General features: G+C 66.2%; 48 protein-coding genes and 2 tRNA genes (2 of these 50 cut by a window edge). 43 read left to right on the top strand and 7 right to left on the bottom strand.

What is annotated here, in order from left to right; genetic code table 11:
* The 7 genes from accD to F3I16_RS19275 form a co-directional block, all read left to right on the top strand.
* A protein-coding gene (accD, locus tag F3I16_RS19305; protein WP_160490816.1) for an acetyl-CoA carboxylase, carboxyltransferase subunit beta crosses the window boundary here: on the top strand, positions 1–682 show its 3' portion. It extends 209 nt beyond the left edge of the window; the window shows 682 of its 891 coding nt (coding positions 210–891); its start codon lies off the left edge, out of view; it ends in the stop codon at positions 680–682.
* Positions 679–1980 carry a bifunctional tetrahydrofolate synthase/dihydrofolate synthase gene (gene folC, locus F3I16_RS19300; protein ID WP_160495150.1) on the top strand — a complete coding sequence of 434 codons (1302 nt, stop codon included), beginning with the start codon at positions 679–681 and terminating at the stop codon, positions 1978–1980. Before accD ends, folC begins: the two co-directional genes overlap by 4 nt.
* Positions 1964–2548: an SPOR domain-containing protein gene (locus F3I16_RS19295; RefSeq protein WP_160495149.1), complete on the top strand. Its 585-nt coding sequence runs from the start codon at positions 1964–1966 to the stop codon at positions 2546–2548. The genes folC and F3I16_RS19295 overlap by 17 nt, the downstream gene beginning before the upstream one ends.
* Positions 2549–2655: 107 nt before the next feature.
* A complete protein-coding gene (locus F3I16_RS19290; RefSeq protein WP_160490819.1) occupies positions 2656–3219 on the top strand; it encodes a CvpA family protein in 564 nt (187 codons plus the stop codon).
* A 35-nt stretch (positions 3220–3254) separates the two neighbouring features.
* Positions 3255–4760, top strand: coding sequence for an amidophosphoribosyltransferase (gene purF, locus F3I16_RS19285; protein WP_160495148.1), 1506 nt, complete (start codon positions 3255–3257; stop codon positions 4758–4760).
* A 10-nt stretch (positions 4761–4770) separates the two neighbouring features.
* Positions 4771–5982 carry an O-succinylhomoserine sulfhydrylase gene (locus tag F3I16_RS19280; protein ID WP_160495147.1) on the top strand — a complete coding sequence of 404 codons (1212 nt, stop codon included), beginning with the start codon at positions 4771–4773 and terminating at the stop codon, positions 5980–5982.
* A 92-nt stretch (positions 5983–6074) separates the two neighbouring features.
* Positions 6075–6320 (top strand): GlsB/YeaQ/YmgE family stress response membrane protein, encoded by a 246-nt coding sequence (locus F3I16_RS19275; RefSeq protein WP_160495146.1) that lies wholly within the window; start codon positions 6075–6077, stop codon positions 6318–6320.
* Positions 6321–6365: 45 nt separating this feature from the next.
* On the opposite strand, the gene gspD is transcribed toward F3I16_RS19275, so the two are convergent.
* Complete coding sequence (gene gspD / locus F3I16_RS19270; RefSeq protein WP_160495145.1) at positions 6366–8315, bottom strand: type II secretion system secretin GspD; 1950 nt, start codon at positions 8313–8315, stop codon at positions 6366–6368.
* A complete protein-coding gene (locus tag F3I16_RS19265) occupies positions 8312–8899 on the bottom strand; it encodes a type II secretion system protein N (protein ID WP_372239663.1) in 588 nt (195 codons plus the stop codon). The genes gspD and F3I16_RS19265 overlap by 4 nt, the downstream gene beginning before the upstream one ends.
* 416 nt (positions 8900–9315) lie before the next feature.
* On the opposite strand from F3I16_RS19265, the gene F3I16_RS19260 reads away from it, so the two are divergent.
* The 13 genes from F3I16_RS19260 to F3I16_RS19200 all read left to right on the top strand — a co-directional run bounded on the left by F3I16_RS19260 (position 9316) and on the right by F3I16_RS19200 (position 22805).
* A complete protein-coding gene (locus F3I16_RS19260; RefSeq protein WP_160495143.1) occupies positions 9316–11943 on the top strand; it encodes a LuxR C-terminal-related transcriptional regulator in 2628 nt (875 codons plus the stop codon).
* 143 nt (positions 11944–12086) lie between these two features.
* Positions 12087–14828 carry a peroxidase family protein gene (locus F3I16_RS19255; RefSeq protein WP_160495142.1) on the top strand — a complete coding sequence of 914 codons (2742 nt, stop codon included), beginning with the start codon at positions 12087–12089 and terminating at the stop codon, positions 14826–14828.
* Between the two features lie 209 nt (positions 14829–15037).
* Positions 15038–16549 (top strand): type II secretion system ATPase GspE, encoded by a 1512-nt coding sequence (gene gspE, locus F3I16_RS19250; RefSeq protein ID WP_160495141.1) that lies wholly within the window; start codon positions 15038–15040, stop codon positions 16547–16549.
* 16 nt (positions 16550–16565) lie between these two features.
* Entirely contained in the window at positions 16566–17780 is a 1215-nt protein-coding gene (xcpS, locus tag F3I16_RS19245) for a GspF family T2SS innner membrane protein variant XcpS (RefSeq protein ID WP_160495140.1), read from the top strand.
* 5 nt (positions 17781–17785) lie between these two features.
* Positions 17786–18208, top strand: a complete 423-nt coding sequence (gene gspG / locus F3I16_RS19240) for a type II secretion system major pseudopilin GspG (protein ID WP_160495139.1) — start codon at positions 17786–17788, stop codon at positions 18206–18208.
* A gap of 6 nt (positions 18209–18214) precedes the next feature.
* Positions 18215–18751, top strand: coding sequence for a type II secretion system minor pseudopilin GspH (gene gspH / locus F3I16_RS19235; protein ID WP_160495138.1), 537 nt, complete (start codon positions 18215–18217; stop codon positions 18749–18751).
* On the top strand, positions 18748–19137 hold the full coding sequence (gene gspI / locus F3I16_RS19230) for a type II secretion system minor pseudopilin GspI (protein WP_160495137.1): 390 nt from the start codon (positions 18748–18750) through the stop codon (positions 19135–19137). Before gspH ends, gspI begins: the two co-directional genes overlap by 4 nt.
* Positions 19134–19835 carry a type II secretion system minor pseudopilin GspJ gene (gene gspJ, locus F3I16_RS19225; protein ID WP_160495136.1) on the top strand — a complete coding sequence of 234 codons (702 nt, stop codon included), beginning with the start codon at positions 19134–19136 and terminating at the stop codon, positions 19833–19835. The genes gspI and gspJ overlap by 4 nt, the downstream gene beginning before the upstream one ends.
* Entirely contained in the window at positions 19832–20797 is a 966-nt protein-coding gene (gene gspK, locus F3I16_RS19220) for a type II secretion system minor pseudopilin GspK (RefSeq protein WP_160495135.1), read from the top strand. The genes gspJ and gspK overlap by 4 nt, the downstream gene beginning before the upstream one ends.
* Entirely contained in the window at positions 20794–21939 is a 1146-nt protein-coding gene (gspL, locus tag F3I16_RS19215; RefSeq protein WP_160495134.1) for a type II secretion system protein GspL, read from the top strand. The genes gspK and gspL overlap by 4 nt, the downstream gene beginning before the upstream one ends.
* A complete protein-coding gene (locus tag F3I16_RS19210; RefSeq protein ID WP_160495133.1) occupies positions 21936–22460 on the top strand; it encodes a type II secretion system protein M in 525 nt (174 codons plus the stop codon). The genes gspL and F3I16_RS19210 overlap by 4 nt, the downstream gene beginning before the upstream one ends.
* Positions 22461–22632: 172 nt before the next feature.
* A tRNA-Val gene (locus F3I16_RS19205) sits at positions 22633–22708 on the top strand.
* Positions 22709–22728: 20 nt separating this feature from the next.
* Positions 22729–22805, top strand: a tRNA-Asp gene (locus F3I16_RS19200).
* Positions 22806–23045: 240 nt separating this feature from the next.
* Here F3I16_RS19200 and F3I16_RS19195 read toward each other — a convergent pair.
* Positions 23046–24083, bottom strand: coding sequence for an AraC family transcriptional regulator (locus tag F3I16_RS19195; protein ID WP_160495132.1), 1038 nt, complete (start codon positions 24081–24083; stop codon positions 23046–23048).
* The gene (locus F3I16_RS19190) at positions 24080–25057 is read right to left on the bottom strand and encodes a hydrolase (protein WP_160495131.1); all 978 of its coding nucleotides are present in this window, start codon (positions 25055–25057) and stop codon (positions 24080–24082) included. The genes F3I16_RS19195 and F3I16_RS19190 overlap by 4 nt, the downstream gene beginning before the upstream one ends.
* A 148-nt stretch (positions 25058–25205) precedes the next feature.
* Here F3I16_RS19190 and F3I16_RS19185 point away from each other — a divergent pair, with 148 nt between their 5' ends.
* The 5 genes from F3I16_RS19185 (at position 25206) to F3I16_RS19165 (ending at position 31418) form a co-directional block, all read left to right on the top strand.
* A complete protein-coding gene (locus tag F3I16_RS19185; protein ID WP_160495130.1) occupies positions 25206–27239 on the top strand; it encodes an NADPH-dependent 2,4-dienoyl-CoA reductase in 2034 nt (677 codons plus the stop codon).
* A gap of 63 nt (positions 27240–27302) precedes the next feature.
* Entirely contained in the window at positions 27303–27734 is a 432-nt protein-coding gene (locus F3I16_RS19180) for a nuclear transport factor 2 family protein (protein ID WP_160495129.1), read from the top strand.
* Positions 27735–27942: 208 nt separating this feature from the next.
* Positions 27943–29325, top strand: a complete 1383-nt coding sequence (locus F3I16_RS19175) for a chromosome partitioning protein ParA (protein WP_160495128.1) — start codon at positions 27943–27945, stop codon at positions 29323–29325.
* Positions 29325–30269, top strand: a complete 945-nt coding sequence (locus F3I16_RS19170) for a pyridoxal-phosphate dependent enzyme (protein ID WP_160495127.1) — start codon at positions 29325–29327, stop codon at positions 30267–30269. Before F3I16_RS19175 ends, F3I16_RS19170 begins: the two co-directional genes overlap by 1 nt.
* 39 nt (positions 30270–30308) lie before the next feature.
* On the top strand, positions 30309–31418 hold the full coding sequence (locus tag F3I16_RS19165) for a cyclic nucleotide-binding domain-containing protein (RefSeq protein WP_160495126.1): 1110 nt from the start codon (positions 30309–30311) through the stop codon (positions 31416–31418).
* A gap of 95 nt (positions 31419–31513) precedes the next feature.
* Here F3I16_RS19165 and F3I16_RS19160 read toward each other — a convergent pair whose 3' ends face one another.
* Positions 31514–32461: a DUF1853 family protein gene (locus F3I16_RS19160; protein ID WP_256670235.1), complete on the bottom strand. Its 948-nt coding sequence runs from the start codon at positions 32459–32461 to the stop codon at positions 31514–31516.
* 84 nt (positions 32462–32545) lie between these two features.
* Between F3I16_RS19160 and F3I16_RS19155 the strand changes: the two genes are divergently transcribed.
* The 11 genes from F3I16_RS19155 to F3I16_RS19105 all read left to right on the top strand — a co-directional run bounded on the left by F3I16_RS19155 (position 32546) and on the right by F3I16_RS19105 (position 48305).
* Positions 32546–33433: an NAD(+) kinase gene (locus F3I16_RS19155; protein ID WP_160079512.1), complete on the top strand. Its 888-nt coding sequence runs from the start codon at positions 32546–32548 to the stop codon at positions 33431–33433.
* Between the two features lies 1 nt (position 33434).
* Positions 33435–34409 (top strand): metallophosphoesterase, encoded by a 975-nt coding sequence (locus tag F3I16_RS19150; protein ID WP_160495124.1) that lies wholly within the window; start codon positions 33435–33437, stop codon positions 34407–34409.
* Positions 34406–35269: a rhomboid family intramembrane serine protease gene (locus tag F3I16_RS19145; protein WP_160495123.1), complete on the top strand. Its 864-nt coding sequence runs from the start codon at positions 34406–34408 to the stop codon at positions 35267–35269. Before F3I16_RS19150 ends, F3I16_RS19145 begins: the two co-directional genes overlap by 4 nt.
* Before the next feature lie 40 nt (positions 35270–35309).
* Positions 35310–35573, top strand: coding sequence for a YeaC family protein (locus tag F3I16_RS19140; RefSeq protein ID WP_160495122.1), 264 nt, complete (start codon positions 35310–35312; stop codon positions 35571–35573).
* Between the two features lie 9 nt (positions 35574–35582).
* On the top strand, positions 35583–36413 hold the full coding sequence (locus tag F3I16_RS19135; RefSeq protein ID WP_178116692.1) for a DUF2797 domain-containing protein: 831 nt from the start codon (positions 35583–35585) through the stop codon (positions 36411–36413).
* A gap of 14 nt (positions 36414–36427) precedes the next feature.
* A complete protein-coding gene (gene pepN, locus F3I16_RS19130; protein ID WP_160495121.1) occupies positions 36428–39085 on the top strand; it encodes an aminopeptidase N in 2658 nt (885 codons plus the stop codon).
* A gap of 438 nt (positions 39086–39523) precedes the next feature.
* Positions 39524–41440 (top strand): DUF1302 domain-containing protein, encoded by a 1917-nt coding sequence (locus tag F3I16_RS19125; RefSeq protein ID WP_160495120.1) that lies wholly within the window; start codon positions 39524–39526, stop codon positions 41438–41440.
* 58 nt (positions 41441–41498) lie between these two features.
* A complete protein-coding gene (locus F3I16_RS19120; RefSeq protein ID WP_160495119.1) occupies positions 41499–42869 on the top strand; it encodes a DUF1329 domain-containing protein in 1371 nt (456 codons plus the stop codon).
* A 393-nt stretch (positions 42870–43262) separates the two neighbouring features.
* Complete coding sequence (locus F3I16_RS19115; RefSeq protein ID WP_160495118.1) at positions 43263–44621, top strand: DUF1329 domain-containing protein; 1359 nt, start codon at positions 43263–43265, stop codon at positions 44619–44621.
* A 199-nt stretch (positions 44622–44820) separates the two neighbouring features.
* The gene (locus tag F3I16_RS19110) at positions 44821–45900 is read left to right on the top strand and encodes a YCF48-related protein (RefSeq protein WP_160495117.1); all 1080 of its coding nucleotides are present in this window, start codon (positions 44821–44823) and stop codon (positions 45898–45900) included.
* Positions 45901–45917: 17 nt separating this feature from the next.
* Entirely contained in the window at positions 45918–48305 is a 2388-nt protein-coding gene (locus tag F3I16_RS19105; protein ID WP_160495116.1) for an RND family transporter, read from the top strand.
* Positions 48306–48592: 287 nt separating this feature from the next.
* Here F3I16_RS19105 and F3I16_RS19100 read toward each other — a convergent pair whose 3' ends face one another.
* Positions 48593–50257, bottom strand: coding sequence for an electron transfer flavoprotein-ubiquinone oxidoreductase (locus F3I16_RS19100; protein WP_160495115.1), 1665 nt, complete (start codon positions 50255–50257; stop codon positions 48593–48595).
* Between the two features lie 326 nt (positions 50258–50583).
* On the opposite strand from F3I16_RS19100, the gene F3I16_RS19095 reads away from it, so the two are divergent.
* Both F3I16_RS19095 and F3I16_RS19090 read left to right on the top strand, forming a co-directional pair.
* Positions 50584–51333, top strand: a complete 750-nt coding sequence (locus tag F3I16_RS19095; protein WP_160495114.1) for an electron transfer flavoprotein subunit beta/FixA family protein — start codon at positions 50584–50586, stop codon at positions 51331–51333.
* The gene (locus tag F3I16_RS19090; protein ID WP_160495113.1) at positions 51334–52263 is read left to right on the top strand and encodes an electron transfer flavoprotein subunit alpha/FixB family protein; all 930 of its coding nucleotides are present in this window, start codon (positions 51334–51336) and stop codon (positions 52261–52263) included.
* Positions 52264–52393: 130 nt separating this feature from the next.
* Here F3I16_RS19090 and F3I16_RS19085 read toward each other — a convergent pair whose 3' ends face one another.
* Positions 52394–53323, bottom strand: coding sequence for an alpha/beta fold hydrolase (locus tag F3I16_RS19085; protein WP_160495112.1), 930 nt, complete (start codon positions 53321–53323; stop codon positions 52394–52396).
* A gap of 114 nt (positions 53324–53437) precedes the next feature.
* Here F3I16_RS19085 and F3I16_RS19080 point away from each other — a divergent pair, with 114 nt between their 5' ends.
* The 5 genes from F3I16_RS19080 to F3I16_RS19060 form a co-directional block, all read left to right on the top strand.
* The gene (locus tag F3I16_RS19080; protein WP_160495111.1) at positions 53438–54265 is read left to right on the top strand and encodes an ABC transporter substrate-binding protein; all 828 of its coding nucleotides are present in this window, start codon (positions 53438–53440) and stop codon (positions 54263–54265) included.
* Between the two features lie 91 nt (positions 54266–54356).
* Positions 54357–54629: a DUF4398 domain-containing protein gene (locus tag F3I16_RS19075; RefSeq protein WP_160490912.1), complete on the top strand. Its 273-nt coding sequence runs from the start codon at positions 54357–54359 to the stop codon at positions 54627–54629.
* Entirely contained in the window at positions 54626–55435 is an 810-nt protein-coding gene (locus tag F3I16_RS19070; RefSeq protein WP_160079528.1) for an OmpA family protein, read from the top strand. The genes F3I16_RS19075 and F3I16_RS19070 overlap by 4 nt, the downstream gene beginning before the upstream one ends.
* Positions 55436–55639: 204 nt before the next feature.
* The gene (locus F3I16_RS19065; protein ID WP_160490864.1) at positions 55640–57073 is read left to right on the top strand and encodes a PLP-dependent aminotransferase family protein; all 1434 of its coding nucleotides are present in this window, start codon (positions 55640–55642) and stop codon (positions 57071–57073) included.
* A gap of 82 nt (positions 57074–57155) precedes the next feature.
* A protein-coding gene (locus tag F3I16_RS19060) for a VWA domain-containing protein (protein ID WP_160495110.1) crosses the window boundary here: on the top strand, positions 57156–57183 show its start. It continues 1730 nt past the right edge of the window; 28 of the gene's 1758 nt are visible here — the first part of the coding sequence; the start codon lies at positions 57156–57158; the stop codon falls past the right edge of the window.

The raw sequence follows: 57183 nt of genomic DNA, 5'->3' as shown, positions 1-57183 counted from the left end.
TCCGGAGGGGCGCGAGGAGATCGGTGCCGAGCTGGAGCCGGTCGATCGCCTGAAGTTTCGTGACAGCAAGAAGTACAAGGATCGCCTGAGCGCCGCGCAGAAGGATACCGGCGAGAAGGATGCGCTGGTGTCCATGAGCGGTACGCTGCTCGGCATGCCGATCGTGACCTGCGCCTTCGAGTTCAGCTTCATGGGCGGCTCCATGGGCGCCATCGTCGGCGAGCGCTTCGTGCGTGCCGCCAACGTCGCCCTGGAAAAACGCTGCCCGCTGGTGTGCTTCGCCGCTTCCGGCGGCGCACGCATGCAGGAGGCGCTGATTTCGCTGATGCAGATGGCCAAGACCTCCGCCGTGCTGGCGCGCCTGCGCGAGGAGGGCATTCCCTTCATCTCCGTGCTGACCGACCCGGTCTACGGTGGGGTTTCCGCCAGCCTGGCCATGCTCGGTGATGTGATCGTCGCCGAACCGCGCGCGCTGATCGGCTTCGCCGGCCCGCGGGTGATCGAGCAGACCGTGCGCGAGAAACTGCCGGAAGGCTTCCAGCGCAGCGAGTTCCTCCTCGAACACGGCGCCATCGACATGATCATTCACCGCCAGGAACTGCGCCCGCGTCTGGCCCGCCTGCTGGCGCAACTGCAGCACCTGCCGGCTCCCGCCCTGGCCCAGGTTCCGGCCACGGCATGAGTGAGCGCACCCTCGCCGACTGGCTCGCCTACCTCGAGCAGCTGCACCCCAGTGCCATCGACATGGGCCTGGAGCGCTGCCAGCAGGTGCTCGAGCGACTCGGCCTGGGGCCGCTCGCGCCGCGGGTGATCACGGTTACCGGCACCAACGGCAAGGGTTCCACCTGTGCTTTCCTGGCCTCGCTGCTGCAGCAGCAAGGCCTGCGCGTCGGGGTTTACAGCTCTCCGCACCTGCTGCGCTACAACGAGCGGGTACAGATCGCCGGCCAGCAGGCCGACGATGCCGCCCTGTGCGCGGCCTTCGCCGCGGTCGAGGCCGCGCGCGGCGAGATTTCCCTGACCTACTTCGAGATGGGCACCCTGGCGGCATTCTGGCTGTTCGAACGTGCCGGCCTGGATGCGCTGGTGCTGGAGGTCGGCCTGGGCGGACGGCTGGATGCGGTCAATCTGATCGACGCCGACCTGGCGCTGATCACCAGCATCGGCATCGATCACGCCGACTGGCTGGGCGATAGCCGTGAGTCGGTGGCCTTCGAAAAGGCCGGCATCCTGCGCCAGGGCAAGCCTGCGCTGTGCGGCGACCTCGATCCGCCGCGGCCGCTGCTGGAGCGGGTGGCCGCGCTCGATTGTCCGTTCTTCCTGCGCGGGCGCGACTATGACCTCGCCATTGGCGAGCAGGGCTGGCATTGGTGGGGGCTGAATGCGGCCGGCACCGTGCTGGAGCTGCACGACCTGCCGCTGCTCGATCTGCCCATGGAAAATGCGGCCCTGGCCCTGCAGGCCTATGCCCAGCTGGATCTGCCCTGGCAGGCCGAGGATATCCGCGCCGCCTTGCTGAGTACCCGGGTCACCGGTCGCCTGGATCGTCGCCAGCTGCACTGGCAGGGCAAGACCCTGCAGCTGCTGCTGGATGTCGGGCATAACCCGCATGCGGCCGATTACCTGGCCTCCCGCCTGGCGGCACGCCCGCCGCTGGGGCGGCGCCTGGCGGTGTTCGGCCTGTTGCAGGACAAGGATCTGGCCGGGGTGCTGAAACCGTTGCTGGGTGAAGTGCAGGGCTGGGCGGTGGCGCCGCTGCCGAGCCCGCGCAGCCGGCCTTCCGGTGAGCTGCAGGCGGCTTTGGCCAATCTGGGTGCCGGCGCGCTTGCCTGCGACAGTGTTGCCGAGGCATTGTTGGCACAGTGCCGACAGGCTACGGCCGAAGATGAGATTCTCGTGTTCGGGTCTTTCTATTGTGTGGCCGAGGCCCTGGAATGGCTGGGGCAACAGGCGGAGGCGGGTAATGGCTGTGCTGGATAAGGGGCTGAAGCAGCGAATCGTCGGGGCGCTGGTGCTGGTGGCGCTGGCGGTGATCTTCCTGCCGATGCTGTTTTCCCGTGAGGACGAGCTGCGCCAGGTGGTGGTGGATGCGCCCGCCATGCCGCAGGCCCCGGCGATCCCCGAGGTGGCGCTGGACCCGGTCGAGGTGCCGCAGCCGATTGCCGAGGAACAGGTGCCGCCGGTCGAGCCGCTGGATGTACCCGAGGTCGCCGAAGCGCCGCCAGCAGCCGCACCGGCTGCCGTGGCATTGGTCGAGCCGAGCCAGCCCGCGGCACCGGCAGAGCCGGCACGCCTGGATGCCAGCAGCCTGCCGGTCAGCTGGTCGGTGCAGCTGGCCAGCCTGTCCAGCCGCAGCGGCGCCGAAGAACTGCAGAAGAAGCTGCGCAGCCAGGGTTACAACGCCTATGTGCGCACGTTCGAAGGGATGAACCGGGTGTTCGTCGGGCCGCTGGTCGAGCGCGCCGAAGCCGATCGCCTGCGCGACCAGCTCAATCGCCAGCAGAAGCTCAACGGCTTCGTCGTGCGTTTTCAGCCGGAAAGCAACTGATTGCGCCGGCCTTGCGCGAGGCCGGGCCGCGGCTGCGCAAAGCCGACTTACCCGATGGGGCTTGGCTCTGTTAAAATCCGCCGCCTTTCCCGTCTGTAGGCAGCATCGTGGCATTCACTTGGGTCGATTGGGCGATCATCGCCGTCATCGCCATTTCCAGTTTGATCAGCCTCAAGCGCGGTTTCTTCAAGGAAGCCCTGTCGCTGCTGACCTGGATCATCGCCGGTGTGGTCGCCTGGATGTTCGGCGGCGCCCTGTCGCAGCACCTCACGGAATTCATCGAAACCCCGTCGATGCGGGTTATCGCCGCCTGCGCCATGCTGTTCATCGCCACCCTGCTGGTCGGTGCGCTGGTCAATTTCCTGATCGGTGAGCTGATCCGGGTCACCGGGCTGTCGGGCACCGACCGTTTTCTCGGCATGGTCTTCGGCGCAGCGCGCGGGGCCCTGCTGGTGGTGGTACTGGTCGGGCTGGTCAGCCTGGCGCCGGTGCAACAGGACAAATGGTGGCAGCAGTCGAGTCTGATGCCGCATTTTCTGATGGTGGCGGACTGGTCGAAGAACCTGATTCTCAGTCTGTCCAGTCAGTGGTTGGCGAGCGGTATCAGCGCGCCGGCCGATCTGCCGTTCAAAGAGGTACTGGTGCAGCCCAAGCTGCCCGAGAGCCTGTAGATTTAGCCTGATCCACAACGTAGGGGTTGCGTCACATGTGTGGCATTGTCGGTATTGTCGGTAAGTCCAACGTCAACCAGTCGCTGTATGACGCGCTGACCGTCCTCCAGCATCGCGGCCAGGACGCTGCCGGTATCGTGACCAGCCATGGCGGCCGGTTGTTTCTGCGCAAGGACAACGGCCTGGTACGGGACGTGTTCCAGCAGCGCCACATGCAGCGCCTGGTCGGCCAGATCGGCATCGGCCACGTGCGCTACCCGACCGCGGGCAGCTCCAGTTCCGCCGAGGCGCAGCCGTTCTACGTCAACTCGCCCTACGGCATCACCCTGGCGCACAACGGCAACCTGACCAACGTCGAGCAGCTGTCGCGCGAGATCTACGAATCGGACCTGCGCCACGTCAACACCAACTCCGACTCGGAAGTGCTGCTCAACGTGTTCGCCCATGAGCTGGCCGTGCGCGGCAAGCTGCAGCCGACCGAGGAAGACGTGTTCGCCGCGGTCAGCGGTGTGCATGCGCGTTGCAAGGGTGGCTATGCGGTGGTGGCGATGATCACCGGCTACGGCATCGTCGGCTTCCGCGACCCCTATGCGATCCGTCCGATCGTCTTCGGCCATCGCCACACCGACAACGGCGTGGAATACATGATCGCCTCCGAGAGCGTGGCCCTCGACGTGCTCGGCTTCACCCTGATCCGTGACCTGGCCCCGGGCGAGGCGGTGTACATCACCGAAGACGGCCACCTGCACACCCGCCAGTGCGCGGAAAACCCGCAGCTGTCGCCGTGCATCTTCGAGCACGTCTACCTGGCCCGCCCGGACTCGCTGATGGACGGCGTGTCGGTGTACAAGGCGCGCCTGCGCATGGGCGAGAAACTGGCCGAGAAGATCCAGCGCGAGCGCCCGGATCACGACATCGACGTGGTCATCCCGATTCCGGACACCAGCCGCACCTCGGCGCTAGAGCTGGCCAACCACCTGGGCGTGAAGTTCCGCGAAGGCTTCGTCAAGAACCGCTACATCGGTCGCACCTTCATCATGCCCGGCCAGGCCGCGCGCAAGAAGTCGGTACGGCAGAAGCTCAACGCCATCGAGCTGGAGTTCCGCGGCAAGAACGTGATGCTGGTGGACGACTCCATCGTCCGCGGCACCACTTGTAAGCAGATCATCCAGATGGCCCGCGAAGCCGGGGCGAAGAACGTGTACTTCTGCTCGGCGGCGCCGGCCGTGCGCTACCCGAACGTCTACGGCATCGACATGCCCAGCCCGCACGAGCTGATCGCCCATGGCCGCAGCACCGAGCAGGTGGCCGAGCTGATCGGCGCCGACTGGCTGGTGTATCAGGATCTCGAAGACCTGAAGGACGCGGTCGGCGGCGGCAAGGTCAAGATCGAGCATTTCGACTGCGCGGTGTTCGACGGCCAGTACGTCACCGGCGACGTCAACGAGGCCTACCTGAACAAGATCGAGCAGGCGCGCAACGACGCCAGCAAGGCCACCGCCGAGGCGGTCAGCGCGATCATCGATCTGCACAACGACTGAGGGCGAGCCGATGAGCCAGGATTGGGAAGCAGGGCGACTGGACAGCGATCTCGACGGCGTGGGCTTCGATACCCTGGCCGTGCGCGCCGGGCAGCATCGTGGCCCGGAGGGTGAGCATGGCGAGGCCATGTTCCTCACCTCCAGCTACGTGTTCCGCAGCGCCGCCGATGCCGCCGCGCGCTTTGCCGGCGAAGTGCCGGGCAACGTCTATTCGCGCTACACCAACCCCACAGTGCGCGCCTTCGAGGAGCGCATCGCGGCTCTGGAAGGCGCCGAACAGGCGGTGGCCACCGCCTCCGGCATGGCGGCGATCCTGGCCATCGTCATGAGCCTGTGCAGCGCCGGTGACCATGTGCTGGTGTCGCGCAGCGTGTTCGGCTCGACCATCAGCCTGTTCGAGCGCTACCTGAAGCGTTTCGGCGTGCAGGTCGACTACCCGCCGCTGGCCGACCTGGCGGCCTGGGAGGCGGCGTTCAAGCCCAATACCAAGCTGCTGTTCGTCGAGTCACCGTCCAATCCGCTGGCCGAGCTGGTGGATATCGCTGCTCTGGCGGAGATCGCCCATGCCCGCGACGCGCTGCTGGTGGTGGACAACTGCTTCTGCACCCCGGCGCTGCAGCAGCCGCTGAAGCTGGGGGCGGACATCATCATGCACTCGGCGACCAAGTACATCGACGGCCAGGGCCGTGGCCTGGGTGGCGTGGTGGCCGGGCGCAAGGCGCAGATGGAGGCGATCGTCGGCTTCCTGCGTACTGCCGGGCCGACCCTCAGCCCGTTCAATGCCTGGATGTTCCTCAAGGGCCTGGAAACCCTGCGCGTGCGCATGCAGGCCCATTGCGCCAGCGCCCTAGAACTGGCGCAGTGGCTGGAGCAGCAGCCGGGCATCGAGCATGTCTACTATGCCGGCCTGCCCAGCCATCCGCAGTACGAGCTGGCCAAGCGCCAGCAGAGCGGCTTCGGCGCGGTGGTCAGTTTCGAGGTCAAGGGTGGCAAGGAAGCGGCCTGGCGCTTTATCGACGCGACGAAGGTCATCTCGATCACCACCAACCTGGGTGATACCAAGACCACCATCGCCCACCCAGCCACCACCTCCCACGGCCGTCTGTCGCCGCAGGAACGGGCCAATGCCGGTATCCGCGACAACCTGATCCGGGTGGCAGTGGGCCTGGAAGATATCCTCGACCTCAAGGCCGATCTGGCCCGCGGCCTGGCCGTGCTCTGAGGTGGTGGCTGCCCGGCGGGCAAACCGCCGGGCAGGTTGCGGGTGCGCAGTGGTCTAGGCTTGGTTGAACAACCATCAAGCCAGGTGCGCCCATGAACCTCATCCTGTTCCTGATTATCGGTGCCGTTGCCGGCTGGATCGCCGGCAAGCTGCTGCGTGGCGGCGGTTTCGGCCTGCTCGGCAACCTGGTGGTCGGCATTGTCGGCGCGGTGATCGGCGGCCACCTGTTCAGCTATCTCGGCGTGTCGGCCGGTGGCGGGCTGATCGGTTCGCTGGTCACCGCGGTGATCGGTGCGCTGGTGCTGCTGGTGCTCGTCGGCCTGATCAAGAAGGCCTGAATCCGCCCGCTCCCGATCAGGGGAGCGGGCAAGCGTTGCGCCGGATTACGGCTGCGGGCGCAGGTCGATGGCCGGCTCGGCGCCGTCCCTGGGGTCGAACAGGCGCTGCGGATCGCTGGGCAACAGGCCCGGCTCGTCGCCGATGGGCTGGCTGAGCACGCGGATATCGCTGTACTTCTTGTTGCTCAGGTTAGCCAGGCCGTTGGCGTCGCGGACTACCGCCGGGCGCAGGAACACCATCAGGTTGCGCTTGACGTGGGTGTCTTCGGTGGAGCGGAACAGCCGCCCGAGCAGGGGGATGTCGCCGAGAATCGGCACTTTCGAGTCGGTGCGGGTGACGTCGTCCTGGATCAGGCCGCCCAGCACGATGACCTGGCCGTCATTGGCCAGGATGGTGCTCTTGATCGAGCGCTTGTTGGTGATCACGTCGGACACCGTGACGTTGGCCGGGGAGGGCACCAGCGAGGAGATCTCCTGCTCGATCTCCAGGCGCAGGGTGGCGCCTTCGTTGATGTGCGGGGTGACCTTGAGCGTCACGCCGATGTCCTGGCGCTCGATGGTGGTGAAGGGGTTGCTCGCGCCATCGGTGGAGGTGGTGTAGGAGCCGGTCTGGAACGGCACGTTCTGCCCCACCAGGATTTCCGCCTTCTGGTTGTCCAGGGTCAGCAGGGTCGGCGTGGACAGCAGGTTGCTCTTGCTGTTGGACGACAGCGCGGTGATCAGCGCGCCGAAGTCGCTGTTGCCAATGCCGATGATGGCGCCATTGGGCAGCGGCGTCGGGAGCTTCTGGTCCTGCAGCGCGCCGAGAAAGGTGCCGATCGACAGGCCGGTATTGTTGAAGTTGACCCCGCCGATGCCGTCGCTGCCCTTGGCGGCCCACTGCACGCCCAGGGCGTCGCGGATGTCGCCGGAAATCTCGACGATGGCGGCCTCGACCAGTACCTGGGCGCGCGGCACGTCGAGCTGGCGGACGATGTCCTCGAGCATGCTCACCGTCTCCGGATCGGCCAGGATTACCAGGGCGTTGAGGCTTTCGTCGGCGCGGATCAGCATCTGCTTGGGCTTGCCGCTGCCGCCTTCCGCGCTGCCTTCGGCGGATTTCAGGCTTTCGCTGATTTCGCCGAGGGTTTCCGCCAGGGTCTTGGCATCGTTGTGACGCAGGCGGATCACCCGGGTGTTGGCCGAGCGCGAGGATGGCGTGTCGATGGATTTGGCCAGGGCCAGCATCTTCGCCCGGGCTTCGGCCGGGCCGAGCAGGAGCAGGCGGTTGGTGCGGCTGTCGGCGACCACCTGGGTGGCGCTGGCGGTGCCCTTGGCCTGGCCGCGGTTGAGGGTGTTGTTGAGCACCTCGGCGGCGTCCATCACCCAGGCGTGGCGCATGTCGTAGACCGTGTAGTCCTGCTGGTTGGCCTGGTCCAGCTGGCGCACCAGTTGCTCGATGCGGGCGATATTGGCCGGGCGGTCGCTGATGATCAGCGCGTTGGCCGAGGCCACGGCGGCCAGGTGGCCGTATTGCGGCACCAGCGGGCGAATCAGCGGGATCAGCTCGGTCACGGAGTTCTGTTGCACCTGCAGCACGCGGGTTTCCAGGGTGTTGGCCGTGCCTGCGGCGGAGCCGTCGGCCCTGGCCTCGGCGTTGGGCACGATGCGCGCCTGGTCGTCCTCGGCGATGACCGAGAAACCGTGGGTACTCATCACCGAGAGAAACAGCTGATAGACCTCGCTCAGGCCCAGCGGCGCTTGCGACATCACCGTGACCTGGCCCTTCACGCGCGGGTCGATGACAAAGGTCTGCCCGCTGATGCTGGACACCTGCTCGATGAAGTCGCGGATATCCGCATCCTTCATGTTGATGGTCCAGCTTTCCCCTTGCTGGCTGCTCGCGCCCGCGGTGATGGCCGCCTGGGCTGGCGGCAGAGGGGCGCCCAGGCAGCTGATGGCCAGCAGCAGGGCGAGGGGCAGGTGTTTCGGCGGCACGCGTTTCGAGTGGGTCATGGCTTGGCTTCGGTCACTTCGGTCGCTTCGGTGGGGGCCGCGGGGGCACCCTCGTCTTCCATTTGTTGGCGGAGAGTCGCTATGCGCTGCTGCAGAAGCTGGACATCCTCGTCCTGCAGTTGCTCATGCTGTTGGTCGCTGATCGGCGGCTGAGTCACCGGCTGGGCGCTGCGCGGCGTGGCGGTTGACGTGCGCAGGCGGGGGAAATGCAGGCTTTCCTCGCGGCCGTTGCGGCTGAGTACCACGTGGTCCTGGTGCACGGCCTGCAGGCGCACGCCGGCATTGAGCGGCTCGCCGACGGTCAGGCGCTGGGGTTTGCCGCCGGCGACCTGGATGATCGCCGTGGAGCGCTGGCTGTCCGGGTTGACGAAGCTGCCCAGCAGGGTCAGCTGCAGGCTGGTCGGCGGCGCGGGCTGGTCGCCGCGCGCCTGCAGGGGCGTGCCGAACAGGTCTTGCAGGGCGTCGAGGGCGAGCTGTGCCTGGGGCGCGACAGGCGCGGCGGCGGGGGCGGGTGGCGTGGCGCGCAGCAGGCGTGCGAGGTCCAGGGCCTGCCACGAGAGGCTCTGGCTCATGGCGATGACCACGAGTATGCACAGGCCCGTCACACCATGGCGACGCAGCCAGCCAGGAACGCGGGTGCCCGTTGCACTCAATGCTTCACTCCCCCAATGACTTTCTTATTGTTTGTCGCCTGGCGCTGCATCCAGCGTGCGCCGACGCGGCCCGTCATGCGCGGGCCGCGCCAACCATACCGCAAGTCTCGGCGCTGTGCGCTATCGCCAGGCGGGGCGGCAATCGCCGCCGCCATCGTGTCGAGCGGCCGGCAAGCCCGCTGGCTCCTGCGCTGCGGGCGTCTGGCGGGCGCGGCAGGCGTGCCAGGTCCGGCGAATTTGCTGCTAAAAGCGTGATCTGTTTCAGACTTCACCGGCATCTGGTCGCTATCATCGGCCGCCAAGCGCTTTCCGTTCAACAATAAAAACAAGCCTGACGGATCCCTGCCATGGAAGACCGCACGCCGTCCTCCGCCATTGCTCCCGGTTTTGCCCGGGAGCCATTGCTGGAGCTGCTCCGCCACTGCGAACAGTTTCCCCTGACGCTGCTGCTGGCCCCCGCCGGCTCGGGCAAGTCCACCTTGCTGGCCCACTGGCGGGCCGGCGAGCCCCGTCGCACTGTGGTCTATTACCCGTTGCAGGCGCGTGACAACGAGCCGGTGCGCTTCTTTCGCCGCCTGGCCGAGATCATCCGCGGCCAGGTCGAAGACTTCGATATTTCCTGGTTCAACCCCTTCGCCACCGAGATGCACCAGGCCCCCGAGGTGGTGGGCGAGTACCTGGCCGATGCTCTGGAACGCATCACCGGCGGCCTGTACATCGTCCTCGACGATTTCCAGTACATCGATCAGCCGACCATTCTCGACGCGCTCTCGGCCATGCTCGAGCGGCTGCCAGACGGCGTGCGGGTGATCCTTGCCAGCCGCAATCATCCGGGTTTTCCCCTGAGCCGGCTGAAACTGGAGAACAAGCTGCTGTGCATCGACCAGCACGACCTACGCCTGTCTGCCGCGCAGATCCAGGAGCTCAACGCTCACCTGGGCGGGCCGAGCCTCAGCCAGGCCTATGTCGACAGCCTGATGGCCATGACCGAGGGCTGGGTCGCCGGGGTCAAGGTGGCCCTGCTGGCCTACGCGCGCTTCGGCACCATCGCCCTGGAGCGCTTCAGCGGCAGCCAGCCGGAGATCGTCGACTACTTCGGCCATGTGGTGCTCAAGCGCCTGTCGCCGCACCTGCGCGATTTCTTCCTGTGCAGCGCGATCTTCGAGCGCTTCGATGGCGAGCTCTGCGACCGCGTGCTGCAGCGCAGCGGCTCGGCGCTGCTGCTGGAGGATATCGCCGGGCGCGAGCTGTTCATGCTGCCGGTCGAGCATCAGCCCGGCTGGTATCGCTACCACGCGCTGTTGCACGACTTCCTCGGCAAGCGCCTGGCGGTCGAGCAGCCGCAGCGCATCGGCCCGCTCAACCGGCGTGCGGCACAGTGCCTGCAGCAACGCGGCGACCTCGACCAGGCCCTGCAGCACGCCCAGCGCGGCGATGAGCCGCTGCTGTTTCGCTCCATGCTGGAAGACGCCTGCGAGCAGTGGGTGCGCTCCGGGCACTTCGCCGAGGTGCTCAAGTGGCTGGAGCCGCTGCGCGAGGCCGAGCTGTTCGCCAGCCCGCGCCTGCTGGTGCCGATGATCTACGCCCTGACCCTGTCGCGGCGCTTCCACCAGGCACGCTACTGCCTGGACGAGCTGGTCGCCCGCGCCAGCCGCGAGCCGGCGGTGGATGCGCCGACCCGGCAACTGCTGGCGCTGAATCTGGAGCTGTTCCAGTTCGATCTCGGCTTCACCCCCGGCGAGCGCTGGTCCGACCTGCTGGCGCCGGGCGTGCCGCCGGAGGTGCGCGCGCTGGCGCTGACCATCCTCTCCTACCACCACCTGCTCAATGCCCGGTTGCAGCAGGCCAGCCACATGGCGCTGGAGGCCAAGGCGCTGCTGGGGCAGACCGGGCAGAGCTTTCTGGAAAGCTATGCCGACCTGATCATCGCCCTGTGCAACCGCAACGCCTGCCGCGCCACCAGCGCGCGCAAGGATGTCTACCACGACTACCAGCGCACCGAGCGCTCGTCGCCGGCCTGGGTCAACCGGGCCACGGCCATGGTGGTGGCGCTCTACGAACAGAACCAGCTGGGCGCAGCCCAGCAGCTGTGCGAGGACCTGATGGCGGTGGTGACCTCGTCTTCGGCCACCGAGACCATCGCCACCGTGCATATCACCCTGTCGCGCCTGCTCTATCGGCGCCAGTCTGATGGCCGCGCCGGGCGCCTGCTGGAGCAGCTGTCGCGCATCCTGCAGCTGGGCAACTACGCCCGTTTCGCCAGCCAGGTGGCGCAGGAAAGCATGCGCCAGGCCTTTCTCGCCGGCCGCACGGCGGCCCTGGATGCCCTGGCCCAGCGCCTGGGCATCGAGGCACGGCTGGCGGCGGGGGAGTGGGAGCGGGCGCGGCCCTACGACGAATGCTGGGAGCGCTATGGCCTGGCCGCCGTGTACTGGCTGGTGCAGCGCGGCGCCCAGCCGCGCGCCTGCCGCCTGCTCAAGGTGCTCGCCGAGTCATTGCGGCGCAGCGAGATGAAGGCGCGCACCCTGGTGGTCGAGGCCAACCTGCTGGTGCTCAGCGCACCGCAACTGGGCAAGGACGAGCAGCTGCGCGCGCTGCTGCAACTGGTGCAGCACTACGGCATCGTCAACATCAACCGTTCGGTGTTCGACGAGGCGCCCGGCTTCGCTGAAGCGGTACTCGGCCTGCTGCAGTCGGGGCAGCTGGACGTGCCGGAAAAGTACCGCGAGACCTATGCCGAGTTCCTCCTGGCCGAGAGCACGGCGCCGGCTCCCGTGCAGGACCTGGCCAGCCTGCTGACCGGCAAGGAGGTGGAGATCTTCGACTGCCTGCTCAGTGGCCTGTCCAACACGGAAATCAGCGCGCGTATGGGCATCGCCCTGTCCACTACCAAGTGGCACCTGAAGAACATCTACTCGAAGCTGAATTTCTCCAGCCGTACCGAAGCGATCCTCAGCCAGCACCCGCGCAGCTGATCACCGCGACCAGCGGCAGGCGAATCGGCGCTTTCCCCTCCCAGGGAGGGGGGGAGGGGCTGGCGCAAATCCCTACTCTCCCGGCAGCCGGAAAAACCGGCCCCCAGCCGTAACTACTACAAGAAAAATCGGGAGATATAGCCATGTCTGTTTGGGTCACATGGCCGAGTCTGGTCAAGCTCGGCACCCTGGGCATTTATGCCGGCCTGATCACGCTCGCGCTCGAGCGCGATGTGCTGTTCAAGAACAACCTGTTCGACGTCGACAACCTGCCGGCTGCCAACGCCAACCTCATCTGTGATGCGCGCAGTCAGGGCGCACGCACCGAGGATGGTACCTGTAACATCCTCGCCAATCCGGCCGAAGGCTCGGTCTATCGGCGTTTCGGGCGCAACGTCGACCCGACTGTCACCTATGGTGAAACCGAAGCAGACACCCTGCTCAGCCCCAACCCGCGTGAAGTCAGTAACCTGCTGATGGCCCGCGGCGAGTTCAAGCCGGCGCCGAGTCTCAACTTCATCGCCGCCTCGTGGATCCAGTTCATGGTCCATGATTGGGTCGACCACGGCCCTAACGCCGAAGACAACCCGATCCAGATTCCGCTGCCGGCCGGCGACTCCTTCGGCAGCGGCGCGCTGTCGGTGCGCCGCACCCAGCTCGACCCGACCCGCACCGCCGCCGAAGCCGGCAAGCCGCAGACCTACCGCAACCACAACACTCACTGGTGGGACGGCTCGCAGCTGTACGGCAGCAGCAAGGAAGCCAACGACGAAGTGCGTTCCTTCGTCGACGGCAAGCTGAAGATCAATGCCGATGGCACCCTGCCGCGCGACCTGTTCAGCGGCAAGCCGATCACCGGGTTCAACGAGAACTGGTGGGTCGGTCTGAGCATGCTGCACCAGCTGTTCACCAAGGAACACAACGCCATCGCCAGCATGCTCAAGCAGAAGTACCCGAGCCAGAGCGACCAGTGGCTGTACGACCACGCGCGCCTGGTCAACTCGGCGCTGATGGCCAAGATCCACACCGTGGAATGGACTCCGGCGGTGATCGCCAACCCGGTCACCGAGCGCGCCATGTACGCCAACTGGTGGGGCCTGCTGGGCTCCGGGCCGAACCGCGACAAGTACCAGGAAGAGGCGCGCATGCTGCAGGAGGACCTGGCCAGCTCCAACTCCTTCGTTCTGCGCATCCTCGGCATCGACGGCGATCAGGCCGGCAGCTCGGCTATCGACCATGCCCTGGCCGGCATCGTCGGTTCGACCAACCCGAACAACTACGGCGTGCCCTACACCCTCACCGAGGAGTTCGTCGCCGTCTACCGCATGCACCCGCTGATGCGCGACAAGGTGGATGTCTACGACATCGGCTCGAACCAGATCGCCCACTCGATCCCGCTGCCGGACACCCGTGACCGCGACGCCGAGAACCTGCTGTCCAGCGAAAGCCCGGAGCGCCTGTGGTACTCCTTCGGCATCACCAACCCGGGTTCCCTGACCCTCAACAACTACCCGAACTTCCTGCGCAACCTGTCGATTCCGCTGGTCGGCAACATCGACCTGGCGACCATCGACGTGCTGCGCGACCGTGAGCGTGGCGTGCCGCGCTACAACGAGTTCCGCCGCGAGATCGGCCTCAACCCGATCACCAAGTTCGAGGACCTGACCAGCGATGCGGCCACCCTGGCCAACCTCAAGCGCGTCTACGGCAACGACATCGAGAAGATCGACACCCTGGTCGGCATGCTCGCCGAAACCGTGCGCCCGGACGGCTTCGCCTTCGGCGAGACGGCCTTCCAGATCTTCATCATGAACGCCTCGCGCCGCCTGATGACCGACCGTTTCTACACCAAGGACTACCGCCCGGAGATCTACACCGCCGAAGGCCTGGCCTGGGTGGAAAACACCACCATGGTCGACGTGCTCAAGCGCCACAATCCGCAGCTCGACAGCAGCCTGCTGGGCGTGGACAACGCCTTCAAGCCCTGGGGCCTGAACATCCCGGCCGACTACGAGAACTGGCCGGCCCAGGCCAAGCAGGACAACCTGTGGGTCAACGGCGCGCTGCGTACCCAGTACGCCGAAGGCCAGCTGCCGGCCATCCCGCCGGTGGACGTCGGTGGCCTGATCGGCTCGGTGCTGTGGAAGAAGGTGCAGGAGCGCACCGACGTCGCCCCGGTAGGCCATCAGAAGGCCATGCACCCCAACGGCGTGATGGCCAAGGTCAAGTTCATTGCGGTTCCGGGCAACCCCTACACCGGCCTGTTCCAGGGCGCCGACAGCGGCCTGCTGCGCCTGTCGGTGGCCGGTGACCCGGCACAGAACGGCTTCCAGCCGGGGCTGGCGTGGAAGGCCTTCGTCAACGGCCAGCCGTCGCAGAACGTCTCCGCGCTGGTCAGCCTCAGCGGCCAGGGCAGCAACTACAACTTCTTCGCCAACGAGCTGTCGCAGTACGTGGTGCCGGAAGTCAACGACACCCTGGGCACCACCATCCTGTTCTCGGCGGTGAGCCTGAAGCCGACCCTGCTGCGGGTCGACGACTTCGCCGAGGTCACCCAGAACGGTCAGGCGGTGGCCACGCCCAAGGCGCCGACCCAGCTCTACTTCGTGCCGAAAAGCGAGCTGCGCAGCCTGTTCTCCACGGCCGCCCATGACTTCCGCACGGATCTGGCCACGCTGACCAGCGGCACCAAGCTGTACGATGTGTACGCCACCTCGATGGAGATCAAGACCTCGCTCATTCCGTCCATCAGCCGCAGCTACGCCCAGCAGCGCCGCAGCAGTGCGGTGAAGGTCGGCGAGCTGGAGCTGACCTCGCCGCTGATCGCCTCGGCGTTCGGTGACAGCGGGGTGTTCTTCAAGCACCAGCGCCACGAAGACAAGTAATCCGGCGGCGCAATCCGCCCAGTAGCACCAGGCCCCGGCTCATGCCGGGGCCTTTTTTATCCCGCGTCGTTCTGTGACTGCCCGCACTGTCGCGACAAAGCGCCGCTGCGGGCCTTTATTTTTCCAGCGAATCCGTTAACTTGGCCGCTCTGCTGCGCCACATAACAATAAGAACAGATGGAATCCCTTACTCAGGAACGGGTCCGCGCATGTCCAGCGATATTCACGCCGCGTTAGCGGCTCCGGCAGTGGTGCCGCTGCGCCCGCTGCCCTTCGCCTTTGCCAAACGCCATGGCGTGCTGCTGCGCGAAGACGCCGGCCAGGTCAGCCTGTGCCTGCGTGAAGGCGCGAGCCTGGCCGCCCTGCAGGAGGCCCAGCGCTTCGCCCGCCAGGTGCTGGCGCTGCACTGGCTGAGCCCGGCCGAATTCGAACAGGCGCTGACCAGCGCCTACCAGCGCGATTCCTCGGAAGTGCGTCTGATGGCCGAAGGCCTGGGCGCCGAACTGGACCTGGCCAGCCTGGCGGAAATGACCCCCGAATCCGGCGACCTGCTGGAGCAGGAAGACGACGCACCGATCATCCGCCTGATCAACGCCATCCTCGGCGAGGCGATCAAGGCCGGCGCCTCCGACATCCACCTGGAAACCTTCGAGAAACGCCTGGTGGTGCGCTTCCGGGTCGACGGCATCCTCCGCGAAGTGATTGAGCCACGCCGCGAGCTGGCCGCCTTGCTGGTCTCAAGGGTCAAGGTCATGGCCCGGCTGGACATCGCCGAGAAGCGCGTGCCGCAGGACGGGCGTATCTCGCTCAAGGTGGCGGGGCGCGAAGTCGATATCCGCGTCTCCACCTTGCCCTCGGCCAACGGCGAGCGGGTGGTGCTGCGCCTGCTCGACAAGCAGGCCGGTCGCCTGTCGCTCACCCACCTGGGCATGAGCGAGCGCGACCGCCGCCTGCTCGACGAAAACCTGCGCAAGCCCCACGGCATTCTGCTGGTCACCGGCCCCACCGGCTCGGGCAAGACCACCACGCTGTACGCCGGGCTGGTCACCCTGAACGACCGCACGCGCAATATCCTCACCGTCGAAGACCCGATCGAGTACTACCTCGAAGGCATCGGCCAGACCCAGGTCAACCCGCGCGTCGACATGACCTTCGCCCGCGGCCTGCGCGCCATCCTCCGGCAGGACCCGGACGTGGTGATGGTCGGCGAGATCCGCGACCAGGAAACCGCCGACATCGCCGTGCAGGCCTCGCTCACCGGCCACCTGGTGCTCTCGACCCTGCACACCAACAGCGCGGTAGGCGCGGTCACCCGCCTGGTCGACATGGGCGTCGAGCCGTTCCTGCTGTCTTCCTCCTTGCTCGGCGTGCTGGCCCAGCGCCTGGTGCGTGTGCTCTGCCCGCACTGCCGCGAGGCGCGTCCGGCCGACGCGGCCGAATGCAGCCTGCTCGGCCTCGACCCGCAGGCCGCACCGACCATCTACCACGCCCAGGGCTGCAGCGAATGCCACCAGCAGGGCTACCGCGGGCGTACCGGCATCTACGAGCTGGTGATCTTCGACGAGCAGATGCGCAGCCTGGTGCACAACGGCGCCGGCGAGCAGGAACTGACCCGCCACGCCCGCAGCCTCGGCCCCGGTATCCGCGAAGATGGCCGGCGCAAGGTGCTGGAAGGGGTGACCACCCTGGAAGAAGTGCTGCGCGTCACGCGGGAAGACTGATGGCTAGGAAAGACTGATGGCCGCCTTCGAATATATCGCCCTCGACGCCAAGGGCCGCCAGCAGAAAGGCGTCCTGGAAGCCGACAGCGCCCGCCAGGTGCGCCAGCTGCTGCGCGAGAAACAGCTGGCGCCGCTGCAGGTGGAGGCCATGCGCAGCCGCGAGCCACCGCAGGGCAGTGGTTTCAGCCTGCGCCGCGGCCTGGCTGCGCGCGACCTGGCCCTGGTCACCCGCCAACTGGCGACCCTGATCAGCGCCGCACTGCCGATCGAGGAAGCCTTGCGCGCCGCCGCCGCACAGTCGCGCCAGCCGCGCATCCAGTCGATGCTGCTGGCCGTGCGCGCCCGCGTACTCGAAGGTCACGGCCTGGCCGCCAGCCTGGCGGCGTTTCCGGCGGCCTTTCCGGAGCTGTACCGCGCCACCGTGGCCGCCGGCGAGCATGCCGGGCACCTGGGCCCGGTGCTGGAGCAGCTGGCCGACTACACCGAGCAACGCCAGCAGTCGCGGCAGAAGGTGCAGCTGGCGCTGCTCTATCCGCTGATTCTGATGATCACCTCGCTGATCATCGTCGGCTTCCTGCTCGGCTACGTGGTGCCGGACGTGGTGCGGGTGTTCATCGATTCCGGGCAGACCCTGCCGGCGCTGACCCGCGGCCTGATTCTGGTCAGCGAGCTGGTCAAGGGCTGGGGCGCACTGGCGCTGATCCTCATCGTGCTCGGCGTGCTGGGCTTTCGCCGGGCGCTGCGCGAGGAGGGCATGCGCCAGCGCTGGCATGGCTTCGTCCTGCGCGTACCGCTGGTCGGTGGGCTGGTCCGCGCCACCGAGACCGCGCGCTTTGCCTCGACCCTGGCGATTCTGGTGCGCAGCGGCGTGCCGCTGGTCGAGGCACTGGCGATTGGCAGCGAAGTGGTGGTCAACCGGGTGATCCGTGGCGACGTGATCCAGGCCACCCAACGTGTGCGCGAAGGTGGCAGCCTGTCACGGGCGTTGGAGGCCAGCCGGCAGTTCCCGCCGATGATGCTGCACATGATCGCCAGCGGCGAACGCTCCGGCGAACTTGACCAGATGCTGGCGCGCACCGCGCGCAATCAGGAAAACGACCTGGCGGCCACCATCGGCCTGCTGGTGGGGCTGTTCGAGCCGTTCATGCTGGTCTTCATGGGGGCGGTGGTGCTGGTGATCGTGCTGGCCATCCTCCTGCCGATTCTTTCTCTGAACCAACTGGTGGGTTGAAAACGATGCGCAAGCAGAAGGGCTTCACGCTGATTGAAATCATGGTGGTGGTGGTGATCCTCGGCATCCTCGCCGCGCTGGTGGTGCCGCAGGTGATGGGCCGGCCGGACCAGGCCAAGGTCACCGTGGCACAGAACGACATCCGCGCCATCGGCGCCGCGCTGGACATGTACAAGCTGGACAACCAGAACTACCCGAGCACCCAGCAGGGCCTCGAAGCCCTGGTGAAGAAGCCCAGCGGCAACCCGCCGGCGAAGAACTGGAATGCCGAGGGCTACCTGAAGAAGCTGCCGGTCGACCCGTGGGGCAACACCTACCTGTATTTGGCGCCGGGCACCCGCGGCAAGATCGACCTCTACTCCCTGGGCGCCGACGGCCAGGAAGGCGGCGAGGGCGGCGACGCCGATATCGGCAACTGGGATCTCTGATTCTCGATGAGAGCCGCGCGCGGCTTTACTTTGGTCGAGTTGCTGGTGGTGCTGGTGATACTCGGCGCCCTGACCGGCATGGCCGTGCTCGGCAGTGGCATGGCCGCCAGCCCCGCGCGCCAGCTGAACGACGAGGCCGAGCGTCTGGTTGTCCTGCTGCGCGTGCTGCTCGACGAGGCCGTGCTGGATAACCGCGAATACGGTGTGCGCTTCGAGCGCCAGTCTTACCAGGTGCTGCGTTACGAGCCGCAGCGTGGCCAGTGGCAGGCGCTGGAAGACGACGCCAGGGTGCACGGCCTGCCAGATTGGGTGGAGCTGAACATCGAGCTGGACGAGCAGGCCCTGACCCTGCCCAGTCGCACCGGCAAGGGCGGGGCGAAGCTGCCGGTACCGCAGTTGCTGATCCTCTCCAGCGGCGAGCTCAGCCCGTTCCGCCTGCGCCTGTCCGGGCGCGAGCGCGGTGGGCCGGCACTGCTGATTTCCAGCGACGGTTTCAGCGAGCCGCTGATCGAGGCGGAAAAGTCGCCGGGTAAGGCGCCATGAAGCGCGCGGGCGGTTTTACTCTGCTGGAAGTGCTGGTGGCCCTGGGCATCTTCGCCCTGGTCGCCGCCAGCGTGCTGACCGCCACTGCGCGTTCACTGCAGACCGCCGCGCGCCTGGAAGACAAGACCTTCGCCCTGTGGCTGGCGGACAACCGCCTGCAGGAGCTGCAACTGGCCGAGACGCCGCCGGACGACGGCAGCGAGCAGGGCGAAGAAACTTACGCCGGGCGGCGCTGGCTGTGGCAGAGCGAGGTGCAGGCGACCAGCGAGCCGGGCATGCGCCGCGCCACCGTCTGGGTAGCCCTGCGCCCCGAGGGCGGCCTGCGCGGCAAGGTCGAGGAGCAGGCATTGGTGACGCTGACCGGGTTCCTCGGGGGCGAGCCATGAGACGCAACCGCGGCTTCACCCTGCTCGAACTGCTGATCGCCATCGCCATCTTCGCCTTGCTCGGCCTGGCCACCTACCGCATGTTCGACAGCGTGATGCAGGCCGACCGCAGCCAGCGTGCCCAGGAGCAGCGCCTGCGCGAGCTGACCCGCGCCATGGCCGCCTTCGAACGCGATCTGCTGCAGGTCTGGCCGCGCCCGGTGCGCGACCCGCTGGGCGATGCGCAGCCGGCGCTGCTGGGCGACAGCGGCAAGAGCAGCAGCCTGGAATTCACCCGCAATGGCTGGCGCAATCCGCTGGGCCTGAATCGCGCCACCTTGCAGCGGGTGCGCTGGCAGTTGCAGGGCGAGCAGTGGCAGCGCAGCTACTGGGCGGTGCTGGATCAGGCCCAGGACAGCCAGCCACGGGTGCAGCAGGCCCTGGCCGGAGTGCAGCGCTTCGAGCTGCGTTTTCTCGATGAGGAGGGGCGCTGGTTGCAGAGCTGGCCGCCGGCCAACAGCAGCGCCGAGGAGGCCTTGAGCCAGTTGCCCAGGGCGCTCGAGCTGGTCATCGAGCACCGCCACTATGGCGAGTTGCGGCGTCTCTGGCGCCTGCCGGAAAGCGCTGCGGCGGGCCAGCAGGCGCTGCCCGATGAAAGCGGCGGGGTGGATGGCGGCGAGCTGCTGCCCGAGGAACCGGCCGTGGAGCCGTCGGCATGAGCCGCCAGCGCGGGGTGGCGCTGATCACCGTGCTGCTGGTGGTGGCCCTGGTCAGCGTGGTCTGCACCGGTCTGGTGCTGCGCCAGCAGCTGGCCATTCGCAGCACCGGCAACCAGTTGCTGGTGCGCCAGGCGCAGTACTACGCCGAGGGCGGCGAGCTGCTGGCCAAGGCCATCCTGCAGCGCGACCTGCGCGAGGGCGATCCGCGCCAGCCGCTGGATCATTTGGGCGAGCCCTGGGCCAACCCGAAACTGAGTTTTCCCCTGGACGAGGGTGGCGAGCTGCGCCTGCGCATCATCGACCTGTCCGGGCGCTTCAATCTCAACAGCCTGGCGGCCGGTGGCGAGGCCACGGAAATCGCCCGGCAGCGCCTGCGCCGCCTGCTGGAGCAGCTGCAGTTGCCGCTCGACTATGCCGAACGCCTGCAGGACTGGCTCGACCAGGATCAGGACAACCAGGGTGCCGGCGGTGCCGAGGATGGCCAGTACCTGCTGCTGCAGCCGCCCTACCGCACCGGGCCGGGGCTGATTCGCGAGGTCTCCGAACTGCGCCTGCTGCTGGGTATGAAAGAGGTCGAATACCGGCGCTTGCTGCCTTTCGTCAGCGCCTTGCCGCTGGCGGCCGAGCTGAACGTCAACACCGCCAGCGCGCCGGTGCTGGCCAGCCTGGACGACGGCATTGCGCCGCAGGCGGTGGAGGCGGTGCTGGCCATGCAGCGCCAGGGCGGTTATCGCGACCCCGGCGAGGCCCTGCAACAGCTCGGTGTGGACGCGTCGGCCCAGGGGCTGGCGGTCGGCAGCCAGTATTTCCAAGTGGGCAGCGAGGCCAGCCTGGGCGAGCGCCGCCAGGTGCTGGTCAGTTATCTGCAGCGCGGCAATGATGGGCGCGTCCGCGTCCTGGCGCGCGATCTGGGGCAAAGTGGCATTGCGCCGCCCGAGCCCGTCAAGGAGTCCAAGCAATGAGTGCGCTTTGTCTGTTTCTGCCGCCGGCGGCCTGTGCCGCGGTCGATCCCGAGTTGCCGGTACGGCGCGTGCAGGGCGATGCCGTCGAACAGCTGCCGTTTGCCGCTGCCGTGCCGCCGGCGAACCAGGCCTGGCGCCTGATCCTGCCGGTGGAGGCGGTGACCCTGTGCGCCGTGCAGCTGCCGACCACCAAGGCGCGCTGGCTGCACAAGGCGCTGCCGTTCGCCGTCGAGGAACTGCTGGCCGAGGACGTGGAGCTGTTCCACCTGTGCGTCGGCGAGCCCCTGGCCGATGGCCGCCGGCGCGTGTATGCCGTGCGCCGCGACTGGCTGGCCGGCTGGCTGGCGCCGTGCGGCGAGAGCCTGCCCCAGCGTATCGAAGTGGATGCCGACCTGATCGGCGGAGAAGGCAGCCAGTTGCTCTGCCTGGGCCAGCGCTGGCTGCTCGGCGGCAGCGCCGAGGCGCGCCTGGCCCTGCAGGCGCAAGACTGGCCGCAGCTGCAGGCGCTCTGCCCGTCGCCGCGGGTGGCCCACGTGGCCGCCGGCCAGGCCGCGCCGGCGCAGGTCGACGAATGCCACGAACTGGCCCAGCCCTATGTCTGGCTGGCCCGGCAGAAGGCCGCGGGCAACCTGGCCCAGGGCGCCTTCGCCCGGCGCGAGCCGTCCACCGGGCTGGGGCGCTGGCGGCCGCTGCTGGGGCTGCTCGGCCTGTGGCTGGTGCTGCAGTGGGGGTTCAACCTGGTCCAGGGCTGGCAGCTGCAGCGCGAGGCCGAGGGTTACGCCAGCGCCAGCGAGGCGCTCTATCGCGAGCTGTTCCCGGATGACAGCAAGCTGATCAACCTGCGCGCGCAGTTCGACCAGCACCTGGCCGAAGCCGAGGGCGGCGGGCAGAACCTGCTGCTCGGTCTGCTCGATCAGGCGGCCCGGGTGATCAACGCCGAGGGGGCCCAGGTGCGCGTCGAACAGCTGGATTTCAATGCCCAGCGCGGCGATCTGGCGCTGAACCTGCAGGCGCGCGACTTCGCCGCGCTGGAGCGCTTGCGCACGCGCCTGCAGGAAGCCGGGCTGGCGGTCGAGATGGGCTCGGCCAGCCGCGAGGACAGTGGCGTCAGCGCGCGCCTGGTGATCGGGGGTAATGGATGAGCCGCTTCAATGGTCTGACCGCGCCGCTGCAGGCGCGCCTGGAGCAGCTGGGCTGGCTGCCGTACTGGCGCGGCCTACCGGCCCGGGATCGGCTGGCCCTGGGCCTGCTCGGCCTGTTCCTGCTGCTGGCGCTGCTCTACCTGCTGCTCTGGCGCCCGGCGGCGCAGCAGGTGGTGCAGGCGCGCAATTACCTGCAGCAGCAACGCACGCTGCACCAATATCTGCAGGCGCATGCACCGCAGCTGCGCGCGCAGAGCGGCAAGCCGCAGGTCAGCTTCGAGCCGGCGCAGTTGCAGGGGCTGGTCACCGCCAGCGCCAGCAGCCAGGGGCTGAATATCGAGCGGCTGGACAGCCAGGGCGATGGCGCGGTGCAGGTCAGCCTGCAGCCGGCCGAGTTCAGCCGATTGCTGCGTTGGCTGGTGAGCCTGGACGAGCAGGGCATCCGTGTCGAGGAGGCGGGGCTGGAGCGCGCCGACAAGGAGCTGGTCAGCAGTCGCCTGCTGCTGCGCAGCGGTAGCTGAATTCACTCTTGGCGGGCAAAGCGGCTCGTACGGGCACCAGAATGGCGCAGTGCGACGCTCGGTGAATGGCCTGGCGAACCGGCGAGAAAACTGCCCCGCAGAAAAAACTTCAAGCAGGGTGTTGACTTAGCTCGGGCAGGTGCGTAAATTTCGCCACCTCGCAAGGCTACTCGGGTGATTAGCTCAGCCGGGAGAGCATCTGCCTTACAAGCAGAGGGTCGGCGGTTCGATCCCGTCATCACCCACCATCTCGCTCACGAGGTTACGCGCAGCGGTAGTTCAGTCGGTTAGAATACCGGCCTGTCACGCCGGGGGTCGCGGGTTCGAGTCCCGTCCGCTGCGCCATATCAGAGAAGCCCTCAGCTCGCAAGAGCTGGGGGTTTTTCGCATCTGGCGGAAAAAATTTCGCCGTCATCGCATTGTCATCGGGAATCTTCAGGCTGTTGGCATGGTCCTTGTTTCAACCATGGCCTAACGACAGGAGATAGCCCAATGGATGATTACGTAGAAGAACTGCTCGACTGCCACGCCGATGAGCGCGACCCGGCGGAACCCGCCGAAGACGCCACCGAGCTGTGAGCGCCGTCAGGCCTGCAGGCGCTGGCTGCGGCGGAACTCTCCCGGAGTCTGCCCGCTCCAGCGCTTGAAGGCGCGCTGAAAGGCTTCCGCCGAGGCGAAGCCGAGCAGATAGGCAATTTCGCCGAACGCCAGTTCGGTATCCCTGATATAGGCCATGGCCAGATCGCGGCGGGTGTCGTTGAGAATCGCTCGGTACTGGGTGCCTTCTTCCGCCAGCTTGCGCCGCAGTGTCCACACCGGCAGTTGCAGGCGGGCCGCCACTTCCTCCAGATCCGGTTCCCGGCCATGCAGCAATGGCCCGAGCAGGCGTGTGATGCGCTCGCGCAGGCTGCGGGTGCGGGTCAGCTGCTCCAGTTCCCGTTCGCACAGCGCCAGCAGTTGCTGCCAGGTGCTGGGGCAGTGGGCCAGGCCGCGCCCGGCCAGGGTCGGTTGCTCCAGGCGCAGCTGGTTGGCGCCGGCAGCGAACTCCACCGGGCAGCCGAACAGCTCGCTGTAGCGCTCGGCGTAGCTGGGCGCGGGGAATTCGATCTCGACCTTCTCCACCTTCAGGGCGGCGCCGCCGAGCTGGCTCAGGTGGCTGTACCAGCCGGCCAGCACCGAGTCGACCACGAAGCGGTTGTAGGCGTTGTACGGGCTGATCGAGTAGAAGCGCAGCCAGGCGCCGCGGCTGTCCTCGTGAAAGCTCGACTGGCCGCGGTAGTTGTGCGCGTACAGCGGCTCGAAACGGGTCAGCACCCGCGCCGCTTCGCGCAGGGTCGGGGCCTGGGCCGCCGTGACGCCGGCCAGGCCGAGTTGGCCCATGTGGCTCAGGCGGCCCATGGCCAGGCCCAGGGCCGGGTCGCCGCACAGCTGCATGGCGGCGTGGCCCAGGCGCATGTAGCGCGGGATCGACAGGCGCCCCTGGGGTTCGGCCAAGCGGGCGGCGTCCAGGCCGAACTGGGCCAGCAGGGGCTCCGGGTCCTGGCCCGCTTCGCGCACGGCGGCGATCAGGCCGTGGATGAAACCCACGGACAGGTCGCCCAGGCGCACGCGCCGGCTTTTCATGGGGCGATCCAGAAATTCAGCAGCTTGCTGTGGCTGTCCGGCGAGGCGGCGGTGAGCTGCAGCTGCAGGCGGTCGGTTTGCAGGGGCCACAGGCGGCCGCGCAGGACGGTCACGCCGGCCGCGGTGCTGTGCTGGCGGCGCAGGCTGACCGTCTCGACCAGCGGGCCGCTGCCGCCGTTGCCGCGGGTGCTGAGCCGGTCGTCGCCCAGGACCTGTTCGAAGGTCTGCGGGGTGGCGCTACTGGCGAGCAGGGTCTGGCTGCGCGCCGGGCCGAGAATGCGACCGTCGGCGGCAAAGCTCAGGCCGAAGTCGTGCAGTTCGCCGTGGCCGGTGACGATGCGCCCGTCGATCAGGCGCGGTTCCGGCAGGGTGATGCTGCCGGCGTGCAGGGTCAGTGCGTGCTTGCGCGCCAGCTGGGCGAACAGCTCGAGGTAGTCGTCTGCCGACTGCTGGGCTTTCATGCGCAGCAGCAGTTCGTCGAGCGAGGCCGCTTCGCTGAACCACCAGCTGCGCAGCAGCTTCAGCGGGTTGTTCAGCGCCAGCAGCGGGCGGGCTTCGCGCAGGCTGCGCGCGGCATAGACCTGCGGCTTCTCGTCGCTCAGCAGCAGCCAGGTGCCGATCTGGGCGGGCAGCACCACCACGGTTTGCGGGGTCAGCAGGCCGTTGTCGCGGGCATGCAGCAAGGCGCTGTCGAGCTTGTGGGCGAGTCGCGCGGGGCTGCTGTAGTCGCTGGGGAACAGGGCGGGGTTGAGGCTCAGCAGGTTGCCGTGCCGGCCGGCCGGTCCACCCAGTTGCTCGATATCGCTGCGCAAGTCGGTGAGGTAGTGGCTGGGCGGGTTGTCGTGCAGCCACAAGGCATAGGTGCCAGCGAGGCCGAGCAGCAGGCCGGCGAGCAGCAGGGAGAGCAGAGTACGCATGGCGGTGATGATGATGGGTTCGTCGCTCAGGGTAGGGGAGTGGGCCGGCAAAGCCAAGTCGGGCTGCTATTTTCGATCAATAAGTTGTTAGTTTTGATCATTGAGTGCCCGTCTGCCGCTCTTTATCTTCTGCTGCACAACCGACCGCGCTCCTGTTGAGACCGCGGCACCCCGTGAACTGTTCAAGCCTGCTCTGGAGAACTCCATGACCGCCCACTATCCGCACCTGCTGGCGCCGCTCGATCTCGGCTTCACCACCCTGAAGAACCGTACCCTGATGGGCTCCATGCACACCGGCTTGGAAGAGAAGCCGAACGGCTTCGAGCGCATGGCGGCCTACTTCGCCGAGCGCGCCCGCGGCGGCGTCGGCCTGATGGTCACCGGCGGTATCGGCCCGAACGAGGAAGGCGGCGTGTACTCCGGCGCGGCCAAGCTGACCACCGCCGAGGAAGCCGAGAAGCACAAGATCGTCACCCGCGCCGTGCACGCGGCGGACGGCAAGATTTGCATGCAGATCCTGCATGCCGGTCGCTACGCCTACAGCCCGAAATCGGTGGCACCGAGCGCCATCCAGGCACCGATCAACCCGTTCAAGCCGAAAGAGCTGGACGAGGAAGGCATCGAGAAGCAGATCCAGGACTTCATCACCTGCTCCGTGCTGGCCCAGCAGGCCGAGTACGACGGCGTCGAGATCATGGGTTCGGAAGGCTACTTCATCAACCAGTTCCTTGCCGCCCACACCAACCACCGTACCGACCGCTGGGGCGGCAGCTACGAGAACCGCATGCGTCTGCCGGTGGAGATCGTGCGTCGCGTGCGTGAGGCCGTCGGCCCGAACTTCATCATCATCTATCGTCTGTCCATGCTCGACCTGGTCGAGGGCGGCAGCACCTGGGACGAGATCGTCCTGCTGGCCAAGGCCATCGAGCAGGCCGGCGCCACCCTGATCAACACCGGCATCGGCTGGCACGAGGCGCGTATCCCGACCATCGCCACCAAGGTGCCGCGTGCGGCCTTCACCAAGGTCACCGCCAAGCTCAAGGGCGAAGTGTCGATCCCGCTGATCACCACCAACCGCATCAACACCCCGGAAGTGGCCGAGCAGGTGCTGGCCGAAGGCGATGCCGACATGGTCTCCATGGCCCGTCCGTTCCTCGCCGACCCGGAGTTCGTCAACAAGGCCGCCGCCGGCCGCAGCGACGAGATCAACACCTGCATCGGCTGCAACCAGGCCTGCCTGGACCACACCTTCGGCGGCAAGCTGACCAGCTGCCTGGTCAACCCGCGTGCCTGCCACGAGACCGAGCTGAATTACATTCCGACCACCCAGGTGAAGAAGATCGCCGTGGTCGGCGCCGGCCCGGCCGGGTTGTCCGCCGCCACCGTGGCCGCCGAACGTGGCCACAGCGTGACCCTGTTCGACGCGGCCGGCGAGATCGGCGGCCAGTTCAACGTGGCCAAGCGCGTGCCGGGCAAGGAAGAGTTCTTCGAGACCCTGCGCTACTTCAAGCGCAAGCTGGAAACCACCGGCGTCGACCTGCGCCTGAATACCCGCGTCAGCGTCGACGACCTGGTCAAGGGCGGCTTCGACGAGATCATCCTGGCCACCGGTATCGCCCCGCGTACCCCGGCCATCGAAGGCATCGACAACGCCAAGGTGATCAGCTACCTGGATGCCATCCTGCAGCGCAAGCCGGTCGGGCAGAAGGTCGCGGTGATCGGTGCCGGCGGCATCGGTTTCGACGTGTCCGAGTTCATCACCCACCAGGGCGAGGCCACCAGCCAGAATCGCGAGGCGTTCTGGAAGGAGTGGGGCATCGACGGCGCACTGGAGGCCCGTGGCGGCGTGGCGGGGATCAAGGCCGAAGTGCACCCGGCGGCGCGCGAAGTGTTCCTCCTGCAGCGCAAGAAGACCAAGGTCGGCGACGGCCTGGGCAAGACCACCGGCTGGATCCACCGCACCGGGCTGAAGAACAAGAACGTGCAGATGCTCAACTCGGTCGAGTACCTCAAGGTCGACGACGCCGGCCTGCATATTCGCATCGGCGAAGGCGAGCCGCAGGTGCTGCCGGTGGACACCGTGGTCGTCTGCGCCGGCCAGGACCCGCTGCGCGAGCTGCAGGATGGTCTGGTTGCCGCCGGGCAGAGCGTGCACCTGATCGGCGGTGCCGACGTGGCTGCCGAGCTGGACGCCAAGCGGGCGATCAACCAGGGCTCGCGCCTCGCCGCCGAGCTCTGATAGCAAACGCCCCGCCCAGTGCGGGGCGTTTTGCATGTGGCTGACAATAACAAGGAGAAACCCATGTCCACCGATCTTCAACTGCAACCGGCGGCCTGCGCCACCCTGCAGCGCTGGCATCAGTTCATCGAGGCCCAAGACCTGCGCCAGCTGCCCGAGCTGCTGCACCCGCAGGCGGTGTTCCGCTCGCCGATGGCGCACACCCCTTATCCTGGCGCGCCGATGGTCAACCTGATCCTCAATACCGTGCTGCAGGTGTTCGAGGATTTCGCTTACCACCGCGAGCTGGCCAGCGCCGATGGCTTGAGCGTGGTGCTGGAGTTCAGCGCCCGGGTCGGCGAGCGCGAGCTCAAGGGCATCGACATGATCCGCTTCGACGAGACGGGCAAGATCGTCGAGTTCGAGGTGATGATCCGTCCGATGAGCGGCCTACAGGCCCTCGGCGAGGAGATGGGCCGGCGTCTGGCGCCTTTCCTGGCGGGCAAACCGGCCTGATTGTCCCCGACCGCATCACAGTTTCACCCTGCCGATGGCCGTTCGTGGCTGGCTGGCGGGGTGACTGCCAACCCAATCACATTGCCCGCTTTGCATTTTCCCCTAGACTTGCCCGAGGCAGGGAGCAGTGCCTGTTTTACCGCTTTCGCGTGCCCAGGAAGAAGGCCCGCAAGACAGTAAGTATCAGCCTGGTGCCGCGAGGAACGTCATGAGCATGCAGAACAAGCCGCAGATGGTCGAAGCCGTGATGTTCTTCAGCGAACAGCGCGGTGTCTGCAAGGAGATGTTTTTCCCCGAGTTCGAGGCTCTGCTCGATGGCGTGGTGAACATGCCCGAGTTCGCCGACGAGCAGGTGCGCATGGCCTACCTGCTGATCAACCCGCGCCTGATGATTCGCGCCGTGGTGTTCTTCTACCTGGACTTTGACGACAAGGGCGCCGCCGACAAGGGCTGGAACCTGCCGTTGCGCCATCTCGCCGACAATGCCGGACGCGGCCCGGACATGGGCGCCGGGCCGATTCGTCTGGCCTGCCGCAGCCAGTGCCCGGTGTCCTGGCACCAGATGCACCTGTGGGACCCGAGCCTGGCCCCCGGCAAGAACGACCTAGTGCTGCTGCGCGACGCAGTCAAGCGCAATGCCCTGGGCATCCTGGTGGAGGACGATTCGGCCGCCGTGGTGCTGCCCGAGCGCCTGCACATGGTCGCCGAGGACAAGTGGCAGGCGCCCGATCCCGAGCGCGATGCGGCCCAGCAGCTGGCGCTGCAGCAGGCCGAGCGCAAGGACCAGGAGCATCGCCTGAAGACCGCCCAGCTGATCAAGCAGCAGCGCCTGCGCATCAGCACCCTGGGCAAGCAACACGAAGAGGAGCTGGCGCGCCTCAGGCTGGCCGGCGAGGAACAGCAGCGCGCCCTGCAGACCGAAGTCCACAACCTGCACCAGGCGCTGCGCCAGCAGGAAGAGCTGAATGCCACCCTGAAGGAGCAGCTGAACGGCCAGGGCGATATCCTGCAGAAGAATCGCGAGGAAATGACCCAGCAGCTGCGCGCCCTGGAACGCCACGGGCGTACCGAGGTGGACATCCTGCGCTCGCAGTTCGAGAGCGAGCTGCAAGCCAAGGTCGCCGCGGCGGTGGCCGAATACAAGGAACAGGTGGCCGTGCGCGACGTCGAGCTGGCCTACCGCGGCGAGCAGGACGCGCAATTGCAGCAGGAGCTGGAGCGCCTCAAGCGCGAGCGCGACGAGTTCGCCAGCCAGGGCGGCGAGCAGATTCTCGAGCGTCTGGCCAAACTCGGCGTGGTGTTCGTGGTCTACCACCCGGGCGCCGGCCACCTGACCATCCCGCTGCAGGATATCGCCCGTTACCAGGACAACCCGATGAGCTACGCCGCGGCCAAGTGCTTCGTTTCCGAGGCGCAGTACCGCCAGTGGCTGAGCCATTATCAGCAGCCGACCTGCGAGGCCAGCCTGCCTTCCGGTGCCCGTTGCGCCATACCGATCGACCGGGTGGAAACCCCCAGCCGCTTCATCATCGGCGACTCCAACTGCTGTGCCCGGCACAAGGCTGGCAGCCGTCTGCGTACCGTCGGCTAGTGCCGCTGCGTGTCCCGCACTGGGCGCCTGGCGCGCCCCTGCAGCCGTTACCCCTGCACTGGCTGAGTGCCGCCGCCGTCGAGGTCGCGGTGCTGCGCCTCGACCTGCTCGATCCGCTGGTTTCCGGCAACAAGTGGTTCAAGCTGCAGCCGCACCTGCACGCCGCCGCAGCCGCCGGGGCTGAAGGCCTGATCAGCCTGGGCGGGGCCCACTCCAATCATCTGCATGCCCTGGCAGCCGCCGGCCGGCGTTTCGGTTTCACCACGGTGGGGCTGCTGCGCGGCGAGCCGCAGGACACCCCGACCAGCCGCGATCTGCAGGCTCTGGGCATGCACCTGCACTGGCTGGGCTACGGCGGCTATCGCGCGCGCCATCGAGCGGACTTCTGGGCGCCCTGGCTTGCGCGTTATCCGCAGCTGCAGCCGGTGCCCGAGGGCGGCGCCGGGCTGGCGGCGGCGCAGGCCTGTGCCGCCATCGTCGAACTGGCCCGCCAGCAGTTGGCGCAGTTCGGCTGGGCCGACTACCAGGGCTGGTGGCTGGCGGCCGGCACGGGCACCACCCTGGCCGGGCTGGTGCTGGCCGAGGGCGGTCGCCGCCCGGTGCACGGCGCCATGGCCGTACCCGCCGGGCACGGTGTGGAAAGCACCGTGGCCAGGTTGCTGGGTGAGGCCGGTCAGGCCGCCGTCGGCTATCGTCTGCTGGATGCCAGTCGGGGCGGCTTCGCCCGGATCGACGATGAGTTGCTGGGCTTCCTGCTGGCCACGGAAGCCGAGGCCGGCGTGCCGCTGGAGCCGGTCTACACGGCGAAAGCGCTGCTGGCATTGCGCCGCGAGGTTGAGGCCGGTTACTTTGCGCCAGGCACCCGTCTGTTGTTCCTGCACACGGGTGGGCTGCAAGGGCGCCGGCCCGTGGCGCAGCGCCTGCAGGATCTGGCTGGCCGCTGAAGCGTGGTGCCGGCAAGCATAATTGAAGGATAGGTTCTGATGAGTGAGCCCCTGAACCCCGAGCAGTTGCGCAGTTTCACTCCGCTCAACGTGCTGTCCGAGCAGCAGTGGCGGGAGTTGCGCAGCCAGCTGGTGCCGCAGCATGTGCTGGCCGGGCAGCTGCTGTTCCGCCAGGGCGATCAGGCCCGCACCACCTATTACCTGCTTTCCGGCGAACTGCTGCTGCGCGCGGCGGATGGCCAGGAAGAGCGTCTGCAGGCCGGCACGGCCGCCAGTTGCCACCCGCTGTCACCGAGCCTGCCACGCCTGCACGAGGCGCGGGCGCTGAGCGATGCCAGCGTGCTGGCGCTGGACAGCGCCACCCTGGGACGGCTGCTGACCTGGCGCCTGGCCTACCAGGACCTGCTGCTGGAGCTGTCCGGCAATGGCGAAGACAGCGAATGGCTGGAGCGTCTGCTGGAAAACCCGCTATTCGCCAAGGTGCCGCCGGCCAACGTGCGCGAGATGCTCGAGCGTCTGCACCCGATCGACCTGCCGGCCGGCAGCCGGGTGCTGGTCGAGGGCGAGACGGGCGACTGCTGCTACTTTCTCAAGAGTGGGCGTGCCGAGGTGATTCGCGGTGCCGACAGTGCCCGCCAGGTGCTGGCCGAGCTGGAGATCGGCTCCTGCTTCGGCGAGGAGGCGCTGCTCTCCGACCTGCCGCGCAATGCCAGCGTCACCCTGCTGGAGCCCGGCGTGGTGCTGCGCCTGGATCGCCAGGATTTCTTCGCCTTGCTCAAGGCACCGGTGGTCGACGAGGTGTCCTTCGGCGAGGCCGCGCGTTTGCTCGGCAGCGGCGCGCAGTGGCTGGATGTGCGCCTGCAGGACGAGTACGAACGTTCCCATGCCCAGCACAGCCTGAACATGCCCCTGCACCTGCTGCGCCTGAAGGCGCGCCTGCTGGACAAGGGCAAGACCTACCTGTGCTACTGCGACAGCGGCAAGCGCAGCGCCAGTGCGGTATTTCTCCTCTCGCAGCTGGGCTTCAGCGCCTATGCCCTGCGCGACGGCCTGGATGCCTTGCCGCCGATCCAGCGCGATGCTCTGTTGTGCGAGAGCGGTCCCGGCTACCTGGCGCGCTCCGGTGGGCGCACCGAGCGCAGTCACTGAGCGACAGGGCAGACGGCGGCTGCGGTGGCCGCTCAGGCTGTGCAGGGTGGATCACGCTGGGCTTCTCCACCAGCGCGGCGATAGGTCGCGCTTTCCTATGGGGAAGCGCGGCTCGGCCAGTCGTCACTGACCAAGAAGGCCCGCTCGGCTTCCCGCCAGTCACCCTCGACACCCGGCTGCAGGCGCACCAGCAGTTGCGCGGGAGCGTCGGCGGGCAACTGCCGCAGCCAGTCGGCCAGCTGGCCGGCGCTCCATAGCTGATCCGCCTCCAGGCGTGCCGGCGCCAGCCAGGCCTGGCGCGGCAGAAGCTGCCAGTGCGCCTCTTTATCCTGCTCGGTGAAGTCCGCCCATTCCCGCCGATGCAACCAGCGTCCGCGCAGATGCCGCGAATCGGCGCCGACAGGTGCATGGCAGTCGCCTGTCCAGGGATAGAACAGGTAGCCGCTCAGCCACAGGCCAGGGCACGGCGCTTCCTGGCAGATGCCGGCCAAGGCGCTGCGCGCCTGCGGCGTTGCCGATAGCTGCAGCTGGTGCCCGGCCATATGCTGCAGCTTGAGCCCGAGGCGATCCTCGCTGGCCGGCCCCAGCCAGTGGCCGGGATCTTCGCCGGGGTGCCGGCGTGGCCCGAGGTAGAGTTTGATCGCCAGCTCCAGGTGATGCACGCCGTCGTCATCGCGCAGCAGCAGATCCAGTTCGCCGAGGGTCTTGCCCTGGGCGCGGATTGGCAGGTTAGCGGCCAGCAACTGCACATCCGGCGCCGCCTGCAGGGCGAATTGCCAGAGGCGTTCGTAGTAGCGGCCCAGGCGGCTGGAACCGCCGGCGAGAAAGTGCAGCAGGGCTGAGCTGTCCCGTTCTTGCTGCAGCAGCCAGTCGCTCAGCAGCCGTGGCTCGGCCAGCCAGATGCTGGCGGCCAGCGGGTGGCGCAGTGGCAGCTGCGCGTCAGCGTGCAGCAGCGGCGGGGCGAGCAGGGTCCAGGCCAGGTCGCGTACCTGGGGCTGGCGCAGCTGGCCGAGCAATTCGTCGAGTAGGGGCAGGCTGTTCATTTGCCGAGCATAGCCGAGGCCGGTTTGCCGCTGTGCCGGCCTTTCGCCCATAATCCGGGCATTCCTCCCGTTGCAGAGCGCCCCATGGAGCAATTTCGCAATATCGGCATCATCGGTCGTCTGGGCAGCTCCCAGGCGCTGGATACCATCCGCCGCCTGAAAAACTTCCTGCTCGAACGTCATCTGCACGTGATCCTCGAAGACACCATCGCCGAGGCCTTGCCCGGCCACGGCCTGCAGACCTCGTCGCGCAAGCTGCTGGGTGAAGTCTGCGACCTGGTGATAGTGGTCGGCGGCGACGGCAGCATGCTCGGCGCCGCGCGTGCCCTGGCCCGTCACCAGATCCCGGTGCTCGGCATCAACCGCGGCAGCCTGGGCTTTCTCACCGACATTCGTCCGGACGAGCTGGAAGTGAAGGTCGCCGGGGTGCTCGAAGGCAACTTCCTCGAAGAGAGCCGCTTCCTGCTGGAGGCCGAAGTGCGCCGCCACGGCGAAGCCATCGGCCAGGGCGACGCGCTCAACGACGTGGTGCTGCACCCGGGCAAGTCGACCAAGATGATCGAATTCGAACTGTACATCGACGGCCAGTTCGTCTGCAGCCAGAAGGCCGACGGCCTGATCATCGCCACGCCGACCGGCTCCACCGCCTATTCGCTGTCCGCCGGCGGGCCGATCATGCACCCCAAGCTGGACGCCATGGTCATCGTGCCGATGTACCCGCACACCCTGTCCAGCCGGCCGATCGTGGTCGATGGCAACAGCGAGCTGAAGGTGGTGGTGGCCGCCGACCTGCCGATCTATCCGCTGGTCTCTTGCGATGGCCAGAACCACTTCACCTGCGCCCCCGGCGACACCATCACGGTGGCCAAGAAGCCGCAGAAGCTGCGCCTGATCCACCCGCTCGACCACAACTACTACGAGGCCTGCCGCACCAAGCTCGGCTGGGGCAGCCGCCTCGGTGGGCAGGACTGACATGTACCTCGACCCGGCCCGCGGCTACGACCTGATCGGCGATGTGCACGGCTGTGCCCATAGCCTGGAGCGTCTGCTGGTCCAGCTGGGCTACCAGCGCCAGGCCGGTGTCTGGCGTCACCCGCGGCGCATGGCGCTGTTCCTCGGCGACATCATCGACCGCGGCCCGCACATCCGCGAGGCGCTGCACCTGGTCCACGACATGGTCGCCGCCGGCCAGGCGCTGTGCATCATGGGCAACCACGAGTACAACGCCCTCGGTTGGGTCACTCCGGCCCCGGCCGACAGCCGCCGGCAGTTCGTGCGCGAGCACACGCCGCGGCACAAGCGCCTGCTGCAGCAGACCCTGGAGCAGTTCGAGGGCCATCCCGGCGACTGGCACGATTTCCTCGCCTGGTTCTACCAGTTGCCGCTGTTCCTCGACGCCGGGCGGTTCCGCCTGGTGCATGCCTGCTGGGACGGCGGGCTGATCGAAGGGCTGCGCAAGCAGTACCCGGACGGGCGCATCGACCCGGCCTTCGTCCAGGCCTCGGCGGTGCCCGGCAGCTTCGCCAACCGGGTGTTCGAGCGCCTGCTGCGCGGCACCGACATGCGCCTGCCCCAGGGCCTGACCCTGACCAGCGAGGAGGGCTTCAGCCGCGCCTTCTTTCGCACCAAGTTCTGGGAAGACAACCCGCAGACCTACGGCGATGTGGTGTTCCAGCCCGATGCGCTGCCCGAGGACGTGGCCCGCACCCCGCTGTCGCCGGCCGACCGCAACCGCCTGCTGCAATACGGCCTGGACCAGCCGATGCTGTTCGTCGGCCATTACTGGCGCCGGGGCCGCCCGGCGCCGATTCGCGCCAACCTGGCCTGCCTGGACTACAGCGCGGTGATGGCCGGCAAGCTGGTGGCCTATCGCCTCGACGAGGAAACGCAGATCGATCCGGACAAGTTCGTCTGGGTCGAGGTCGATCCGCCGGAGGCCCCGCGATGAGCGCCGTGGCGGCCCTGCGCCGGCCCCTGGGCGAGGACCTGAGCGGCTTTATCGCCCTGTTGCGCCAGCTGCGGGTGCCACACCGGGTCAGCGAGGAGTCCGGCGAGCAGGTGCTGTGGGTGGCCGACGAAGCCCAGGCCGAAGGCGTGCGCGGGCTGTATCAGCGCTACCCGCAGGGCGGCGGGGGAGAGGCGTTACCCGTAGGCGAGCAACGCTCGACGCGCCCGGGCATCCTCAGCCAGCTGCGCGCCAGCCCGCTGACCGCGCTGATGCTGCTGCTCACCCTGATCGTTGCCGCGCTCACCGGGCTGGGTGGCAACCACGCCGCCATGCACTGGCTGACCTTCCAGGACTACCGGATCGCCGGCCAGTACGCCTACTTCACGCCCTGGCAGGACAGCCTACAGGCCGGGCAGTGGTGGCGCCTGGTCACGCCGATGCTGATCCACTTCGGCTGGCTGCACCTGGCCATGAACGCCATGTGGTACTGGGAGCTGGGGCGGCGCATCGAGGCGCGCCAGGGCGGTTTGCTGCTGCTCGGCCTGAGCCTGGTGTTCAGCCTGCTGTCCAATCTGGCGCAGTTCGGCTTCGGCGGTGCCGGCCTGTTCGGCGGCCTGTCCGGGGTGCTCTATGGCCTGCTTGGCTACTGCTGGATCTTCCAGCTGCTGGCGCCGACCCCGGCCTACGCCTTGCCGCGCGGGGTGCTGGCGATGATGCTGATCTGGCTGCTGGTGTGCCTGAGCGGCGCCATCGATCTGCTCGGTTTCGGCGCCATCGCCAACGCCGCACATGTCGGCGGCTTGCTGGCCGGATGTGCCGCTGGCCTCTTGGGCGGTGCACTGGCGCGTGCGCGCCGGTAAACTGACCGCCTGTTTCCGTGATTTGCTGTTGGAGTTGCCGATGTCGTCCTTTGCCGAAATGATCGAAAACATCACCCCCGAGATCTACCAGAACCTGAAACTGGCGGTGGAAATCGGCAAGTGGCCGGATGGCCGCAAGCTCAGCCAGGAGCAGAAGGAGCTGTCGCTGCAGGCGATGATCGCCTGGGAAGCGCAGAACCTCCCCGAGGAAGAGCGCACCGGCTACATGGGCGAGCAGGCCTGCGAGTCGCATGCCGAGCCGATTCCGAACCTCCTGTTCAAGTCCAATGACATGCTGCACTGAGAGCGCTCGATGAATGAGTTAGGGCGCGGTGCGCTGAGCAAGATGGCGGCGCGCCTGGATGCGCCGGTGCAGTACAGCTTTCGCCTGGACGAGCGGGAAATACCGGTCAACCCGCTGCTGGGCCAGCGCATCCGCTTGGAGTTCCTCGGCGCCATCCATTGCTGCCACTGCGGGCGCAAGACCAAGAAAAGCTTCGCCCAGGGCTACTGCTATCCCTGTTTCACCAAGCTGGCGCAGTGCGACAGCTGCATCATGAGCCCCGAGCGCTGCCACTACGATGCTGGCACCTGCCGCGAGCCGCAGTGGGGCGAGCAGTTCTGCATGACCGATCACGTGGTCTACCTGGCCAACTCCTCGGGGATCAAGGTCGGCATCACCCGTGCCAGCCAGATTCCCACGCGCTGGCTGGACCAGGGCGCCAGCCAGGCGCTGCCGATCTTCCGCGTGGCCACCCGCCAGCAGTCCGGTTTCGTCGAAGACCTGCTGCGCAGCCAGGTGGCGGACAAGACCAACTGGCGCGCGCTGCTCAAGGGCGATGCCGTGCCGGTGGACCTGCCAGCGGTGCGCGAGCAGCTGATGAGCAGCTGCGCCGAAGGCATCAGCGCGCTGCAGCAGCGCTTCGGCCTGCAGGCGATCCAGCCGCTCGGCGATGCCGAGGTGGTGGAAATCCGCTACCCGGTCGAGGCCTACCCGACCAAGGTGGCCAGCCACGACCTGGAGAAGACCCCGGTGGTGGAGGGTATCCTCAAGGGCATCAAGGGCCAGTACCTGATCCTCGACACGGGCGTGATCAACCTGCGCAAATACACGGCCTACCAGGTCGCCGTACTCACCGAATAAGAGGCCACAAGCCGATGCGTACCGAACAGCCGAAAATGATCTACCTCAAGGACTATCAGGCCCCCGACTACCTGATCGACGAGACCCACCTGACTTTCGAGCTGTACGAGGATCACACCCTGGTGCATGCCCAGCTGGTGATGCGCCGCAACCCGGCCTGCGGCGCCGGCTTGCCGCCGCTGGTGCTGGATGGTCAGCAGCTGGAGCTGCTGGAGCTCAAACTGGACGACCGCGAACTGACGGCCGCCGACTACCAGCTGAGCGACAGCCACCTGACCCTGCAGCCGACCCAGGAACGCTTCGTCATCGACAGCAGCGTGCGCATCCACCCGGAGAGCAACACCGCGCTGGAAGGCCTGTACAAGTCCAGTGGCATGTTTTGCACCCAGTGCGAGGCCGAGGGCTTTCGCAAGATCACCTACTACCTCGACCGCCCGGACGTGATGAGCAAGTTCACCACGACCCTCAGCGCCGAGCAGCACAGCTACCCGGTGCTGCTGTCCAACGGCAACCCGATCGCCAGCGGCAGCGAGGGCGACGGGCGCCACTGGGCGACCTGGGAAGACCCGTTCATGAAGCCGGCCTACCTGTTCGCCCTGGTCGCCGGCGACCTCTGGTGCGTGGAAGACCGCTTCACCACCCTGAGCAGCCGCGAAGTGACCCTGCGCATCTATGTCGAGCCGGAGAACATCGACAAGGTGCAGCACGCCATGGACAGCCTGAAGAAGTCGATGAAGTGGGACGAGCAGGTGTACGGCCGCGAGTACGACCTGGACATCTTCATGATCGTCGCGGTCAACGACTTCAACATGGGCGCCATGGAGAACAAGGGCCTCAACATCTTCAACTCCAGCTGCGTGCTGGCCCGCGCCGAGACCGCCACCGACGCCGCCCACCAGCGCGTGGAAGCGGTGGTGGCCCACGAATACTTCCATAACTGGTCGGGCAACCGCGTGACCTGCCGCGACTGGTTCCAGCTGTCGCTCAAGGAAGGCTTCACCGTGTTCCGCGACGCCGAGTTCAGCGCCGATATGAACTCGCGCACGGTCAAGCGCATCGAGGACGTAGCCTACCTGCGCACCCACCAGTTCGCCGAGGACGCCGGCCCGATGGCCCACCCGGTGCGCCCGGATGCGTACATGGAAATCTCCAACTTCTACACCCTGACCATCTACGAGAAGGGTTCCGAAGTGCTGCGCATGATCCACACCCTGCTCGGCGCGGAGACCTTCCGCAAAGGCTCGGACCTGTATTTTGCGCGCCACGACGGCCAGGCGGTGACCTGCGACGACTTCGTCCAGGCCATGGAAGACGCCAGCGGCGTCGACCTGAGCCAGTTCAAGCGCTGGTACACCCAGGCCGGCACGCCGCGCCTGGAGGTCAGCGAGAGCTACGACGCGGCGGCCAACAGCTACCGCCTGCAATTCCGCCAGAGCTGCCCGGCCACGCCGGGGCAGCATGACAAGCAGCCGTTCGTCATCCCGGTCGAGCTGGCGCTGCTCAATGCCGAGGGCCGCGAGCTGCCGTTGCAGCTGGTCGGTGAGGACCAGCCGGTCGGCCGTTCGCGCGTGCTGCAGGTGACCCAGGCCGAGCAGGCCTTCACCTTCGTCAATCTCGAAGCGAAGCCGCTGCCATCGCTGCTGCGCGGCTTCAGCGCGCCGGTCAAGCTGAGCTTCCCCTACAGCCGCGACCAGCTGATGTTCCTCATGCAGCACGACAGCGACGGCTTCAACCGTTGGGAGGCTGGCCAACAGCTGTCCGTGCAGGTGCTGCAGGAGCTGATCGGCCAGCATCAGCGCGGCGAGGCGCTGGTGCTCGATCAGCGCCTAGTCACGGCGCTGCGCAGCGTGCTGGAGAACGCCAGCCTGGATCAGGCCATGGTCGCCGAAATGCTCTCGCTGCCGGGCGAGGGTTACCTCACCGAAATCAGCGAAGTGGCCGATGTCGAGGCCATCCACGCCGCCCGTGAGTTCGCCCGCGGCGAGCTGGCCAGCGCGCTGTTCGCGCCACTGTGGGCGCGCTACCAGGTCAACCGCGAGCTGTCGCGCAGCACGGCCTATGTCGCCGAGTCGGCGCATTTCGCCCGCCGCAGCCTGCAGAACATTGCCCTGTCCTACCTGATGCTGACCGGCAAGGCCGAAGTGCTGGCCGCCTGCCTGGAGCAGTTCGAGGTCTGCGACAACATGACCGAACGCCTTGCCGCCCTGGCCGTGCTGGTCAACTCGTCGTTTGAAGCGGAGAAGTGCGAGGCACTGAAGTCCTTCGCCGAGCACTTCAAGGACAACGCCCTGGTCATGGATCAGTGGTTCAGCGTGCAGGCCGCCAGCACCTTGCCGGGTGGCCTGGTGCGGGTGCAGGCGCTGATGCAGCACCCGGCCTTCACCATGAAGAACCCGAACAAGGTGCGTGCGCTGATCGGTGCCTTCGCCGGGCAGAACCTGATCAACTTCCATGCGGCCGACGGCAGCGGCTACCGCTTCCTGGCCGATCAGGTGATCAGCCTGAACGCTTCCAACCCGCAGATCGCCTCGCGCCAGCTGGGCCCGCTGACCCGCTGGCGCAAGTACGACGCTTCGCGCCAGGCGCTGATGCGCGGTGAGCTGGAGCGCATCCTGGCCTCCGGCGAGCTGTCCAGCGATGTGTTCGAGGTGGTCAGCAAGAGCCTCGCCTGATGCTGTTTGCGGCCCTTTCCTGCAGGCGGGAAAGGGTCGAAAACAGTGTTACCTAGCGCTTGCTTGGTAGCGTTATCTGTTACCGCTGCGCGCCATTCTGTTTCCTTTCCGCCTGATCAGTTTTCTCCCCTGAAAGGCCCGGTTTTACTGGGCTTTTTACCTCCAAAAAGCCGCCAGATTACTCAAGGTTCGATTGCGCCAAACCTACGGTCGGATCGGGACAATGCAGAATATTTTGTCTTCCCTGCTGGTTTTTTAAGCAGTCTCTGCCCGGCTTTTTCGGCACTCGCGCTCGCCTGAAAAAAGACCGGAGGCCGGAGCGCTTCTGGTATCGATCTTGTATTGGCAGTTGCCACGCATTTGCAGCCCGCGCATTGAGCGACCGGTTGCAGATGAGCATGCGCCCATAACAAGAACGAACAATCCATGGAGCTTCAAATGGATATGCCCTTGCGCAACGCTTCACTGGGTCTGGCACCCGCTCGTGCGGGTTTTGCCCTGGCCGGCTTGCTGGCATTGCCAGCCCAGGCGGTGGAATTCAGCCTCGCCGAGGATCAGATCACCGGTTCGCTCGACACCACGGTTTCCTACGGACAGTTGTGGCGCGTACAGGGCCGCGACAAGACCAACGACGACACCAACGGCAACGACGGCAATCGCAATTTCGACACCGGGCTGGTCTCCGAGGTGTTCAAGCTCACCTCCGAGCTGGAGGCCAACTACCAGAACTACGGTCTGTTCGTGCGTGGCACCGCGTTCTACGACACGCAGATCATGGACAAGCGCAACGACAACGACGACTACCGTCCCAGCCAGAGCTACCCCGACGACAACAGCTTCACGAACGAGACCCGGCACAAGGCCGGGCGCGATGCACAGATTCTCGACGCCTACCTGTTCGGCAACTGGGATGTGGGCGATATGCCGCTGACCGTTAAGGTCGGCAGCCAGGTATTCAACTGGGGCGAGGGCATCTTCTATCGCGGCGGGATCAACACCACCAACCCGGTGGATGCCGCCAAGTTCCGTCTGCCGGGCTCGGAGCTGAAGGAGGTGCTGGTACCGGTGGAGGCCTTCAACTTCAACATCGGCCTGACCGACAACCTGTCGCTGGAGTCCTTCTACCAATGGAACTGGAAGGAGAGTGCGATCGACCCGGTGGGCACCTACTTCTCCGAGACCGATCTGTTCGCCGCTGGCGGCAATACGGCCTACACCGCGTATGACAACCCGCTGGTCGGTACGGTGATGGCGGGCTACCTGAACGAGGTGGCCTCCGGTCTGGTGGGCAACGGGCCTTTCGGGCCGAACGCCTATCTCGATCCGGAGCACAACGTGTTCAAGGTGGCCAATGTCGGCGGTGACATCAACGCCAAGAACGACGGCCAGTACGGCTTCGCCCTGCGCTATGTGGCCGAGGAGCTGAACCTCACCGAATTCGGTCTGTACTACATCAATTACCACGCCAAGGAGCCGCAGATCGCCGTGGACATGGGCGCCTATCAAGGCGTCGACATGGCTGCCCTGGGCGCGGCGCAGGGACCGTTCGCCCCGGCGATAGCCACCTTCGACGCCGCCAGCAACGCCATCGCCCGGCGTGAGTACGTGGAGGATATCCGCGTCTACGGCTTCAGCTTCAACACCACCATCGGCGAGGCTTCGGTGTTCGGTGAGCTGGCCTACCGGCCCAATCTGCCGGTGGGCATCAGTGCCACCAACGACCTGCTCGGCGATCTGCTGGGGCAGGGCATCTTCGGTGGCACCGACATCTACGATGGCAGCGTGGCGGGGGATCAGGCCTGTGCCGATATCTCCGGCAAGCAGTTGTGCCGCAGCCCCGTCTTCCACAACTACGAGCGGGTCGAGGCCTACAACGCCTCGCTGGGGACCATCTACAACTTCGGCGCAGGGCTCGGCTTCGACTCGCTGTTCGGCGTGGCCGAACTGGCCTCCGAGCATGTGCGGGGCAGCGACCTGAGTTACACCGCCTATGACGGTTCCGAGCGTGGTTTCGCCGGTCGGCCCAACGGCGCCTATGTGTCCGGCTACGGCGACGAGGATCAGCTCGATCGCGACGCCTACGGCTACACCCTGGCCCTGTACGGGACCTGGAACGACGTCTATGCCGGGGTCAACCTGGCGCCCTTCGGCGTGTTCAAGCACAACTTCCAGGGCAACTCGCACCAGACCGGCAACTTCGTCGAGGGCGCCATGGCCTATTCGCTCGGGTTGCGCGCCAGCTACCTGAACAACCTGGAAGCCGAGCTGCAATACACCGAGTTCTACGGTGGCGGGCAGAACAACAGCGGCCGCGACCGCGACAACCTCGGGCTCAACCTCAAGTACTCCTTCTAATCCCTTGCGCGGGCCCGGCGCATATCCGGCCGGCCCCGACTGATCACGGAGAAACACCATGCTCAACAAGTCCACGCGGATCGGCGCGGCGCTCACCCTCGCGCTCTGCGCCAGCAGCGTACTGGCGGCGGTGGCGCCCCAGGACATCGCCAAGCTGGGTTCCAGCCTGACGCCCTTCGGTGCGGAAAAGGCCGGCAATGCCGACGGCAGCATTCCCGCCTGGACCGGCGGCATCACCCAGGCCCCGGCCGGCTACCAGGGTAAGGGGCAGCACCATGTCGATCCGTTCCCCGACGACAAGCCGCTGTTCACCATCACCAAGGCCAATCTGGAGCAGTACAAGAACCGGCTGACGGCGGGGCAGATCGCCTTGTTCAACAGCTACCCGGACAGCTTCCAGATGCCGGTCTACCCGACCCGGCGCTCCGCTTCGGCGCCGCAGTGGGTGTACGACAACAGCATCCGCAATGCCGCCACGGCCAAGCTGCTGGATGGCGGCAACGGTTTCGCCGATGCCTATGGCGGGATTCCCTTCCCGATCCCGCAGAGCGGCGTCGAGGCGCTGTGGAACCATGTCGTGCGCTATCGCGGCAGCTACATCGTGCGGCGCTCGGCGGAAGTGGCGGTGCAGCGCAATGGCGCCTATTCGCCGGTGGTCTCGGAGCAGGAGGCGCTGTTCCGCTACTACGACCCGCAAGGCGCCTACGCCGACCTGGACAACATCCTGTTCTACTACCTGTCCTTCACCAAGAGCCCGGCGCGCCTGGCCGGCGGTGCGGCGCTGGTCCACGAGACCCTCGACCAGGTCCGGGAACAGCGCCAGGCCTGGGCCTACAGCGCCGGCCAGCGCCGCGTGCGGCGGGCGCCGAACCTGGCCTACGACACGCCGATCGCCGCCTCCGAGGGCCTGCGTACCGCCGACGACACCGACATGTTCAACGGGGCCCCGGATCGCTATGACTGGAAGCTGCTGGGCAAGAAGGAAATCTACATTCCCTACAACAACTACAGGATTTCCGCGCCGGGGGTGAAGTACGCCGACCTGCTGCAGGTCGGCCACCTCAACCCGGCACTGACCCGCAACGAGTTGCACCGGGTGTGGGTGGTCGAGGGCACCCTGAAGTCCGGTGCGCGACACATCTATTCCAAGCGCACCCTGTACCTCGACGAGGACAGCTGGCAGGCCGCGGTGGTCGACCAGTACGACGGGCGCAACGAACTGTGGCGCGTGTCGATCGCCTACCTGAAGAACTACTACGACCTGCCCACCACCTGGTCGGCGATGGAGGCCTACCACGACCTGCAGGGCCGCCGTTATCACGTGCAGAACCTCGACAGCGAGGAGCCGGGCACCGTCGATTTCTTCCAGAAAATGCCCGAGGACAGCCAGTTCACGCCTTCCGCCCTGCGCCGTCGCGGCACCCGCTGAGTTTTTCCTGCACCCCGGTGCAGGCCTAGCCTGCGTCGCGCCCACGTGCTACTCCGGTCGCTCGCTCGAGCGGCCCTTTGCGGCACGGTCTGTGACCGTGCCGACATTTTTTCGCCTGACCTGTCGGCCTGTTTCGGACTTCCTGGTCGCCGCCTTCGCGCGTGCGCTGCTCGGCGCTTTTGCCGCTGCCAATCTGCTTAACTGCGCCGCGGTCGAGCTGGCAGGTTGCCAGCTCGCCACTGGGTCATCACCGACAATGCCCTGTACCATGCGCGCGCCTGGTATGCCGGGTGGCGCGGCAGGTCTTGCGCAACGCATGCGGTTTCCGCCGCAGCCTGGCGGTGATGGGTAGCAGCGGCCGGCTCAGCTGGCCTGAACGAAGGGAGCAACGGAATGTTGAAAGGAGTTTTGGCGGCGGGCCTGCTGGTGTGCCTGTCGAATGCGATGGCGGCCGTGTCGCCGCAGGAAGCGGAAAAACTGGGGAGCAGCCTGACCCCGTTGGGCGGCGACAAGGCGGCGAATGCCGCGGGCACCATTCCGGCCTGGAGCGGCGGCATCACCCAGCCGCCGGCGGGCTACGCCGGCGCCGGGCGCCACCATGTCGATCCGTTCGCGGACGACAAGCCGCTGTTCAGCATCACCCAGGCCAACCTGGAGCAGTACCGGGGCAACCTGACCGCGGGCCAGATCGCCCTGTTCGAGGCCTATCCGGAGAGCTTCCAGATCCCGGTCTACCCGACCCGGCGCAGCGCATCGGCGCCGCAGTGGGTGTATGACAACACCCGCAAGAACGCGACCGAGGCCAAGCTGCTGAAGGACGGCAACGGTTTCTCCGGGGCCTATGGCGGCATTCCTTTCCCGATCGCGAAGGATGGCGTCGAAGCGCTGTGGAACCACATCGTGCGCTACCGCGGCACCTATGCGGTGCGCCAGTCCTCGGATGCCAGCGTGCAGCGCAACGGCAGCTATGGCCTGGTGACCGTGCGCCAGGAGGCGCTGTTCAACTACTACCAGCAGAACGGCTCGGCCGCCGATCTGGATAACCTGCTGTTCTATTACATGGCGGAGACCAAGGCGCCGGCGCGTCTGGCCGGTGGTGCGCTGCTGGTGCACGAGACCCTCGATCAGGTCGAGCAGGCACGCCAGGCCTGGGCCTATGCCGCCGGCCAGCGCCGTGTGCGGCGGGCGCCGAACGTGGCCTATGACACGCCCCTGAGCACCGCGGACAACCTGATGACCGCGGACGACAAGGACATGTTCAACGGCGCGCCGGATCGCTACGACTGGCAGCTGCTGGGCAAGCGCGAGATCTACATCCCCTACAACAACTACCGGCTGTCCAGCCCGGACGTGAAGTACGAGCAGCTGATCAAGCCGGGCCATCTCGATCCGCAGTTCACCCGCTACGAGCTGCACCGGGTCTGGGTGGTGGAGGGCAAGCTCAAGCCCGGTGCCCGGCATATCTATGCCAAACGCACCCTGTACCTCGACGAGGACAGCTGGCAGGTGGCCGCGGTCGACCAGTACGACAGCCGCGGCGAACTGTGGCGCGTCTCGCTGGCCTATCTGAAGAACTACTACGAGCTGCCGACCACCTGGTCCGCACTGGATGTGTTCCATGACCTGCAGTCCGGGCGCTACTACGTGCAGAACCTGGACAACGAAGAGCGGGGCACCAGCGACTTCAGTCAGCCAGTTCCGGAAGCCAACCACTTCTCGGTGGCGACTCTGCGCCGCCTCGGCACCCGCTGAGAACCGGCTACAGTGGACGAGGCCGCACGCGTTGTTGCGACCTCGGCCCGCTGTCGGGCAACCGGGCGCAAAGGGCCGAGTTAGGGCGCTTAACAAAACATAACGTCATGTCGATTGTCAGGTTTTTCCAAAGCTGTATAGCATGCGGGGTCTGCCAATAAGGCATACACCCACCTATAAGAATAAAGGGGGAAGTTTTATGCGTGAGCCCGCTCTGCGGCCCACCCGCTCCGGCAGCCTGTACTCCGTTCAGGTTTCCACCCGTTTCCTGTCGCCGCTGGCGAAAGCGCTGTCACTGCTCGGCGCCGTTTCCGTCCTTGCCTTGTCTGCTCCCGTGCAGGCCGCTGCCGCGGATGCGCCTGCCGTGTTTTCCATCGAGTCGCCGAAAGCGGTCACCAGCCTGCTGCTGGACATTGCCCATGCCGGCAAGCGTCTGGTCGCGGTGGGCGATCGCGGGCACATCCTGTTTTCCGACGATGCCGGGCGCAACTGGGTGCAGGCGCGCGTACCGTCGCGGCAGATGCTGACCGGCGTGTTCTTCATCGACGACAAGAAGGGCTGGGCCGTCGGTCACGATGCGCAGATCCTCGCCACCGTCGATGGCGGTGCCAACTGGACCCTGCAGCACGAAGACCTCGGGCGCGAAGCGCCGCTGCTGGATATCTGGTTCCAGGACGCCAACCGCGGCTATGCCGTCGGTGCCTACGGCGCCCTGCTGGAAACCAGCGATGGCGGCAAGAGCTGGACCGATGTCAGCGACCGCCTGGACAACGAAGACGGCTATCACCTGAACGGCATTGCCGCCGTCAAGGATGCCGGCCTGTTCGTGGTGGGCGAGCAGGGCAGCATGTTCCGCTCCGCCGACTGGGGGCAGACCTGGGAGCGCGTGAGCGGCCCTTACGAGGGTTCGCTGTTCGGCGCGCTGGGCACCGCCAGCTCGAACACCCTGCTGGTCTACGGCCTGCGCGGCAACCTGTTCCGTTCCAGCGATTTCGGTAATACCTGGCAAGCCCTGCAGCTGCGCTCCGATACCGGCACGCTGGAGTTCGGCCTGGCCGGTGGCAGCCTGCTCAAGGATGGCTCCGTGGTCATCGTCGGGCATGGCGGCAGCGTGCTGACCAGCAGCGACTCCGGGCGCAGCTTCACGGTGATCAACCGTGCCGACCGTGCTTCGCTGGCGGCCGTGACCGAAGATGCCGCGGGCAAGCTGATTCTGGTCGGACAGGGCGGCGTACTGGCAGCAGACGCGAATGGCGCCGCACCGGGCCAACAACAATAAGCCGGGCTTTTTAGGGTATGAGTACGATGAGTAGCCATCACCAGGACAAGGCGACATTTCTCGAGCGCCTGATTTTCAACAACCGGCCGATAGTGATCACTCTCTGTCTGCTGGTCACCGCTGTGCTGCTGTGGCAGGCGTCGATGATTCGTCCCTCGACCAGTTTCGAGAAGATGATTCCGCTCGACCATCCCTTCATCCAGAAGATGATGGAGCACCGCAACGACCTGGCCAACCTCGGCAATACCGTGCGTATTTCCGTGGAAGCCAAGGACGGCGACATCTTCAGCAAGGAATACATGGAGACGCTCAAGCAGATCCATGACGAGGTGTTCTACATCTCCGGCGTCGACCGTTCCGGCCTGAAGTCGCTGTGGAGTCCCAGCGTGCGCTGGACCGAAGTGACCGAAGAGGGCTTCGATGGTGGCGAGGTAATCCCGCAGACCTACGACGGCTCGCCGCAGAGCCTGGAAGAGCTGCGTGGCAACGTGCTCAAGTCCGGCCAGGTCGGTCGCCTGGTGGCGAACAACTTCAAGTCCAGCATCGTCGACGTGCCGCTGCTGGAGTCCTACCCGAACCCGGAAAACCAGAGCGAGCTGCTCAAGCTCGACTATCGCCAGTTCTCCCACGAGCTGGAAGAGAAGGTTCGCGACAAGTTCCAGGCGCAGAACCCCAATGTGCAGATCCACGTGGTCGGTTTCGCCAAGAAGGTCGGTGACCTGATCGACGGCCTGATCATGGTGGTGGCGTTCTTCGGCATCGCCCTGGCGATCACCCTGGTCCTGCTCTACTGGTTCAGCTGGTGCATCCGCTCCACCATCTCGGTGGTGTCGACCACGCTGATCGCGGTGGTCTGGCAGCTGGGCCTGATGCACCTGGTCGGCTTCGGCCTTGACCCGTACTCGATGCTGGTGCCGTTCCTGATCTTCGCCATCGGTATTTCCCACGGCGTGCAGAAGATCAACGGTATCGCCCTGCAGTCGAGCGACGCCGACAACGCCCTGACCGCGGCGCGGCGGACCTTCCGCCAGCTGTTCCTGCCGGGCATGATCGCCATCCTGGTGGACGCCGTCGGCTTCATCACCCTGCTGGTGATCGACATCGGCGTGATCCGCGAGCTGGCCATCGGCGCCTCCATCGGCGTGGCGGTGATCGTGTTCACCAACCTGATCCTGCTGCCGGTGGCGATTTCCTATATCGGCATCAGCAACAAGGCGGTCGAGCGCAGCAAGAAGGACGCGGTGCGTGACCATCCGTTCTGGCGTCTGCTGTCCAACTTCGCCCATCCGGTGGTGGCGCCGGTTTCGGTGGTCATCGCCCTGACGGCCGGCGTCGGCGGCTTCTGGTACCAGAAGGCCAACCTGCAGATCGGCGACCTCGATCAGGGTGCGCCGGAGCTGCGTCCGGAGTCGCGCTACAACCAGGACAACAACTTCATCATCAGTAACTATTCGACCAGTTCCGACGTGCTGGTGGTGATGGTCAAGACGGCCAACGAAGGCTGCTCGACCCACGAGACCCTGGCGCCGATGGACGAGTTGATGTGGCGCATGGAGAACACCGAGGGCGTGCAGTCGGCCATTTCCATGGTCAGCGTGTCCAAGCAGGTGATCAAGGGCATGAACGAGGGCAACCTGAAATGGGAAACCCTGTCGCGCAACCCGGACGTGTTGAACAACTCCATCGCCCGTGCCGATGGCCTGTACAACGCCGACTGCTCGCTGGCGCCGGTACTGGTGTTCCTCAACGACCACAAGGCTGCGACCCTCAAGCGCGCCGTGGGCGTGGTGCAGGAATTCGCCGATGAGCACAACAAGGACGGCCTGGAGTTTCTCCTGGCCGCCGGTAACGCCGGTATCGAGGCCGCGACCAACGAGGTGATCGCCACCTCCGAGCTGAAGATCCTGGTGCTGGTGTACATCTGCGTGGCGGTGATGTGTCTGATCACCTTCCGTTCGTTCGGCGCCATGCTGTGCATCATCCTGCCGCTGATCCTCACCTCCATCCTGGGTAACGCCCTGATGGCCTGGCTGGGTATCGGCGTGAAGGTGGCGACCCTGCCGGTGATCGCGCTGGGTGTGGGTATCGGTGTTGACTACGGCATCTACATCTACAGTCGCCTGGAAAGCTTCTTGCGTGCCGGCATGACCCTGCAGGAGGCCTACTACCAGACCCTGAAGTCCACCGGTAAGGCCGTACTGTTCACCGGTCTGTGCCTGGCCATCGGCGTGGCGACCTGGATCTTCTCGGCGATCAAGTTCCAGGCCGACATGGGCCTGATGCTGACCTTCATGCTGCTGTGGAACATGTTCGGTGCCCTGTGGCTGTTGCCAGCCCTGGCGCGCTTCCTGGTCAAGCCGGAGAAGTTGGCCGGCAAGGTGGGCGGTTCGCTGTTCGCGCACTGATCCTGTAGCGCTGTACACAAGGGCTCCTTCGGGAGCCCTTTTTGTTGCCCGTTGTTTGCTGCTGCGCCGTTTTGCGTAGGAGCGGCTTTAGCCGCGAAGCTTCACCGCTCCGCCGCGCCTGCGGGTAATGGGCGGGGCGCCGCTGCTGTGCAGGCCGTGGCAGCAGAGGTGTGGGTGGCGGGCGAGGGCGGTCTGCGGGTGGTGGGCGAGGGGGCGGCATATCTGTGCGGATGAAATCGCAGACAAGAAAAAGCCGCCTTGCGGCGGCTTCTTCGGTACGACTCGACTTACATGTTGGGGTAGTTCGGGCCGCCGGTGCCTTCCGGAGCGATCCAGGTGATGTTCTGGGCCGGGTCCTTGATGTCACAGGTCTTGCAGTGCACGCAGTTCTGCGAGTTGATCTGGAACTTCTTCTCGCCGTCTTCCTGGGTGACGATTTCGTACACGCCGGCCGGGCAGTAGCGCTGCGCCGGCTCGTCGTACAGCGGCAGGTTCTTGCTCAGCGGAATGCTGGCGTCGGCCAGTTTCAGGTGGCAGGGCTGCTCTTCCTCGTGGTTGGTGTTGGAGAGGAACACCGAGGACAGTTTGTCGAAGCTCAGCTTGCCGTCCGGCTTCGGATAGTCGATGCGCTTCGATTCTGCAGCGGGCTTCAGGCAGGCGTAGTCCGGCTTGGTGTCGTGCAGGGTGAAGGGGATCTTGCCGCCGAAGATGTTCTGGTCCAGCCAGTTGATGCCGCCGCCAACAAGCGGGCCGAACTTGTGCAGGGCCGGGCCGAAGTTGCGGCTGCGGAACAGCTCGTCGTACAGCCAGCTGGCCTTGAAGCCATCGACGTAGCCATTGAGCAGGTCGCCGCCCTGGCCGTCGGCCAGCAGCACGTCAGCGACCGCGTCAGCGGCCAGCATGCCGGACTTCATGGCGGTGTGGCTGCCCTTGATCTTGGCGAAGTTCAGGGTACCGAGGTCGCAACCGATCAGTGCACCGCCCGGGAAGACCATCTTCGGCAGCGAGTTCAGGCCGCCCTTGCAGATGGCGCGAGCGCCATAGGCCACGCGCTTGCCGCCTTCCAGGTACTGCTTGATCACCGGGTGGTGCTTGTAGCGCTGGAACTCGTCGAACGGCGAGAGGAACGGGTTGGCGTAGGACAGGTCGACGATCAGACCGACCACCACCTGGTTGTTTTCCAGGTGATAGAGGAAAGAGCCACCGGTGTTCTCGGTGCCGACCACGTTCAGCGGCCAGCCGGCGGTGTGCACCACCAGGCCCTGCTCGTGCTTGGCCGGATCGACGTCCCAGATTTCCTTGATGCCGATGCCGTAGTGCTGGGCGTCGGCTTCGCTGTCCAGGTTGAATTTCTGGATCAGCTGCTTGCCGATGTGGCCGCGGCAGCCTTCGGCGAACAGGGTGTACTTGCCACGCAGTTCCATGCCCGGGGTGTAGTAGCCTTCCTTCGGATGGCCTTCACGGTCGACACCCAGGTCACCGGTGACGATGCCGCGTACCACGCCATTCTCGTCGATCAGCGCTTCCTGGGCGGCGAAGCCCGGGTAGATCTCGACGCCCAGGGCTTCGGCCTGCTGGGCCAGCCAGCGGCACAGATTGCCCAGGGAGATGATGTAGTTGCCCTCGTTGTGCATGGTTTTCGGCACGAACAGGTCGGGGACTTTGATAGCGCCTTCGGCGCTTTTCAGCATGTAGATGTCGTCGCGCTTGACCGGTGTGTTCAGCGGGGCGCCGAGCTCCTGCCAGTTGGGGAACAGCTCGTTCAGCGCGCGCGGCTCGAACACCGCACCCGAGAGGATGTGAGCGCCGACTTCGGAACCCTTCTCGACCACGCAGACGCTGATCTCTTTGCCGGCGTCGGCGGCCTTCTGTTTCAGTCGGCAGGCGGCGGACAGACCGGACGGACCGGCACCGACGATGACGACGTCGAATTCCATAAATTCGCGTTCCACAGAGAATCTCCTAACTCAAGGCTTCTTCGGTGTTGTTGGTTTTGCTTTGGGGCTAGGCTTTCTCTGGCCTGCGCGTGCGCATTATATCTACGCGCCCGCGCACGTCCAATACAAACGTTTGTTTGAATTTTGTTAAAGCCCGACAGGACAAGGCTTGGCGGCGGATGGAAGGCGGTTTTTCGTGTTGACCGAAAAAGGCGTTACGGTCAAGATACGGGCGGTTTTGCGTTCGCCGTATGGGCTGACCGTCGGTTCCGGCCGACCTGCATCACCGGCCAGGCTCGACTTGGCGACATTCTTATTCACCGGAGAGTAACGAGGAATCCATGAAGGTTCTTGTAGCTGTCAAACGAGTGGTCGACTACAACGTCAAAGTTCGCGTCAAAGCGGACAACTCCGGCGTCGACCTCGCCAACGTCAAGATGTCGATGAACCCCTTCTGCGAAATCGCCGTGGAAGAAGCCGTACGCCTGAAGGAAAAGGGTGTTGCGAGCGAAATCGTCGTCGTCACCATCGGCCCGAACACCGCTCAGGAGCAGCTGCGTACCGCTCTGGCTCTGGGTGCTGACCGTGCCATTCTGGTCGAGTCCAACGACGAGCTGAACTCTCTGGCCGTGGCCAAACTGCTGAAAGCCGTGGTTGATAAAGAGCAGCCGCAGCTGGTCATCATGGGCAAGCAGGCCATCGACAGCGACAACAACCAGACCGGCCAGATGCTGGGCGCCCTGACCGGTTACGGCCAAGGTACCTTCGCTTCGAAAGTCGAAGTGGCTGGCGACAAGGTCAATGTCACTCGCGAAATCGACGGCGGTCTGCAGACCGTTGCGTTGAATCTGCCGGCAATCGTCACCACCGACCTGCGCCTGAACGAACCGCGCTACGCGTCGCTGCCGAACATCATGAAAGCCAAGAAGAAGCCGCTGGACGTGGTTACCCCGGACGCCCTGGGTGTTTCCACCACTTCCACCGTCAAGACCCTGAAAGTCGAAGCGCCTGCTGCCCGCAGCGCCGGCATCAAGGTCAAGTCCGTGGCTGAACTGGTCGAGAAACTGAAGAACGAGGCGAAGGTAATCTAAATGACTATCCTGGTTATCGCTGAACACACCAATGCTGCCCTGGCGCCTGCCACGCTGAACACTGTTGCCGCTGCCGCGAAAATTGGTGGCGACATCCACGTTCTGGTTGCCGGTGCCGGTTGCGCCGCCGCTGCCGAAGCTGCCGCCAAGATCGCTGGCGTAGCCAAGGTTCTGGTTGCCGACAACGCTGCCTATGCGCATCAGCTGCCGGAAAACGTTGCGCCGCTGGTTGCCGAACTGGGCAAGGGCTATAGCCACATCCTGGCTGCCGCCACCAGCAACGGCAAGAACGTGCTGCCGCGCGTTGCTGCCCAGCTGGACGTCGATCAGATCTCCGAGATAATCGCCGTTGAAAGCGCCGACACCTTCAAGCGCCCGATCTATGCCGGTAACGCCATCGCTACCGTGCAGTCCAGTGCTGCCGTGAAAGTGATCACCGTGCGTTCCACCGGTTTCGACCCGGTTGCCGCCGAAGGCGGTTCCGCTGCCGTTGAAGCGGTGAGCGGTGCGGCCGATGCCGGCAAATCCGCCTTCGTCGGCGAAGAGCTGGCCAAGTCCGATCGTCCGGAACTGACCGCTGCCAAGATCGTCGTTTCCGGCGGCCGTGGCATGCAGAACGGTGACAACTTCAAGCACCTGTACGCCCTGGCCGACAAGCTGGGCGCTGCCGTGGGTGCCTCGCGCGCCGCTGTCGACGCCGGTTTCGTACCGAACGACATGCAGGTTGGCCAGACCGGCAAGATCGTCGCACCGCAGCTGTACATCGCGGTCGGCATCTCCGGTGCCATCCAGCACCTGGCGGGCATGAAGGACTCCAAGGTCATCGTCGCGATCAACAAGGACGAAGAAGCCCCGATCTTCCAGGTGGCCGACTACGGCCTGGTGGCTGACCTGTTCGAAGCCGTACCGGAACTGGAAAAACTGGTGTAAGCCAGCTTCCTGCGCCAAACAAGAAACCCGCTCATCGAGCGGGTTTTTTGTTGCCTGCCAGCCCTGGCGGCCCCTGCGGGTGGTTGCTGCACGACGTAAAGATGGCTGGCCATTTTTTGTTACCCGGCGCCTAGCTCGGGTTGGCGTCGAGGAAGTCCTGATAGTGCTTGGCGGTTTCCTCCGGGCGCTCGATCATCGGCGCATGGCCGCAGTCCTTCATGATCACCACGCTGGATTTGCGCAGCAGCGGCTGCATCACCGCGATGCTGGACACGTCCAGTACGCGATCGCGGTCGCCCCATAGCAGCAGGGTCGGCGCCGTGATCTTCGGCAGTTCCGGCTCCAGCGGCACATAGCGTTCGCGCAGTTGCGCGAAGATCTTGTCGTAGTGCGCGCTATTGGCCATGGCCTGTTCGGCAAAGTGCTGTTTCAGTGCGTCCGGCAGGGGCGGCGGGGCCACGAAGACGAAGTTCATCAGGTTCTCGAAGTCCGCAGCGTTGCGCACCACCAGCGGGTTGCTCTCGCCACGCTCGAGGCGCTGGAACAGCTCGCTCTGATTCGGCGCGGTGACGCCGGCATTGTCCAGCAGGGCCAGGCTCAATACCTGCTGCGGGTAGCGGGCGGCGTAGAGTGCGGCAATGTGTCCGCCCATGGAGTTGCCGATCAGGTGTAGCTTGTCGATGCCCAGCGCCTCGATGAATGCCTGCACGCGCTCGGTCTGCGTGGCCACGTCATAGCTGGCATCGGGTTTGCTGCTCTCCCCGAAGCCGGGGAGGTCGAGGGCGATGACATGGTAGCGTGCGGTGAAGTGGCGGGCGAAGCGCAACCAGTTGTCGCGGTTGGCGCCGAAACCATGGATCATCAGGATGGTTTCGCCGTCCGCCGGGCCGCCTTCGTAGTAGTGGATCTGCAGTTCGCCGACTTGCGCCTGCTCGCTCGACAGGCCGGCCAGGCCGCGCTCGACCCATTGCACGCCGCCGATCAGGGCGCCGGGGGACAGGTACAGCGCCCCGGCAGCCCCGGCCAGCAGCAGGACCAGCGCGAAGAAAAGTTTTTTCATGGCGATTCCTTATCGCTAATAATTATTTAGAGCTGCTTTTTAAGCTAGCATTAATACGATTGCGGGCGGTCAGATATGACCCATGCCCAGTCGAACATCAAGTCGGGACACTCTATGCGCGTTCAGCCATTCCTCAAGTCTTCGCTCTTGCTGCTGGCGCTGCAGGCCCCCGGGCTGGCGCTGGCCGTTGGCAAGTGTGAACGCCTGGTCGCCACCGGCAACCCGGAATATCCGCCCTACCTGTGGCGTGACCCGCAGAATCCGCAGAAGCTGATCGGCGCCAATGCCGAGCTGTTGCAGCGCATTGGCCATGACATCGGCGTGGAAATCGAGGTGATCCACAGCGGCCCCTGGTCGCGCGCCCAGGACGAGGTGCGCACCGGCCGCGTCGATCTGCTGGCCGGCGCCTTCCTCACCTTGCCGCGCCTGGAAAGCATGGACTACGTGCACCCGGCCTTCTACGTCACCCCCAGCGTGGTCTGGGTGCGCAAGGGCAAGGAGTTTCCCTACCTCGGCTGGGACGACCTGCGCGGCAAGCTCGGCGGCACCTTGGTCGGCAACAGTTTCGGCCAGCAGTTCGACGCCTTCGCCAAGGCCAACCTGACTTTGGAAAACGTACCCAGCTTGACCCAGGCGTTCCAGAAACTGCTGCTCGGGCGCACCGAATACGTGCTGTACGAGCGCTATCCCGGCGTGGCGCTGGCCGATAGCCTGGGCCTGCAGGAAGACCTGCAGGCGCTGGAACCGCCGATTTCCAGCGAGGGGCTGTTTCTCACCCTGTCGCACAACTCGGCCTGCAACGATCCTTGGTTGCGCGGACAGCTGGCGAAAAAGATGACAGAATTGACCGCCTCCGGCCTGCCCGAGACGCTGTTGCAGAGCAATCTGCAACGCTGGAAAGCGCAACAGCTGCAGGCCGTCAGTCCCCCGCCTAGTGAGTAGGAACCGTTCAGTGAACAAGCGAATTGCATGCGTCGCTCTGGTCACGCTGGCGTTGGCCGGCTGCGCCAACGACCCGGCGCCGACCGCGCAGATGAGCCTGGCCGCCAAGGCGGTGGAACAGGCCCGCGCCGTGGGTGCCGACGAGCAGATCCCGGAAATGCAGATGGCCGAGCGCAAGCTCGCCCGCGCGGAAAAGAACATGGGTGAAGAAGACTACAAGCGCGCCCGGGTATTCGCCGAACAGGCCGAACTGGATGCGCGCCTGGCCGAGGCCAAGGTGCTGACGCAGAAGAGCCAGACGCAATTGCTTGAGCTCAATACCCGCATCACGCGCCTGCGCAAGCAACTGGGGGATCAGCAGTGAGCCGCAGCAACTACCTGGCGAGCGTTCTGCTGCTGGCCCTGAGTACACTTGGCGGCTGCGCCAGCCAGGACAGCCAGCAGGCTCTGGTCGAGGCCGAGGGTCACTTCCAGAAGGTCAAGGAAAACGCCGATGTGCTGCGCAGCGCGCCGAAGGATGTGATTCGCGCCGGCGAGTCGCTGGCCCGTGCGCAACGCCTGTCCAACTACTGGGGCAGCGACGCGGACGTGCTGCACTATGCCTACCTCAGCCAGCGCTACAGCGAGATCGCCAGCCAGCACAGCGAGCTGAGCCTGAACCAGGAGCGGGCCGCCAAGCTCGAACTGGAGCGTCAGCGCCTGCAGCTGGCTCTGCGCGAGGCCAAGCTGCTCAGCGTGCAGCAGCAGGGGCAGTGGCTGGAGGAGCAGATGGTCAGCCTGGCCGCCAGCGAAACCGAGCGTGGCCTGGTGATGACCCTGGGCGACGTGCTGTTCGATGCCGGCCGTGCCGAACTGAAGACCGCAGCCAACCGCACGCTGCTCAAGCTGGTGCAGTTCCTCCAGCTCAACCCGCGGCGCATCGTGCGCATCGAGGGCTATACCGACGGCCGCGGCGACGCCAGGGAGAACCTCGAGCTGTCCCGCGCCCGGGCGCAGACGGTGGCCGATGTGCTGGTCGACCTGGGCATCGACAGCCAGCGCATCAGCGTCGAAGGCTACGGCGAAGCCCATCCGGTGGCGGAGAACGCCTCCAGCCGCGGGCGGGCGCAGAATCGCCGGGTCGAGATCGTGTTTTCCGACGACAAGGGCAAGCTGCAGCCCGCTCGCTGATCCCGCCCGGTACAAGCAACCCCGGTCGCTGCCCGCCCCGGGGTTTTTTGTGCCCGGCAGGCGAGGGCATGGGTACAGCGGGCTGCTTGAGCTAGTGCGGATCACACTGTATTGCCGAGATAGATGGGAACTGTACTGCTGTTGCCTGGGTCTGATGGGCTACTGTTCTGGTTCAGTGGCACAGATGTCCAAGGATTCGTCGTAATGACCAGCTTGTTGCTTTACCAACGCATCGCCCAGCAATTGGCCGAGGATATCCGTCGCGGCGTTTATCAGCCCGGCGAGCGGGTGCCCTCGGTGCGCAAGATGAGTTCGCAGCTCAGCGTCAGCCATGCCACCGTGCTGCAGGCCTACGCCAACCTGGAAGACCAGGGGCTGATCCGCGCCCGCCCGCAATCCGGCTTCTACGTGCACCAGAGCGCCTCGCTGACCGCGCCGACCCCCGATATCGCCCGGGTCGAGCTGCCGGGCCTGGTCACCCGCAGCAGCATCATCAACCAGGTACTCACCGACTCGCGCCAGGAAAATATGTTCCCCCTCGGCGCCGCCGTGCCGCATGTGGACTACCTGCCGGTGCGCGCGCTGCACCAGCAACTGGCCAAGGTCACCCGCTTCCACAGCCCGCAGGCCTTCAGCTACATGTTCAGCCCCGGCTTCGAGCCGCTGCGCCGCCAGGTGGCGATCCGCATGCGCGACGCCGGCGTGGTGGTCGACCCCTCGGAAGTGGTGATCACCCACGGCTGCGTGGATGCCATCCACATGGCCCTGCGCGTACTGACCAAGCCCGGCGACCTGATCGCCGCCGAGTCGCCGACCTACTACGGCCTGCTGCAACTGGCCGAGCTGCTCGGCCTCAAGGTCATCGAGATCCCCAGTGACCCGACCACCGGCATGAGCCTGGAGGCGCTGCAGCTGGCGGCCAACCAGTGGCCGATCAAGGCCCTGGTGCTGACCGCGCGGCTGAGCAACCCCATGGGCGGCAGCATGCCCGAGGAGCGCCAGAAGCAGCTGCTCAGGCTCACCGCCGACTACGGCATCCAGGTCATCGAGGACGACATCTACGGCGAACTGCTGTTCGAGCCGGGGCGCAGCAAGGCGCTCAAGGCCTACGACCGCGACGACCAGGTGGTGTACTGCTCGAGCTTCTCCAAGACCATCTCGCCGGGGGTGCGCATCGGCTGGGTGATTGCCGGCCGTCACCAGGACGAGATCGGGCGCCTGCAGACCTTCAGCACCCACTCGGCCTGCAGCGTGACCCAGATGGGCGTGGCCGCCTACCTGGAGAACGGCGGCTACGACCGCCACCTGCGCTATATCCGCCAGGAGTACCGCAAGAACATGACCGCCTACCAGCTGGCGGTGCAGCAGTACTTCCCGGAAGGCACGCAGATGACCCGGCCCAACGGCGGCTTCATCCTCTGGGTCAGCCTGCCAGGGCGGGTCAACGTGCGCGACCTGCATGCGCGGGCCTTGCAGCAGGGCATCAGCATCGCGCCGGGGCTGATCTTCAGCAACACCGAGCAGTTCAACAACTGCCTGCGCCTGACCTGCGGCATCCCCTGGGACCGCGAGTCCGAGCGGGCGATGATGACCCTCGGCAGGCTCGCCGGGCAGTTGTGCCAGGAAGCGTTGCAGTGATGGTGCCGCGGGCTTAACCCGAAGCGGGTGGTGGCTCCGTCTACCTGAGCGAATGAACCTTTCGCCCCAGGAGACCGCCAGCATGTCCGACCTCATCCCCCTGATCCGCC

The sequence above is a fragment of the Pseudomonas sp. L-22-4S-12 genome (assembly GCF_009799935.1).
In the GTDB taxonomy this organism is placed as follows: domain Bacteria; phylum Pseudomonadota; class Gammaproteobacteria; order Pseudomonadales; family Pseudomonadaceae; genus Aquipseudomonas.
Note: the sequence above shows the minus strand (reverse complement) of the source record. Positions and strands in the feature narration are given on the sequence as shown.

Bases quoted from the DNA above. Each gene is read 5' to 3' on its own strand.
- F3I16_RS19210 (WP_160495133.1), top strand. From the start codon at position 21,936: ATGAGCCGCTTCAATGGTCTGACCGCGCCGCTGCAGGCGCGCCTGGAG.
- F3I16_RS19255 (WP_160495142.1), top strand. From the start codon at position 12,087: ATGTCTGTTTGGGTCACATGGCCGAGTCTGGTCAAGCTCGGCACCCTG.
- F3I16_RS19090 (WP_160495113.1), top strand. From the start codon at position 51,334: ATGACTATCCTGGTTATCGCTGAACACACCAATGCTGCCCTGGCGCCT.
- F3I16_RS19110 (WP_160495117.1), top strand. From the start codon at position 44,821: ATGCGTGAGCCCGCTCTGCGGCCCACCCGCTCCGGCAGCCTGTACTCC.
- gspI (WP_160495137.1), top strand. From the start codon at position 18,748: ATGAAGCGCGCGGGCGGTTTTACTCTGCTGGAAGTGCTGGTGGCCCTG.
- F3I16_RS19135 (WP_178116692.1), top strand. From the start codon at position 35,583: ATGAATGAGTTAGGGCGCGGTGCGCTGAGCAAGATGGCGGCGCGCCTG.
- folC (WP_160495150.1), top strand. From the start codon at position 679: ATGAGTGAGCGCACCCTCGCCGACTGGCTCGCCTACCTCGAGCAGCTG.
- F3I16_RS19275 (WP_160495146.1), top strand. From the start codon at position 6,075: ATGAACCTCATCCTGTTCCTGATTATCGGTGCCGTTGCCGGCTGGATC.
- gspJ (WP_160495136.1), top strand. From the start codon at position 19,134: ATGAGACGCAACCGCGGCTTCACCCTGCTCGAACTGCTGATCGCCATC.
- gspD (WP_160495145.1), bottom strand. From the start codon at position 8,315: ATGACCCACTCGAAACGCGTGCCGCCGAAACACCTGCCCCTCGCCCTG.
- F3I16_RS19105 (WP_160495116.1), top strand. From the start codon at position 45,918: ATGAGTACGATGAGTAGCCATCACCAGGACAAGGCGACATTTCTCGAG.
- F3I16_RS19180 (WP_160495129.1), top strand. From the start codon at position 27,303: ATGTCCACCGATCTTCAACTGCAACCGGCGGCCTGCGCCACCCTGCAG.
- xcpS (WP_160495140.1), top strand. From the start codon at position 16,566: ATGGCCGCCTTCGAATATATCGCCCTCGACGCCAAGGGCCGCCAGCAG.
- F3I16_RS19185 (WP_160495130.1), top strand. From the start codon at position 25,206: ATGACCGCCCACTATCCGCACCTGCTGGCGCCGCTCGATCTCGGCTTC.
- purF (WP_160495148.1), top strand. From the start codon at position 3,255: ATGTGTGGCATTGTCGGTATTGTCGGTAAGTCCAACGTCAACCAGTCG.
- F3I16_RS19295 (WP_160495149.1), top strand. From the start codon at position 1,964: ATGGCTGTGCTGGATAAGGGGCTGAAGCAGCGAATCGTCGGGGCGCTG.
- pepN (WP_160495121.1), top strand. From the start codon at position 36,428: ATGCGTACCGAACAGCCGAAAATGATCTACCTCAAGGACTATCAGGCC.
- F3I16_RS19115 (WP_160495118.1), top strand. From the start codon at position 43,263: ATGTTGAAAGGAGTTTTGGCGGCGGGCCTGCTGGTGTGCCTGTCGAAT.
- F3I16_RS19165 (WP_160495126.1), top strand. From the start codon at position 30,309: ATGAGTGAGCCCCTGAACCCCGAGCAGTTGCGCAGTTTCACTCCGCTC.
- F3I16_RS19120 (WP_160495119.1), top strand. From the start codon at position 41,499: ATGCTCAACAAGTCCACGCGGATCGGCGCGGCGCTCACCCTCGCGCTC.
- gspG (WP_160495139.1), top strand. From the start codon at position 17,786: ATGCGCAAGCAGAAGGGCTTCACGCTGATTGAAATCATGGTGGTGGTG.
- F3I16_RS19195 (WP_160495132.1), bottom strand. From the start codon at position 24,083: ATGAAAAGCCGGCGCGTGCGCCTGGGCGACCTGTCCGTGGGTTTCATC.
- F3I16_RS19140 (WP_160495122.1), top strand. From the start codon at position 35,310: ATGTCGTCCTTTGCCGAAATGATCGAAAACATCACCCCCGAGATCTAC.
- F3I16_RS19095 (WP_160495114.1), top strand. From the start codon at position 50,584: ATGAAGGTTCTTGTAGCTGTCAAACGAGTGGTCGACTACAACGTCAAA.
- gspH (WP_160495138.1), top strand. From the start codon at position 18,215: ATGAGAGCCGCGCGCGGCTTTACTTTGGTCGAGTTGCTGGTGGTGCTG.
- F3I16_RS19075 (WP_160490912.1), top strand. From the start codon at position 54,357: ATGAGCCTGGCCGCCAAGGCGGTGGAACAGGCCCGCGCCGTGGGTGCC.
- F3I16_RS19150 (WP_160495124.1), top strand. From the start codon at position 33,435: ATGTACCTCGACCCGGCCCGCGGCTACGACCTGATCGGCGATGTGCAC.
- F3I16_RS19145 (WP_160495123.1), top strand. From the start codon at position 34,406: ATGAGCGCCGTGGCGGCCCTGCGCCGGCCCCTGGGCGAGGACCTGAGC.
- F3I16_RS19160 (WP_256670235.1), bottom strand. From the start codon at position 32,461: ATGAACAGCCTGCCCCTACTCGACGAATTGCTCGGCCAGCTGCGCCAG.
- F3I16_RS19080 (WP_160495111.1), top strand. From the start codon at position 53,438: ATGCGCGTTCAGCCATTCCTCAAGTCTTCGCTCTTGCTGCTGGCGCTG.
- F3I16_RS19280 (WP_160495147.1), top strand. From the start codon at position 4,771: ATGAGCCAGGATTGGGAAGCAGGGCGACTGGACAGCGATCTCGACGGC.
- F3I16_RS19175 (WP_160495128.1), top strand. From the start codon at position 27,943: ATGAGCATGCAGAACAAGCCGCAGATGGTCGAAGCCGTGATGTTCTTC.
- gspE (WP_160495141.1), top strand. From the start codon at position 15,038: ATGTCCAGCGATATTCACGCCGCGTTAGCGGCTCCGGCAGTGGTGCCG.
- F3I16_RS19155 (WP_160079512.1), top strand. From the start codon at position 32,546: ATGGAGCAATTTCGCAATATCGGCATCATCGGTCGTCTGGGCAGCTCC.
- F3I16_RS19125 (WP_160495120.1), top strand. From the start codon at position 39,524: ATGGATATGCCCTTGCGCAACGCTTCACTGGGTCTGGCACCCGCTCGT.
- F3I16_RS19085 (WP_160495112.1), bottom strand. From the start codon at position 53,323: ATGAAAAAACTTTTCTTCGCGCTGGTCCTGCTGCTGGCCGGGGCTGCC.
- gspK (WP_160495135.1), top strand. From the start codon at position 19,832: ATGAGCCGCCAGCGCGGGGTGGCGCTGATCACCGTGCTGCTGGTGGTG.
- F3I16_RS19260 (WP_160495143.1), top strand. From the start codon at position 9,316: ATGGAAGACCGCACGCCGTCCTCCGCCATTGCTCCCGGTTTTGCCCGG.
- gspL (WP_160495134.1), top strand. From the start codon at position 20,794: ATGAGTGCGCTTTGTCTGTTTCTGCCGCCGGCGGCCTGTGCCGCGGTC.
- F3I16_RS19065 (WP_160490864.1), top strand. From the start codon at position 55,640: ATGACCAGCTTGTTGCTTTACCAACGCATCGCCCAGCAATTGGCCGAG.